At 70.5% G+C, this 57,671-nt stretch carries 49 protein-coding genes and 2 riboswitches (2 of these 51 only partly in view); of the genes, 27 read left to right on the plus strand and 22 right to left on the minus strand.

All coding sequences use genetic code 11. The annotated features are described in order from the left end of the window. The 7 genes in view from EAH86_RS03120 to EAH86_RS20160 are tightly spaced (at most 48 nt apart) and all read right to left on the minus strand, a layout consistent with a single transcriptional unit that may run on beyond the window. Positions 1-139: the 5' portion of an NUDIX hydrolase family protein gene (locus EAH86_RS03120; protein ID WP_140737119.1), read on the minus strand. The gene continues 398 nt to the left of window position 1, outside the view; 139 of the gene's 537 nt are visible here — the first part of the coding sequence; its start codon is at positions 137-139; its stop codon lies beyond the left edge, outside the window. A gap of 48 nt (positions 140-187) precedes the next feature. Next, entirely contained in the window at positions 188-1,543 is a 1,356-nt protein-coding gene (locus EAH86_RS03125; protein ID WP_140737120.1) for an FAD-binding oxidoreductase, read from the minus strand. Further along, positions 1,540-2,421: an ECF transporter S component gene (locus EAH86_RS03130; protein ID WP_170212762.1), complete on the minus strand. Its 882-nt coding sequence runs from the start codon at positions 2,419-2,421 to the stop codon at positions 1,540-1,542. The genes EAH86_RS03125 and EAH86_RS03130 overlap by 4 nt, the downstream gene beginning before the upstream one ends. Then, on the minus strand, positions 2,421-4,175 hold the full coding sequence (locus EAH86_RS03135; RefSeq protein ID WP_140737121.1) for an ABC transporter ATP-binding protein: 1,755 nt from the start codon (positions 4,173-4,175) through the stop codon (positions 2,421-2,423). The genes EAH86_RS03130 and EAH86_RS03135 overlap by 1 nt, the downstream gene beginning before the upstream one ends. Further along, complete coding sequence (locus EAH86_RS03140; RefSeq protein ID WP_241668157.1) at positions 4,172-5,263, minus strand: energy-coupling factor transporter transmembrane component T; 1,092 nt, start codon at positions 5,261-5,263, stop codon at positions 4,172-4,174. The genes EAH86_RS03135 and EAH86_RS03140 overlap by 4 nt, the downstream gene beginning before the upstream one ends. A 5-nt stretch (positions 5,264-5,268) precedes the next feature. Then, on the minus strand, positions 5,269-6,129 hold the full coding sequence (locus EAH86_RS03145) for a hypothetical protein (RefSeq protein WP_140737122.1): 861 nt from the start codon (positions 6,127-6,129) through the stop codon (positions 5,269-5,271). Continuing rightward, the gene (locus EAH86_RS20160; protein WP_161988552.1) at positions 6,129-7,763 is read right to left on the minus strand and encodes a hypothetical protein; all 1,635 of its coding nucleotides are present in this window, start codon (positions 7,761-7,763) and stop codon (positions 6,129-6,131) included. Before EAH86_RS20160 ends, EAH86_RS03145 begins: the two co-directional genes overlap by 1 nt. Before the next feature lie 102 nt (positions 7,764-7,865). After that, a riboswitch (cobalamin riboswitch) is annotated at positions 7,866-7,992 on the minus strand. Positions 7,993-8,358: 366 nt separating this feature from the next. Here EAH86_RS20160 and ileS point away from each other — a divergent pair. Further along, the gene (ileS, locus tag EAH86_RS03155) at positions 8,359-11,685 is read left to right on the plus strand and encodes an isoleucine--tRNA ligase (RefSeq protein ID WP_140737123.1); all 3,327 of its coding nucleotides are present in this window, start codon (positions 8,359-8,361) and stop codon (positions 11,683-11,685) included. Here ileS and EAH86_RS03160 read toward each other — a convergent pair. The 3 genes from EAH86_RS03160 to EAH86_RS03170 form a co-directional block, all read right to left on the minus strand. After that, positions 11,682-13,235, minus strand: a complete 1,554-nt coding sequence (locus tag EAH86_RS03160; RefSeq protein WP_140737124.1) for an acyl-CoA synthetase — start codon at positions 13,233-13,235, stop codon at positions 11,682-11,684. The genes ileS and EAH86_RS03160 overlap by 4 nt on opposite strands. A 9-nt stretch (positions 13,236-13,244) precedes the next feature. Continuing rightward, positions 13,245-14,372 (minus strand): DUF5938 domain-containing protein, encoded by a 1,128-nt coding sequence (locus EAH86_RS03165; protein WP_140737125.1) that lies wholly within the window; start codon positions 14,370-14,372, stop codon positions 13,245-13,247. A 109-nt stretch (positions 14,373-14,481) separates the two neighbouring features. Further along, on the minus strand, positions 14,482-15,273 hold the full coding sequence (locus tag EAH86_RS03170) for an SDR family NAD(P)-dependent oxidoreductase (protein ID WP_140737126.1): 792 nt from the start codon (positions 15,271-15,273) through the stop codon (positions 14,482-14,484). Positions 15,274-15,530: 257 nt separating this feature from the next. Between EAH86_RS03170 and EAH86_RS03175 the strand changes: the two genes are divergently transcribed. Continuing rightward, on the plus strand, positions 15,531-16,163 hold the full coding sequence (locus EAH86_RS03175) for a TetR/AcrR family transcriptional regulator (protein WP_140737127.1): 633 nt from the start codon (positions 15,531-15,533) through the stop codon (positions 16,161-16,163). Between the two features lie 63 nt (positions 16,164-16,226). Continuing rightward, on the plus strand, positions 16,227-17,609 hold the full coding sequence (locus EAH86_RS03180) for a bifunctional folylpolyglutamate synthase/dihydrofolate synthase (protein WP_140737128.1): 1,383 nt from the start codon (positions 16,227-16,229) through the stop codon (positions 17,607-17,609). A 107-nt stretch (positions 17,610-17,716) separates the two neighbouring features. Here EAH86_RS03180 and EAH86_RS20910 read toward each other — a convergent pair whose 3' ends face one another. Together EAH86_RS20910 and EAH86_RS03185 are read right to left on the minus strand one after the other, a co-directional pair. Beyond that, a complete protein-coding gene (locus EAH86_RS20910; RefSeq protein WP_277752316.1) occupies positions 17,717-17,848 on the minus strand; it encodes a hypothetical protein in 132 nt (43 codons plus the stop codon). A gap of 67 nt (positions 17,849-17,915) precedes the next feature. Then, on the minus strand, positions 17,916-20,132 hold the full coding sequence (locus EAH86_RS03185) for a hypothetical protein (protein ID WP_140737129.1): 2,217 nt from the start codon (positions 20,130-20,132) through the stop codon (positions 17,916-17,918). Positions 20,133-20,359: 227 nt separating this feature from the next. On the opposite strand from EAH86_RS03185, the gene EAH86_RS03190 reads away from it, so the two are divergent. Then, positions 20,360-20,755 carry a DUF4233 domain-containing protein gene (locus EAH86_RS03190; protein WP_140737130.1) on the plus strand — a complete coding sequence of 132 codons (396 nt, stop codon included), beginning with the start codon at positions 20,360-20,362 and terminating at the stop codon, positions 20,753-20,755. Here EAH86_RS03190 and EAH86_RS03195 read toward each other — a convergent pair. Further along, entirely contained in the window at positions 20,658-21,338 is a 681-nt protein-coding gene (locus tag EAH86_RS03195; RefSeq protein ID WP_140737131.1) for a DUF998 domain-containing protein, read from the minus strand. The two genes, EAH86_RS03190 and EAH86_RS03195, sit on opposite strands and share 98 nt — an antisense overlap. 43 nt (positions 21,339-21,381) lie before the next feature. Between EAH86_RS03195 and ndk the strand changes: the two genes are divergently transcribed. Then, positions 21,382-21,810, plus strand: a complete 429-nt coding sequence (ndk, locus tag EAH86_RS03200) for a nucleoside-diphosphate kinase (RefSeq protein ID WP_140737132.1) — start codon at positions 21,382-21,384, stop codon at positions 21,808-21,810. A gap of 33 nt (positions 21,811-21,843) precedes the next feature. Here the strand turns inward: ndk and EAH86_RS03205 are convergent, their stop codons facing one another. Continuing rightward, complete coding sequence (locus EAH86_RS03205; protein ID WP_140737133.1) at positions 21,844-22,365, minus strand: MarR family winged helix-turn-helix transcriptional regulator; 522 nt, start codon at positions 22,363-22,365, stop codon at positions 21,844-21,846. Positions 22,366-22,433: 68 nt separating this feature from the next. On the opposite strand from EAH86_RS03205, the gene EAH86_RS03210 reads away from it, so the two are divergent. The 10 genes from EAH86_RS03210 (at position 22,434) to EAH86_RS03255 (ending at position 33,235) form a co-directional block, all read left to right on the plus strand. Continuing rightward, positions 22,434-23,693 carry an MFS transporter gene (locus tag EAH86_RS03210; RefSeq protein ID WP_140737134.1) on the plus strand — a complete coding sequence of 420 codons (1,260 nt, stop codon included), beginning with the start codon at positions 22,434-22,436 and terminating at the stop codon, positions 23,691-23,693. Positions 23,694-23,842: 149 nt separating this feature from the next. Beyond that, a complete protein-coding gene (locus EAH86_RS03215) occupies positions 23,843-24,856 on the plus strand; it encodes a rod shape-determining protein (protein WP_140737514.1) in 1,014 nt (337 codons plus the stop codon). Positions 24,857-24,859: 3 nt separating this feature from the next. Continuing rightward, entirely contained in the window at positions 24,860-25,678 is an 819-nt protein-coding gene (mreC, locus tag EAH86_RS03220; RefSeq protein WP_140737135.1) for a rod shape-determining protein MreC, read from the plus strand. A 3-nt stretch (positions 25,679-25,681) separates the two neighbouring features. Then, positions 25,682-26,173, plus strand: coding sequence for a rod shape-determining protein MreD (locus EAH86_RS03225; protein WP_140737136.1), 492 nt, complete (start codon positions 25,682-25,684; stop codon positions 26,171-26,173). Between the two features lie 16 nt (positions 26,174-26,189). After that, the gene (gene mrdA / locus EAH86_RS03230) at positions 26,190-28,196 is read left to right on the plus strand and encodes a penicillin-binding protein 2 (protein ID WP_140737137.1); all 2,007 of its coding nucleotides are present in this window, start codon (positions 26,190-26,192) and stop codon (positions 28,194-28,196) included. Between the two features lie 70 nt (positions 28,197-28,266). Then, positions 28,267-29,661 (plus strand): dihydrolipoyl dehydrogenase, encoded by a 1,395-nt coding sequence (lpdA, locus tag EAH86_RS03235; protein WP_140737138.1) that lies wholly within the window; start codon positions 28,267-28,269, stop codon positions 29,659-29,661. Between the two features lie 53 nt (positions 29,662-29,714). Continuing rightward, entirely contained in the window at positions 29,715-30,320 is a 606-nt protein-coding gene (locus EAH86_RS03240; protein ID WP_140737139.1) for a GNAT family N-acetyltransferase, read from the plus strand. Positions 30,321-30,361: 41 nt separating this feature from the next. Beyond that, on the plus strand, positions 30,362-31,468 hold the full coding sequence (locus EAH86_RS03245) for an acyltransferase family protein (RefSeq protein WP_161988553.1): 1,107 nt from the start codon (positions 30,362-30,364) through the stop codon (positions 31,466-31,468). Then, positions 31,465-32,259 carry a sugar isomerase domain-containing protein gene (locus EAH86_RS03250; protein WP_140737141.1) on the plus strand — a complete coding sequence of 265 codons (795 nt, stop codon included), beginning with the start codon at positions 31,465-31,467 and terminating at the stop codon, positions 32,257-32,259. The genes EAH86_RS03245 and EAH86_RS03250 overlap by 4 nt, the downstream gene beginning before the upstream one ends. A 34-nt stretch (positions 32,260-32,293) precedes the next feature. After that, a complete protein-coding gene (locus tag EAH86_RS03255; RefSeq protein ID WP_161988554.1) occupies positions 32,294-33,235 on the plus strand; it encodes an N-acetylglucosamine kinase in 942 nt (313 codons plus the stop codon). 26 nt (positions 33,236-33,261) lie between these two features. On the opposite strand, the gene EAH86_RS03260 is transcribed toward EAH86_RS03255, so the two are convergent. Further along, positions 33,262-33,612, minus strand: a complete 351-nt coding sequence (locus EAH86_RS03260) for a TfoX/Sxy family protein (protein WP_140737143.1) — start codon at positions 33,610-33,612, stop codon at positions 33,262-33,264. Between the two features lie 95 nt (positions 33,613-33,707). On the opposite strand from EAH86_RS03260, the gene EAH86_RS03265 reads away from it, so the two are divergent. The 7 genes from EAH86_RS03265 to EAH86_RS03295 all read left to right on the plus strand — a co-directional run bounded on the left by EAH86_RS03265 (position 33,708) and on the right by EAH86_RS03295 (position 40,619). Beyond that, positions 33,708-34,661 carry a class I SAM-dependent methyltransferase gene (locus EAH86_RS03265; RefSeq protein WP_161988555.1) on the plus strand — a complete coding sequence of 318 codons (954 nt, stop codon included), beginning with the start codon at positions 33,708-33,710 and terminating at the stop codon, positions 34,659-34,661. Positions 34,662-34,861: 200 nt separating this feature from the next. Continuing rightward, on the plus strand, positions 34,862-35,131 hold the full coding sequence (gene rpsO / locus EAH86_RS03270) for a 30S ribosomal protein S15 (protein ID WP_140737145.1): 270 nt from the start codon (positions 34,862-34,864) through the stop codon (positions 35,129-35,131). A gap of 149 nt (positions 35,132-35,280) precedes the next feature. Beyond that, the gene (locus EAH86_RS03275) at positions 35,281-37,674 is read left to right on the plus strand and encodes a polyribonucleotide nucleotidyltransferase (protein WP_140737146.1); all 2,394 of its coding nucleotides are present in this window, start codon (positions 35,281-35,283) and stop codon (positions 37,672-37,674) included. A gap of 150 nt (positions 37,675-37,824) precedes the next feature. Continuing rightward, the gene (locus tag EAH86_RS03280; RefSeq protein ID WP_140737147.1) at positions 37,825-39,045 is read left to right on the plus strand and encodes an NAD(P)/FAD-dependent oxidoreductase; all 1,221 of its coding nucleotides are present in this window, start codon (positions 37,825-37,827) and stop codon (positions 39,043-39,045) included. Positions 39,046-39,129: 84 nt separating this feature from the next. Beyond that, a complete protein-coding gene (gene dapB, locus EAH86_RS03285) occupies positions 39,130-39,879 on the plus strand; it encodes a 4-hydroxy-tetrahydrodipicolinate reductase (protein ID WP_140737148.1) in 750 nt (249 codons plus the stop codon). Continuing rightward, positions 39,880-40,227 carry a hypothetical protein gene (locus EAH86_RS03290; RefSeq protein ID WP_140737149.1) on the plus strand — a complete coding sequence of 116 codons (348 nt, stop codon included), beginning with the start codon at positions 39,880-39,882 and terminating at the stop codon, positions 40,225-40,227. 23 nt (positions 40,228-40,250) lie between these two features. Further along, a complete protein-coding gene (locus EAH86_RS03295; protein ID WP_140737150.1) occupies positions 40,251-40,619 on the plus strand; it encodes a VOC family protein in 369 nt (122 codons plus the stop codon). A 9-nt stretch (positions 40,620-40,628) separates the two neighbouring features. Here the strand turns inward: EAH86_RS03295 and EAH86_RS03300 are convergent, their stop codons facing one another. The 5 genes from EAH86_RS03300 to EAH86_RS03320 form a co-directional block, all read right to left on the minus strand. Beyond that, a complete protein-coding gene (locus EAH86_RS03300; RefSeq protein WP_140737151.1) occupies positions 40,629-40,943 on the minus strand; it encodes an AzlD domain-containing protein in 315 nt (104 codons plus the stop codon). After that, entirely contained in the window at positions 40,940-41,677 is a 738-nt protein-coding gene (locus EAH86_RS03305) for an AzlC family ABC transporter permease (RefSeq protein WP_338325222.1), read from the minus strand. The genes EAH86_RS03300 and EAH86_RS03305 overlap by 4 nt, the downstream gene beginning before the upstream one ends. A 56-nt stretch (positions 41,678-41,733) precedes the next feature. Beyond that, complete coding sequence (locus EAH86_RS03310) at positions 41,734-42,333, minus strand: GNAT family N-acetyltransferase (protein ID WP_140737153.1); 600 nt, start codon at positions 42,331-42,333, stop codon at positions 41,734-41,736. A 96-nt stretch (positions 42,334-42,429) separates the two neighbouring features. Further along, positions 42,430-42,906, minus strand: coding sequence for a dihydrofolate reductase (locus EAH86_RS03315; RefSeq protein ID WP_140737154.1), 477 nt, complete (start codon positions 42,904-42,906; stop codon positions 42,430-42,432). 48 nt (positions 42,907-42,954) lie between these two features. Beyond that, a complete protein-coding gene (locus tag EAH86_RS03320; RefSeq protein WP_140737155.1) occupies positions 42,955-43,764 on the minus strand; it encodes a thymidylate synthase in 810 nt (269 codons plus the stop codon). A 205-nt stretch (positions 43,765-43,969) separates the two neighbouring features. Here EAH86_RS03320 and dapA point away from each other — a divergent pair, with 205 nt between their 5' ends. Together dapA and EAH86_RS03330 are read left to right on the plus strand one after the other, a co-directional pair. Continuing rightward, positions 43,970-44,860, plus strand: coding sequence for a 4-hydroxy-tetrahydrodipicolinate synthase (dapA, locus tag EAH86_RS03325; RefSeq protein WP_140737156.1), 891 nt, complete (start codon positions 43,970-43,972; stop codon positions 44,858-44,860). After that, positions 44,857-46,542: a ribonuclease J gene (locus EAH86_RS03330; protein ID WP_140737157.1), complete on the plus strand. Its 1,686-nt coding sequence runs from the start codon at positions 44,857-44,859 to the stop codon at positions 46,540-46,542. The genes dapA and EAH86_RS03330 overlap by 4 nt, the downstream gene beginning before the upstream one ends. 55 nt (positions 46,543-46,597) lie before the next feature. On the opposite strand, the gene EAH86_RS03335 is transcribed toward EAH86_RS03330, so the two are convergent. Together EAH86_RS03335 and EAH86_RS03340 are read right to left on the minus strand one after the other, a co-directional pair. Next, positions 46,598-48,025: an aminotransferase class V-fold PLP-dependent enzyme gene (locus EAH86_RS03335; RefSeq protein WP_140737158.1), complete on the minus strand. Its 1,428-nt coding sequence runs from the start codon at positions 48,023-48,025 to the stop codon at positions 46,598-46,600. Positions 48,026-48,070: 45 nt separating this feature from the next. After that, positions 48,071-48,183, minus strand: a riboswitch (SAM riboswitch). 372 nt (positions 48,184-48,555) lie between these two features. After that, the gene (locus tag EAH86_RS03340; protein ID WP_140737159.1) at positions 48,556-52,926 is read right to left on the minus strand and encodes a hypothetical protein; all 4,371 of its coding nucleotides are present in this window, start codon (positions 52,924-52,926) and stop codon (positions 48,556-48,558) included. Between the two features lie 272 nt (positions 52,927-53,198). Between EAH86_RS03340 and EAH86_RS03345 the strand changes: the two genes are divergently transcribed. From EAH86_RS03345 to EAH86_RS03355, 3 genes are all read left to right on the plus strand, one after another. Next, the gene (locus EAH86_RS03345; protein WP_140737160.1) at positions 53,199-55,961 is read left to right on the plus strand and encodes an FtsK/SpoIIIE family DNA translocase; all 2,763 of its coding nucleotides are present in this window, start codon (positions 53,199-53,201) and stop codon (positions 55,959-55,961) included. 109 nt (positions 55,962-56,070) lie between these two features. Next, positions 56,071-57,393: a multidrug effflux MFS transporter gene (locus tag EAH86_RS03350; RefSeq protein WP_140737161.1), complete on the plus strand. Its 1,323-nt coding sequence runs from the start codon at positions 56,071-56,073 to the stop codon at positions 57,391-57,393. A gap of 87 nt (positions 57,394-57,480) precedes the next feature. After that, positions 57,481-57,671 carry the 5' end (the start) of an ion channel gene (locus EAH86_RS03355; protein WP_140737162.1) on the plus strand. It continues 472 nt past the right edge of the window, so the window shows 191 of its 663 coding nt (coding positions 1-191); it begins with the start codon at positions 57,481-57,483; its stop codon lies beyond the right edge, outside the window.

The following is a 57,671-nucleotide window of genomic DNA, read 5'->3' on the forward strand; positions in this document are numbered from 1 at the left end:
CGATGGCCGTCACGGCGCCCCGCTCGTCGACGCGCACGGGCACTGCGTCGACGTAGAGGATGGGAAGCCGCTCCCGCGCTGCATCGAGCTCCTCGCGGGTCAACCAGGACTCACTGCGGTGGAGATCGATGCTGCTCATGCCCCCGTTTCTACCAGTGACCCGGTCGGTCCCTGACGGGAGGCGGTGTCAGGACCAGTAGACGCGGCCCGGGTTGAGGATCCCCCGCGGGTCGAACAGGGCCTTGACTGCCCGCTGGCGGTCCAGCTCGCGTTCCCCGAGCTCCTGGGCCAACCACGGCGCCTTGAGGGTGCCCACACCGTGCTCGCCGGTGATGGTGCCGCCCATCTGCAGGGCCGCGGTGATGATCTCGGTGAATGCGCGATGGGCGCGCTCGCGGCTGGCGGGGTCGGCGGCGTCGAAGAAGATGCTCGGGTGCAGGTTGCCGTCGCCCGCGTGCCCGGCCATCACGACCTCGAGGCCGTGCTGCGCGCCGATGGCCTGCCCGGTCCGGATCAGGTCGGTGAGTCTCCCGACCGGCACACAGACGTCCTCGAGGTAGCGCGCGCCCTTCGCCTCGAGAGCCGGGCTGAGCGCGCGGCGGCCCGCGAGCAGCAGGTCGGCCTCGGCCGCGTCGTCGGCGACAGCGACGTCCACGGCACCCGCGTCGGCGAGCAGCACGGCATACCGCTGCACGTCCTCCGCGGTGTGGTCCGGACGGTCGGACTGGACGAGCAGCACGGCCTCGCAGTCCTGCGGGAAGCCGTAGTCCGCCAGCGCCTGCACCGCCGCCACGGCGGCCCGGTCGAGCAGCTCGACGAGCGAGGGCACGTGGCGTTCGTGGCGCAGCGCGACGATCGCCTGTCCCGCCGCGTCGAGCGAGTCGAAGGTCGCCAGGACCGTGAGCGCGGGGTCGGGCGCGGGGAGCAGCCGGGTGGTGACCTCGGTGACCACGCCGAGCGTCCCCTCGGACCCGACGAAGAGCCCGGTGAGGTCGAGGCCGGCCACTCCCTTGGCGGTGCGGTGGCCGGTGCGGATCACCTCGCCGCCGGGCAGCACCACCTGGAGTGCGCGCACGTAGTCGGCCGTGACGCCGTACTTGACGCAGCACAGGCCACCCGCGTTGGTGGCGACGTTGCCGCCGATGGTGCAGAACGCCGAGCTCGCGGGGTCGGGCGGGTAGAAGAGCCCCTGCGCGGCCGCGGCGTCCTTGAGGTCCTTGTTGATCACGCCCGGGCCGAGCACGGCCAGGCCTTCGAGCGGGTCGATGGTCGTGATCGAGTCGAGCCCCTCGGTGTTGAGCACCACGCCGCCATCGATCGCCACCGAGCTGCCCGTGAGGCTGCTTCGTGCGCCTTGTGGCACGACCGGTGTGCGTGTCTCGTGAGCCCAGCGCATCACCTCGACCACGTCGTCGAGGTCGCGAGCCCGAACCACCTCGAAGTCCCCGGGCGCAGTGGCACCGACCGACTCGTCGGTCGCGTAGGTGGCCTTGACGTCGGGGTCGGTGACGGTGCGGATGGGCAGCGAGGTGTGCGTGCTCATCCCTGCAGCGTATGCCGCGTGGCCGGCGCGTCGCGGAGGTGCGCCCCTTGGTCGAAGCCCACGTCCGCGTCGGAGTCCATGTCCGCGTCGAAGCCCACGTCCGCGTCGAAGGCGGCTCGACGGGAGGCGCGGCGCAGGGTCCCGAGGACGGCCCGGCCGGTCACGGCGATGAGGACGACGTTGGTCAGGGCGCGGCCGAGGTCCCACCAGAGCGAGGTGGCGGCCGAGAAGACCCCGAACCGGCGCAGGTTCTCCCACGGCGCGGCGCCGGCCACGAACGACAGGTCGCTCTCGAGCCCGCTGGCGAACGGCCAGAAGGAGAAGTTGAGGGCGACGCCGTAGAGCAGACCCGCGACCGCCCCGTAGCCGGCGAGCAGCAGGACCTCCCACCGGGCGGGAACCCGCGGCAGCAGACCGGCGCCGAGGCCGACCCAGGCGGCACCCAGCATCTGGTACGGCAGCCAGGGCCCGACACCGCCCGTGATCAGCGCCGAGGCGAACAGCGTGGTCGACCCCAGGACGAACCCGAAGCCCGGACCGAAGACGCGGCCGCCGAGGATCAGCAGGAAGAACACCGTCTCCAGGCCTGCGGTGCCGGCGCCCAGCGGACGCAGCGCAGCACCCACGGCGGACAGCACCCCGAGCATCGCCACGGCTTTGACGTCGAGGCCGCCCTCGCTGATCTCGAACAGCACCACCGCCATGAGCAGCGGCAGCAGGAGGGCGAAGACGAGGGGGGCGTCGGCATTCTGACCGAGCCGGGAGTCCGCTGTGGCGAACAACGGCCACCCGAACGCGAGCAGGCCCGCGAGCGAGACGAGGACGAGCGCCACCGTGGAGCGGGGCCGCAGCGCGATGACGCTGATCGGGGGGGCCATCAGCGCGAACCTCCCGCGGTTGCCGTGAGGGCGGACTCCACCTGGTCGAGCCGCAGCAGCCGCAGGGGGGCCAGCACCTTGGCCACCTGGGGTGCGAAAGCGGGGGAGTCGCAGAGGACGTCGGTCGCGGGTCCGTCGGCGACGATCCTGCCCTCGGACATGACGATGACACGGTCGGCGACGGTGGCCGCGAACTCGACGTCGTGGGTGGCCACGGCCAGGGCGCTGCCGTTGGCCGCGAGGTCGCGCAGCAGACCTCCGAGGACCGCCTTGGCGGGGTAGTCCAGACCGCGGGTGGGCTCGTCGAGCAACAGTGCGGCGGGGGCGGCAGCGAGCTGGATCGCCAGGACCAGGGCGAGCTGCTGCCCCTCCGACAGGTCGCGGGGGTGGTGGTCGTCCGGTATCCCGGGGGCCAACCGGTCGAGGGTGGCGCGCGTGGCGCCGGGCTCGGCTCCGGTCTCGTGGTCGGACTGACGACACTCGGCTCGGACCGAGTCGAGGTAGAGCAGGTCGGGCGCGCTCTGGGGTACGAGTCCGATGTGGCTGCGCCGGACCTTGGGCGACTCCGTGGCGGGGTCGACGCGGGTTCCCGAGGCGGCCAGGACCGAGACGTCACCGGCACTCCGAGCCGCTGTCCCGTGCAGCGCCCACAGCAGCGAGGACTTGCCAGCACCGTTGCGGCCCATGAGGACTGCGACCTCACCGTCCCGCAGGGACAGGTCGACCGAGCGGACGGCTGCCACCGTCCCGTGGGTGACCTCGAGCTCCGTTGCGACCACGCGCTCGCCAGCGGGAGGTGATCCCGGTCCAGTGGCCACGACACGCTGACCGACCCCGGACGGCGCCGGCGTGTCGTGCACTCTGGACTCCGACGGACCCGGCGACGTGGCCGACGAGGCGAGGAGGTCCGCCCGCAAGGTGGTCGCGGCCCGCCGGGCGTCCCGGATGGTCAGCGGCAGCGGCTGCCAGCCGGCCCATCGGCCGAGGTGGACGACCGGTGGGGCGAGGGGTGCGCTCGCCATGACGTCACGCGCCAGACCGTGGCTGACCGTGCCGTCGTCCGCGACCAGGATGACGCGGTCGGCGGTTCCGACGATGCGTTCGAGGCGGTGCTCGGACAGCACGACCGTCAGGCCGAGGTCGTGGACCAGCCGGGACAGCGTCGCGAGGACCTCTTCGGCGCCGGTCGGGTCCAGGGCCGAGGTGGGTTCGTCCAGGACCAGCAGGCGGGGGCTGGCAGTCAGCACCGAGCCGATGGCGACGCGCTGCTGCTGTCCGCCGGACAGGTCACGCAGCGGGGCGTCGCGCAGGTCGGCGATCCCGAGCAGGTCGAGCACCTCCTCGACCCGGCGTCGCATGGCGGGCGGGTCGAGCGCGAGCTGCTCGAGCGTGTAGGCCAGCTCCTCCTCCACGGTGTCCGTCACGAAGCCGGCCAGCGGGTCCTGGCGCACCACGCCCACCACCTCCGCGAGGTCGCGAGGGCGGTGGGTCCGGGTGTCGCGACCGCAGACGGTGACCCGGCCGGACAGGTGGCCTCCGGTGAAGTGCGGGACGGTGCCGTTCACGGCCCCGAGCAGGGTGGACTTGCCCGAGCCTGTGCGTCCGGTGACGACGACGAGCTCGCCCTCCTCGAGCACGAACGACGCCGAGCGGAGAGCGGGCCTGGAGCTTCCGGCATACCGGATGGTGACGTTGTCGAAGACGACGGGAGCGCTGGCGTCGGGAATGACCGGGGTGGCGGGGTGGATGTTCATCGGGTGCCATCCCGTCGCGCCACCGGCGGGTCAGGCGCGACGAACGTGGGCAGGGCTGCGACGAGGATCCCGAGGACTGCGAGCAGGGGGAGTGCCGGCGCAGCCAACGGCTGCACCGGCAGCGCCAGGGAGTCGGGGGCGTGTCCGGCCTGGACCACCATGAGCACCGCCGCCACGACGCCGGATCCGGCGACGAGCCACTCGGGGAGCCCCCAGGGGTCCGGCCGGTAGACGCTGCGCTGCACGCTGCGACCACCGACGCGCATGCCGATCGCCGACAGGGCCAGCCCGAGGACGAGCATCGGCATCCCGATGAGGGTCGGTGCGGTGCCGTCGAGCAGCCCGTACATGCCGATGCCGGCGCCGAGGAGGCCAGTGAGGGTCAGGGCCCCGGTGAGCCGACGGGAGCTGGTCGACTGCGCGGTGCGTCGGCCGTAGCCGCGCGAGTCCATGGCCGAGGCGAGGGCCAGCGACCGGTCGAGCGTGTCCTGCAGGACGGGCAGGGCGACCCGGCCGACCGACCGGATCCCGGCACCGCCCTCGCCCCGGAGCACCCGCGCGCGGCGGACCCGCTGGACGCTCTCGGCGAGCTGCGGCGCCACGGTCACCGAGATGACGACCGCGGTGCCGATCTCGTGCAGGGCGCTGGGCAGGGCGCGCAGCAGCCGCTTGGGGTTGGCGAGGGCGTTGGCGGCGCCGATGCAGGCGATCAGGCTCGCGAGCCGCAGGCCTTCTGCAGCGGCGGCGAGGATGCCTTCGAGGTAGAGCGGGCCGAGCAGGGTGATGCCGGGTAGCTCGACGCTGGGCAGCGTGTAGAGCTTCATGGTGCCGAACTTGTAGCCCACCAGGACATGCAGCGCGACGCGCAGGACGATGATGAACGCGCCGAGCACGAGGTAGAGCCGGAAGGCGCGGGCCCACGGCGAGCTGCCGCGCTTGGCCGCGACGACCAGGCTCGCGACGCTCACCGCGAGCAGGAGCAGCAGCGGGTTGTTCGTGCGCGAGCAGGCCACCGCGAGCCCGATCGCCCACACCCACCAAGCGACGGGGTGCAGGTGACGGGACAGCGGTGTGCCTGCTGCGCGCACGGAGCCTACGTGGTGGTTCGGCGACGCACCGCGAGGTATGCCGCGCCGGCACCGACCAGCCCGACGAGGCCGAGCCCGGCCAGCAAGGTCATCGGCGTACCGGAGCCGGGGTCGGCCGCTGCGGCAGCGGTCCTCTCGCCGGAGCCGGTGCTGCCGTTGGGGGACACTGTCACCGAGCCGGTCGCCGCTGTCGATGTTGAGTCGTTCGGTAGGACAGTGGTGGCTGACGGCTTGACCCCGGGAGTGGGGCCGGCCGACGAGCCGGAGGCAGCGCTTCCTGCCTGAGGCGTCGTGCCGGACGTGCTCGAACCGCTGGGCTTGGCCGGGGTGGTGCCCGCCGGCTTGGGCTTGGCGGCCGGCGGCTTGCTCGACGAGCTGGACGGACTCGGCCGGGGCGTCGGCTTCGGCTGGGGCTTGGGCGCCGCAGCCGGGGGCGCGCTGCTCGGCGCGCCCCCAGACCCGAAGGCGAACCCGATCACGCTGCCGGGCGCCGGGTTGTAGCCCGCTACACCCACCTGGCTGTAGGTCCAGGAGCCCCCGCGTAGCGCGTGGTAGAACGCCCAGTAGGCGTCAGCCGGCGGCATCTGGATGCACGGGTCGCTCGCGGGCGTGCCGTTGATCCGGCACACGACAGTGCCCGGGTACCGCTGCGGGCTCACGACAGCCGCAACCGCCCTGAGGGCCGACATCGCGGAGGTGGGGTCGCCGGACGCGCACGAGGTGGTGCTGGAGGAGCCGTAGTCGATGACGACGGTGACCCCGGAGGTGCCGGAGCAAGCCGCCGCTTGGGCGGCCCCACCCGGGAGGGTGAGGCCACCGGCGACGACGAGCCCGGCGACTGCGGTGAGGCGGGCAACGGTCCGCATCAGGCGTGCGCCCCCTTCCTTCGCGCCAGGACGATGGCGCCGACACCGGCTGCGAGGAGCAGGGAGGCCACCAGCAGCGTCGCCGCGATGTTGCTGCCGGTGAATGCGAGTCTGCCCGGGGCGGCCGATGCGGCCGGGGCCGCCGCCGGGTCGGCCGGCGAGGAGGTGGAGCTCGTGCCGCCCCCGCTCGAGGTGCTGGTCGTCGTGCTGGTGGTCGTGCTGCTGGTCGTGCTCGACGTCGTCGCTGCGCAGGCCAGGTCGGGCGCGGTGGCGTCCGCACCGGTGGCAGACACGGCGAACAGTGGTGCGCCGGCCAGCGCGAGCACGGCCTGGGACGTGGCCCGTCGGTCCTGGTCGGTCACTGCGGTTGCGGCTGCCTCGGCCGCCGCGTTGTAGGCGATTCCCCCGCGCAGCGCCACCGGTGCCGTGCAGCCGTACTGCACGGAGCGCAGGTAGGCCTGGGCGGCACGGGCCTGTGCAGAGCGTCCTCCCGCGAGGAACGCCTGGCCGGCCAGACCGGTCGAGTTGGCGTTGACCTCGGCGGTCGGACCTGCGCCACCAACGCCACCACCGGCCCGCTGGATGCCGGCGAGGTAGTCAAGGCCCTGCCCGGCGTCCGCGTCTGCGGTCCCCGCCGCAGCAATGAGGGCCTGAACCGCGAAGGCGGTCACGTCGGGGTCGCTGGTGCAGGGCGAGGCGCCGAAGGAGAGACTGAAGCCGCCGTCGGTGCACTGGTTGGCACGGATGATGCTGACCGAGGCGGCACTCGGGGTCTGCCCGGCCCGGATGAGGCTCATCACGGCCAGCGACTGACCGATCAGGTTGGAGTAGTCGGCGAACGGGCTCTCCGGAGTGCCGGCACCGGACTTGTCCGAGAAGCGGCCACTCGGCTTCTCGAGCGACTGGAGGCTGGCGATGAGGTCGACCCCGCCGAAGGCCCGCGGGTTGACTCCCTGCGCGCCGGCCACGAGCAGGGCCTTGGCCAGGGCGCCGGCGTAGAGCTCGGTGGCACCGTAGGCCGGGCCGATGTATTCGTTGATGTGGTCCGCGGCGTACGCGGTGGCGGCAGTGGCCTCGGTCTGACCTGCGCCGGCGGCGTCGAGCGCCAGCACGCCGTCCAGGGTGAGTCCGTAGTCGGCGTAGTCGACGCCGTCAAAGGTCTGCGAGAAGTGGTGTCCGCCGGTCGCGAGCTCGCGCTCGAGGAAGCCCGCGGCGACGAGGGTCGGATCCGTCGAGGTCTCCGGGAGTGCGGCGGCTGCCCTCAGGCCGTAGCGCGCGGAGTCGCCACCCAGGACCAGCCCTGCGGTGGGGGAGGTGCTCTGCTCGGTGGTCGACGTGGTCGATCGCGACCTCGTCGCGGTCGGGGTCGTCCCAGTCGGCGTGCCGGTCGCGGTGCCCGTGGTGGGCTCGCTGGACGTCGTGGTCGAACCGGCGGTCGACGAGGTGGCGGCGGGCGTCGTCGTCGAGCCGGTGGGTTCGGCGGTCGTGCTCGCGCCCGTGCTCGTCGTACTCGTGGTGGTGACGGGGGTGGGCTCGGTCGTGCCGGCGAACGCCGCGCCGGGCAGGACCAGAGCGACCCCCAGGGTCAGGGCGAGGGCAGCGGCCGTGCGGGCGCTGCGAAGGGTGCGGTGCATGATGCCTCTCAATGCGAAAGGTGTCGCGACGGGTGCACCGGCACCAGAACGTGAAAGACCCCCGGCGTCGCAACAGCGACATCGGGGGGCGGCCTCGGACCTGGTGTCCGGGCTCCGCCCCGCGTACCTCGACGGAAATGGAGCCGCTTCGCGATCCAGGTGTTCCGGCTCGCCGCGTTTCAAAGCGGCCTACGGTTGCGGGTCAGCGCCGGAGTTGGACCGGCTTCCCCTGGTTGTCGCGTCGTGGTGTCGCCCTGGGGCAACGCCGCTCAGACTACACCGCACGAAGGCCGCCCCCACCCGTCAGCACGTGCCGTTCGTCACGGCCCGCTAGACTCGGGTGCACAGGCACTGAACCGGCCATCACCGGGGAGCCTCCGGAAGAACGGTCACGGCCACGCGGCATACCCGCGGGGTGGTGGCTCACTAGAACCGGACGGGTGGGTCCGTCACAACCTTGCGCAAGAGCGGTCGTATGCCGCGGGCCCACCTCGGGCGCGCGACTGCGGCAAGCGAGGTGGCACCGCGGTGCCGCCGGGAATCCCGGCGACGTCGTCCTCGTGTGAGAACACGAGTGATGCGAGGACCGCCGACCATGACCTACCCCAAGGTCTCCAGCGACACTGCTTCCAGCGACGTCCCGGGGGCTGCCACCGGCGTGCCCGCGTCGCCCCGGTTCCCCGAGATCGAGGAGCGCATCCTCAAGTACTGGGACGAGGACGGCACCTTCGTCGCCTCGGTGGAGAACCGGTCGGCCGGCACCAACGGCGACAACGAGTTCGTCTTCTACGACGGACCGCCCTTCGCCAACGGACTGCCGCACTACGGCCACCTGCTGACCGGATACGTGAAGGACCTGATCCCGCGCTACCAGACGATGCGCGGTCGCCGGGTGGAGCGCCGGTTCGGCTGGGACACCCACGGGCTGCCTGCCGAGCTCGAGGCGATGAGCCAGCTCGGCATCAAGACCAAGGACGAGATCCTCGAGATCGGCATCGAGAAGTTCAACGAGAAGTGCCGCGAGTCGGTGCTGAAGTACACCGGTGAGTGGCGCGACTACGTCACCCGCCAGGCGCGGTGGGTCGACTTCGACAACGACTACAAGACGCTCAACCCCGACTACATGGAGTCGGTCATCTGGGCGTTCAAGTCGCTGCACGACAAGGGCCTGATCTACGAGGGCTTCCGCGTGCTGCCCTACTGCTGGAACGACCAGACTCCGTTGTCCAACCACGAGCTGCGGATGGACGACGACGTCTACCAGATGCGTCAGGACCCGGCCGTGACCGTCGGTGTCCGGCTGTCGACCGGCGAGCTCGCGCTGGTCTGGACCACGACGCCCTGGACGCTGCCGTCCAACCTCGCGGTGATGGTGCACCCCGACATCGACTACGTCGTCGTCGAGGCGTCGCTCCCGACGGGCAAGGCCGAGCGCTACGTCATCGGCGAGGAGCGGCTGCCGTCCTACGCGCGCGACCTGTTCGGCGACCCGCAGGCCGACGTCGAGTCCTTCGTCGTCGAGCGGCTCAAGGGCCGCGACCTGTTGGGTCGCTCCTACACGCCGCCGTTCAGCTACTACGCGGGCCACGAGAACGCCCACCGCGTCGTCGAGGCCGACTTCGTGACGACCTCCGACGGCACCGGGCTGGTGCACAGCGCCGGCGCCTTCGGTGAGGACGACAAGGTCGTGACCGACCGCGAGGGCATCGAGCCGGTCATGCCGGTCGGCCCCGACGGGTGCTTCACCTTCCCGGTGTCCGAGTACGAAGGCATGCTCGTCTTCGACGCCAACCTGCCGATCATCGACGACCTCAAGGCCGCCACCCGAGGTGAGGCCGCACACGGCTCGGTGACCGAGGGCACGGTGCTGCTGCGCCGCGAGACCTACGACCACTCCTACCCGCACTGCTGGCGCTGCCGGCAACCGCTGATCTACAAGGCCGTGTCGAGCTGGTTCGTCGAGGTCACCAAGTTCAAGGACCGGATGCTCGAGCTCAACGAGCAGATCGCCTGGACGCCCGACCACATCCAGAACGGCCAGTTCGGCAAGTGGCTCGACAACGCCCGCGACTGGTCGATCACCCGCAACCGGTTCTGGGGCAGCCCGGTGCCGGTGTGGCGTTCGGACGACGCGCAGTACCCGCGGCTCGACGTCTACGGGTCCTTCGAGGAGATCGAGCGCGACTTCGGACGGCTGCCGCGCAACGCCGACGGCGAGGTCGACCTGCACCGTCCCTTCGTCGACGACCTCACCCGGCCGAACCCCGACGACCCGACCGGGCAGTCGACCATGCGCCGGGTCGAGGACGTGCTCGACGTCTGGTTCGACTCGGGCTCGATGAGCTATGCGCAGGTGCACTACCCGTTCGAGAACGCCGAGTGGTTCGAGCACCACTTCCCGGCCGACTTCATCGTCGAGTACATCGGGCAGACCCGCGGCTGGTTCTACATGCTGCACATCCTGTCGACGGCGCTGTTCGACCGGCCGGCGTTCAGCTCCGTGATCTGCCACGGCATCGTGCTTGGGTCCGACGGCCAGAAGATGTCCAAGTCGCTGCGCAACTACCCCGACGTGCGCGAGGTCTTCGACCGCGACGGGGCCGACGCCATGCGCTGGTTCCTCATGGGCAGCCCGATCCTGCGCGGTGGCAACCTCATCGTCACAGAGCAGGGCATCCGGGACGGCGTGCGCCAGGTGATCATCCCCTTGTGGAACACCTGGTACTTCTTCTCGTTGTATGCCAACGCTTTTGGGCAAGGCAATGGCTATGAGGCGAAGTGGTCCACGGCATCGACCGACCCACTCGACCGCTACCTGCTGGCCAAGCTCGGCGAGTACGTCCGGACCATGCAGGAGCAGCTGGACGGCTACGAGGTCGCCAACGCGTGCGAGACCACTCGTGGCTTCCTCGACGTGGTGACCAACTGGTACGTCCGCCGCTCCCGTGAACGGTTCTGGGACACCGGCGACGGCTCTGGCTCGGGCAAGGGCGGCGCGGAGCAGGCCTTCGACACGCTCTACACCGCGCTCGAGGTGGTATGCCGCGTGGCCGCGCCGCTGCTGCCCCTCACCACCGAGGAGATCTGGCGCGGGCTCACGGGCGGTCGGTCGGTGCACCTCACCGACTGGCCGGACCACACCGACCTGCCGGACGACCACGCGCTGGTCTCCGGCATGGACCGCGCCCGTGAGGTCTGCTCGGTGGCCTCGTCGCTGCGCAAGGCCGGCGGGCTCCGGGTGCGGCTGCCCCTGAACGACCTCACCGTCGTCACAGCGCGAGCGGCGTCGCTCAAGGACTTCGGCGCGATCATCGCCGACGAGGTCAACGTCCGGACGGTCACCCTCCGTGACCTCGGCGATGCGACCGAGGCCGACTTCGGCATCACGCAGCGGCTCACCGTCAACGCCCGGGCGGCGGGTCCGCGTCTGGGTCGCGAGGTGCAGACGGCCATCAAGGGCAGCAAGTCCGGCAACTGGTCCGTGGCGGCCGACGGCACGGTGACCGCCGGTGGCCTCGACCTCGTCGAGGGGGAGTACACCCTCGAGATGGTCGTCGACGCCGCGCAGCAGGGCGGGGCCAGGGCCACAGCGATGCTGCCCGGTGGCGGCTTCGTCGTCCTCGACACCGAGGTCACGGCCGAGCTCGCCCAGGAGGGCCTCGCCCGCGACGTCGTGCGGGCGGTCCAGCAGGCCCGGCGCGATGCCGGCCTGGACGTCTCCGACCGCATCTCGTTGACAGTCACCGGTTCCCAAGCCGTGTGGGAGGCCACGGTCGCGCACCAGGCGCTCATCGTCGAGGAGACGTTGGCGAGCCAGTTCGGCTCGGCGCCGCAGCTTGACGCGCTGCCGGATCGCGAGGACGTCGCCAAGGCCACGGTCGGTGACGGGGAGCCGATCCGCATCAAGGTCATGAAGCTCTAGCCGGAGTCGGACCCGCCTCCGCCACGGAGGCGGGTCTTGATGTCGGGCTTGAGCACCTTGCCGACCTTGGAGCGGGGCAGCTCGCTCCAGACGTGGATGGCCTTGGGCGCCTTCACCCCGCCGATCCGCTCCCTGACGAAGGCGACCAGCTCGGCGGCCTCGACCGCCCGCCCGGGCAGCACCTGCACGACGGCCTCGACCCGCTCGCCCCACTTCTCGTCGGGCAGGCCCACGACGGCACAGTCCTGTACGTCGGGGTGCTGCATCAGGGCCTGCTCGACCTCGGTGGAGTACACGTTGAAGCCGCCGGTGATGATCATGTCCTTGGCCCGGTCCACGATGAACAGGAAGCCATCCGGGTCGAGATAGCCGATGTCGCCGGTGTGGTGCCAGCCGTGCAGCGACGCCTCGGCGGTGGCATCCGGGTTCTTGTAGTAGCCGGGCATGACCAGCGACGAACGGATCACGATCTCGCCGCGCGCTCCGTGGGCCAGCAGCTCACCCACCGGGTCCATGATCGCCACGGTGACCAGTGGCGACGGACGTCCCGCCGAGGACAGCCGCTCCGTCGCGATTGTCCCGTCGGCCCGGAAGTGGTCCGCCGGCGGCATCATCGAGACCATCATCGGCGCCTCGGTCTGCCCGAACAGCTGGGCCATCGCCGGCCCGATCCGCGTCAGCGCCTCCTCCAGCCGGGCCGCGGACATGGGTGCCGCGCCGTACCAGAAGCACTGCAGCGACGTCAGGTCGGTCGAGTCCAACCGGTCGTGGCCGAGCAGCATGTAGATCAACGTCGGCGGCAGGAACGTGTGGGTGACCCGGTGCCGCTCCACGAGGGACAGGAAGCCGCCCACGTCGGGGCTGCGCATGATGACGACCTCGCCACCGTGGCAGAGGATCGGGAAGCACAGCACTCCCGCGGCGTGGGTCAGCGGTGCCAGGGCGAGGTAGACGGGTCGTCCCTGGAACGGGTAGCCCATCAGGGTCAGTGCCGTCATCGTCTCCAGGTTGGTCCCCGTCAACATCACGCCCTTGGGCCGCCCGGTGGTCCCGCCTGTCCCGACGATCATCGCGAGGTCTTCCACGGCGGGGAGGTCGACAGGGGGTTCGACCTCCCCGCCAGCCAGGAAGTCCGTCCAGGTGACCGCACCGGCCACCGAGTCGTCGAGGCACACCCAGGTGTGCACCTTCGGGAGGTCGTCGCGGATCCGCCCGACCAACGGGGCGAACGACGCCTGGAACACCACCACCGAGCAGTCGAACAGGTCGAGCAGCTCGCGGTTCTCGGCCGCCTCGTTGCGCGGGTTGATCGGGCACCACACGGCTCCGGCTCGGCTGATCCCGAAGACGCACGAGAACGCCACCGGGTCGTTGGCCGACAGGATCGCCACCGTGTCGCCCGGTCGGACGCCACGAGCGGCCAACGCGGCGGCGACGCCGAACGACACCTCGCGCACCGCGGCATACGTCATCGACACACCGTCGGTGGTGAGGCAGGGGGCCTCCGGGCCGAGGGAGGCACCCTTGTCGAGGTAGTCGACGATCCGCATGGTGCGCGCTCAGCGCTCCACCGTGACGACCGGCTCCATCACCAGTCCGAACGAGCGGAGCACCCCCAGCAGCTCGCGGTGCCCGAAGGCCTGGCACGCCGAGGCGAATCCCGCCCGTAGCGGTGGTTGCTGGATCAGGCTGTAGGCGGCGTAGGCCTGGAGTAGGCCGGTCTGCTTGTAGTTCTGGTTGCCGTGGATCACGCAGTGCGCGCGACCGAGCGGACCGGAGGCGTGCACCGAGTCGAGGGACTTGTTGATCCGGGCGTACTCGCGAGGGGGCATCTGGTTCATCACCTGTGCCGCGGTCGCGTCGAGGGCGTCGTACTTCGCGTCGCGGTCCATGTCCTTGGTGGCTTCGAGGGCAGCCGCCACGATCTGCGGCACCCCGAGCATGAGGGGCTTGTTGAAGACGCCGCCCAGGGCCCTGACGTTGGCGACGCGCGGGTCCTTGCGGAACCAGACCGGGTGCGACGTGCCACCCCACGGCAGGGCCAGCGCCAGCTCGTGCTGACCGGGGATGGCGAGCTGGTAGAGGCCTGCGTCGGCGTCCCACTCCTGGTACTGGTTCTGCTCGAGGTAGTGCGCCTTGGACATCGCGGCGTTGACCAGGATCGTCTGGGTCGAGGCGATCGTCGGGCTGCCACCCCAGAACACGGCGACGTCCAACGTGTCCAGGCCTGGGTTCTCGAGGCAGATCTGCGCGGCGATCTCACCAGTCGTGTACATCTGCGCGACACCGGGGGAGAGCAGCAGCCCGGCCGCCCGGAAGTCTGCGCCGTACTGCTCGTCGCAGGTGATCAGCCAGTCCTGCTCGCCGGTCGTGTCGACGTAGTGCGCGCCTGCGGCGAGGGCGGCCTCGACGACCTCCGGACCGTACCTCGCGAACGGCCCCACCGTGTTGCACACGACGGACGCGCCGCGGAACAGCTCGGTGAGCGCCTCGACCGAGTGCTCCACGGTGGACACCTCGTACTGGGCCGTCTCGATGCCGGGGACGTTGGCGTTCATCGCGGCGTCGAGCTTGTCCGAGTCGCGGCCGGCCGCGAGGAAGGGGACGTTGAACTCGCGCAGGTACTCGCAGACGAGGCGCCCGGTGTAGCCGGAGGCGCCATAGACGACGACGGGCTTGTCAGTCATGGTGATTCGAGCCTTTCGTGGATGGCTGGCCGAGCTGGGGAGGTATGCTGCGTGGCCGGCTCAGGGGCGGGCCGGCCACGCGGCCGTCAGGACCGGATCGGAGGCTGGGTCACATGCCCATGCCGCCGTCGACGGGCAGGCCCGCGCCGGTGATGAACTTGGCGGCGTCGGAGGCGAGGAAGACGACGGCATCGGCCATGTCGTCGACCTGGCCCAGGCGGCCCGACGGGGTCAGCTCGATGACCGCTCCGACGGCGGCCTCGGGGGACGGGAACAGGCCGAGGGCGGCGACGTCGTTGGCCAGGCCGGCACCCATCGCGGTCGGCACCAGGCCGGGGTAGATGCAGTTGACGCGGACGCCGTAGCCGAGCTTGCCGGACTCCATCGCCGCGACCCGCGTCAACCGGTCGACGGCTGACTTCGTCGCGGAGTAGACGGCGATTCCCGGGAAGGCGATCGTCGCGGCGACCGAGGCGACGTTGATGATGGCCCCGCCGTTGCCGGCAGCCCCACCCGGACGCATGGCGCGCAGGCCGTGCTTGATCCCGAGCGTGGTGCCGAGGATGTTGACCTCGAGCATCTTGCGGATGTCGTCGGCCTGGACCTCGGTGAGCAGGCTGGTGATCTCGATGCCCGCGTTGTTGACGAGGATGTCGAACCCGCCCAGCCGCTCGACCGTCTCGGCGACGGCGGACTCCCAGTTGGCGTCGTCGCTCACGTCCAGGCGCACGAAGCCGTGGCCCTCGCCGAGCGCGGCGGCGGTCTGCTCGCCGCTGTCCTGGACGTCGGCGATCATCACCGTCGCTCCCGCTGCGGCCAGGGCTGTGGCCATGCCCTCCCCGAGGCCCTGCGCGCCTCCGGTGACGAGGGCCTTGCGGCCGCTGAGGTCGATCGAGGTCATGGCGGGCTCCTTTGCCTGGCCGACGGGACGCGGTCCACCGTGGTGCGACGGGCGCGATTCACCGGGTGTGGGGCGCCGACCGGCTGCGCACTGTGGCAGCAGCCGGTCCGCGTGGGCTCACCTTGCTCCCCGTCCTTGACACCTGTCAAGAGTTTGTTTGACACTCGTCAAGACACGCGGGCCGGATATGCTCGACCCGTTCGCTAAACGCCTCGCGGCTGCCTGCCGCCGAGTCGTGGACGCCGGAGAGGAACCCCGTGACCCAGGTCGTGGAACCGGAGCTGGACCGGTTCGAGCGCAGCCGCGTCGACAAGTTCGAGTCGCGCCGTGGCGAGCTCGCCGACGCCACCCTGGAGACCCTCGGCGAGCTCGGTTTCGCCCGCACCAGCCTGCGGGTCATCGCCCAGAGGACGGCGTTCTCGCACGGGGTGCTGCACTACTACTTCCGCGACAAGGTCGAGCTGATCACCTTCTGCGTGCGGCGCTACAAGGAGCACTGCGTCACGCGCTACGACGAGGTGGTCGCGCAGGCCACCGACGCCGACGAGCTGGCCCTGATGTTTGCCGATGCGCTCGTGGTCACCATGCAGGAAGACACGGCGATGCACCGGCTCTGGTACGACATGCGCGCCCAGGCGATGTTCGAACCTGCCCTGCGCCCCACCGTGGCAGACCTGGACCGTCAGCTCGAGGAGATGATCTGGCGCGTCGTGAAGGCCTACGCCGTGCTGGGCGGACGGACGACCGCGGTCCCCTCGCTCACGGCCTACGCGGTCTACGACGGGCTCTTCGAGAACTGCCTCAGCCGCTACCTCGCGGGCGACGAGGCCGCATCGGACCAGCTGCGCGAGGGCGCGGGCTGGCTGATCACCACGGTCACCAAGGCCTGACACCGCCCGGGGTCCGTCAGGGCGGTGGCTCGAGGGGACGCCGACGTGGTGGAAGATTGACCCATGCCTGCCCCTGATGCCGCCCAGCGCGAAGCCGCGCACAACCTCGAGGTCATCAAGGCGATGCGTGAGGCCGAGGACGCCATCCTCGCCCGGGCCCCCGAGCACGACCTGCAGCCCAGCCTCGACCGGATCGCCGCCGTGATGGAGCTGCTCGGCGACCCCCAGCGCAGCTACCCGGTCATCCACCTCACCGGGACGAACGGCAAGACGTCGACCACCCGCATCATCGACTCGCTGCTGCGCGAGATGGGGCTGAAGACGGGCCGGTTCACCTCGCCCCACCTGCACAGCGTGCGCGAGCGCATCGCCTTCTCGGGGGAGCCGATCAGCGCCGAGAAGTTCCTCGCGGCCTACGACGACGTGCTGCCGGTCATCGAGATCGTCGACGCCCGCTCGGTCGCCGGGGGCGGTCCGCGCATGACCTACTTCGAGGTCCTCGTGGCCGTGGCGTATGCCGCGTTCGCCGACGCCCCCGTCGACGTCGCCATCGTGGAGGTCGGCCTGGGCGGCAGCTGGGACGCGACCAACGTCGCCGACGGGACGGTCGCCGTGGTCACGCCCATCGCGCTGGACCACCAGCACTTCCTCGGCAACGACGTCGTCGACATCGCCACCGAGAAGTCCGGGATCATCAAGGCTGGCGCACTCGCCGTCATCGGGGTGCAGGAGACCGATGTCTCCCAGATCCTCGCTGACCGGGCGACCGAGGTTGGCGCGCGGGCCGCCTTTGAGGGCAACGACTTCGGGCTGCTGACACGGGATGTCGGTGTCGGGGGCCAGCAGATCGCGATCCGCGGCCTGGGTGGCGACTACGAGGACCTGTTCCTGCCCCTGCACGGGGCGCACCAGGCGCACAACGCGACGCAGGCGCTGGTCGCCGTGGAGGCGTTCTTCGGCGGAGAGCAGCGGCTGGACCCTGACATCGTGCGCGCCGGCCTGGCCCGGGTGGCCTCGCCGGGTCGGCTGGAGATCGTGCGGCGCTCACCGACGGTCATCGTCGACGCGGCCCACAACCCCGCGGGTGCGATGGCCCTGCGGGACGCCATGGAGGACTCGTTCAACTTCGCCAAGATCGTGGGCGTCATCGCGATCCTGAAGGACAAGGACGCCACCGAGATGCTCGAGATCCTCGAGCCGGTGCTCGACCACGTCGTGGTCTCGCGCACCACCTCGCCGCGCGCCATGCGCCCGGACGACCTGGGCGAGCTGGCCATCGAGATCTTCGGCGAGGACCGCGTCACGGTGGTCCAGGATCTGCCCGACGCGGTCGATGTCGCGGCCGGGATGGCCGACGAGGGCGGTATCGGGGGCGGGGTGCTCGCAACCGGTTCGGTCACCACGGCCGCAGAGGTGCGCATGCTGCTCGGCGCCACCGACGTCTGAACGGACACGGCCCCGTAGGGACGTGAGCGGCCGCTGGAGCCCCTGGGGCCGCGGACACGACTGCGGACCGGGTCACCCTCAGGTGCGCCGGCCCGCCACGGGCACCGCTACTTCTTGCCGATCTGCCCGACGTCGAGGTGCGTCTTGGCATCCGCCTTGGCGTGCTTGTCGGCGCGCTTCTCCTTGATGGACTTGCCCGCCTTCTTGGCGAGGTGTTGTCGAGGTGACTTGTCGGCCATGGCTGTGCTCCCAGCGCTAGGAAGCCTGAATGACTCCGTGACCTGACACTACGCCCCCGCCTGAGCACTATGGCAGCGTGATCGCGATCCCCGTGCGGTCCTCGCCCGGTGCCAGGGTGATCGGGGTGGCCTCGTCGGGGGGCACATTCCCCTTCCAGCAGACCTGTGGCTCGGCCAGTCGCCGGTAGGCGCAGGCGGTCGTCGCACCGGGGTGTGCAAACCGGGCCCAGGTGGCTGGTGACTCGACGCTGGACGACGAATCAACCCAGACCGAGCCGTTGGGCCTACGCAGGCGGATGCCCGTCTGAGCCGTGACCGGGGTCCCGTCAGGGTTTGACAGCGTGCCGCTCAGCCGGGCCAGCGGCTCGGCGACCAGGTCGGTGGTGGTGGTGGCTCCCGCCGTGACGTCGAGTGCCTCCGCGCCGGCGTCGCGCATCAGCGCCGCAGTGGTTATCGGGCCGGGCTGCACGTCGGGATACCACTCTCGGGCGAGTCCGAAGGGCGTGGCGAGCGCGGAGCCGGGACCGGCGAGCGACAGGTAGTTCTGGCCGGCAGGCACGCCGCGGAGGAACCAGGTGCCGTCGGAGATGGTGGTGCGGAAAATCCTCGTCGTGTCCAACCGGTAGATCCAGACCTGTCCAGAGGTGAGCTTGCCACCCGAGGTGTCAGTGGCCGTTCCACGCAACACCCCGGCCGGTTGGAGCGCCACGTCGACCCCGGTGGCACTCTCACCGAGCCTGAGCGTGACCCGGTCTGGGTTGGACCATGACCCGTAGCAGTCCGAGGCGTAGTCGTAGGTGGGCATGGAGTTGACGATGGGCGAGCCGGCGCACACCAGGGTCGACGTCGCGGACGGCGGAAGGGACGCCGAGTAGCGCCCGTCGGCTCCGGAGTACGCCAGCAGCGGCGACGTCCCAGTGCTGCCGTACACAGGAGACTTGTTCAGCGGCGCCCCCTGCGTGGAGGTGACCGTCCCGGAGATGGCACGCTCCGGGTTGACCCAGCCGACGACGTCGACGACCACGTGGACGGCCTGCGACGATCCGTTGGCGATGACGAGGTCCTGGATGGTGCGCGCCACCACGAGGTTGGTCGTGGCTCGACCGGGGACGAAGTTGACCATCGAGGTGGAGTTGTCGCCGACCTGGGACGAGGACACTCGGAGATAGCCCGGAGCGGTGGCGTCGGTCGCGGTGACGGCGACCACGGCCGCCGCGGAGTTGGTCGGCCGGGTCGCACTGTTCAGCCCCACGGTCAGCGGGGTGCCCGGCGCCACCGGCTCGGACGTACGGGTGTCGACGAGGCGGGTCGGGGCGACTGGGGTCACGCCGGCCAGGGCGCTCGCGCCCGACCCGCTCCGGACGAAGCCCTGGGCATCGACCACGAGGTGCGCCGGTGCCGAGGAGCCGTTGTAGACCGTGACCCGACCGTTGAGGCCGACCTTCGCCAGGGTGCCCGCGGCGCGGGTCTCGCCCGCACCGAAGTTGAGGTTGGCGGCGAGCGGCTGGGTGGTGCCGGTCGGGTAGGCCGTGAGGTACCCGGCCCGCGCGTTGCCGGTCACCGTGAGGTTGAGCCAGGCCGCCGCGACGTTCGTCGGGGGCAGCCCACCCGCTCCGGCGACCTGGACGTCCAGACTGGAGTGGGCTGGAATCGCGACGCGCTTGGTACGGGTGTCGAGGATGCGGCTCGGGTAGATCGTCTGGGTGCTTCCGTTGACGGTCGCGGGGCCGGCCGACAGGTAGCCCTGGACGTCGACGAGCACGTGCGTCTTGCCGGTCGACCCGTTGTGGACCTGGATGCAGCCCACCAGCCCGAGGGGGACGATCGCGAGGTTGGAGGTGGTGGTCCCCGGCGTGAAGTTCAGGGTGGACACCACCGGAGGGGCGTCGTCGCTGAGGGCGGAGGCGGTGAGGTAGCCGGCGGCGGTTGGGCTGACTGCCGTGAGGTTGACGACCAGCGCCGCTGCGTCGTTGGGGACGCTGGGAGTGTTGTCGCACACGCTACGGTCCTCGCCCGGGTTCAGCGGCGTGTCGGTGCGCGAGTCGTAGAGCCGCTCGGGCCTGATGCTCCCGACGATGCCCGCGGCAGCAGGAACCACCGTGGCCGGTGCCACCGTGGCGGGCGCCACCGTGGTCGCGGTGCTCGTGAGCCGGGTGGGTCCAGCTGACGCCGAGCCGGCGGCACACAGGGCCATGACGACCGTGGCCACCGTGGCCAGGGACGCGGTGGCGCCGCTGGGCAGCAGGCCGCGACGGCGCGAGGACGGACGACGGTGCACAGACAATGGAACCCCCTGGAACTGCGCAGCGCGACGCGCTGCGGCACAGGAACTATAGACAACGGTGTGACTCATTTGGTCGATCTGGGCCGCAACTTTCCGGGGGACGAGGGGCCCGATGACGACACGGCATACCCTCGAAGCATGTTCGGGAAGCTGATCGTCCTCGTCATCGTGGTAGCCGTGGTGTTCTGGCTGCTCACCAAGTTCCGTGACTCGAACCGGGGCGGTCGATGAGGGGGATCGTCTTCTACGGCGCGCTCGGCAAGTTCACCTGGCGGATGCTCGCGACCGTGCTGGGCAGCCAGGGAGTGGTGGTCTTCCTCGGCGCCCTGGTGGCTCGTGGCCTGGCCAGCGCCGAGGGCGACGACCGCAGCCACGCCTGGCTGTGGATCGGTGTCGGGCTGGCCCTGCTCTGCTTCCTCGCGGCTGGCCTGATGCGGCGGCCCTGGGGGGTGACACTCGGCTGGGTGGTCCAGGCGCTTACCTTCGCCAGCGCGTTCGTGGTGCCGGCGATGATCGGCGTGGGGATCATCTTCCTCGTGCTGTGGGTGGGCTCGCTGGTGCTGTGCCGCCGGGTGGAGGACCAGGTGGCGGCCCGGCAGCAGGCCGGCGTCGCCCCGCAGTAGCCAGCACCGCCAGGGGGAGCCACAGCTTGGCCGGCCAGATGGCCGCCCGCTCGGCCAGCCCCGACCAGTGCTCGGCGCCGAGCACCCCCACGAACGCGAAAACGCCGAGCAACGCGACAGTGGCCAGCGCCAGCCCGGCGCGTCGGACGGGACCGGGGCCGAGCAGGCGGGCATGCAGCAGGAGAGCCAGCGGCTGGGCCGCGAACACCGGCACGGCGACGACGGAGTGCGCCATCGGGTGCGCGTCGACGGGCAGCAGCCCGACGCCCACGGACCCCAGCCCAGCCAGGACCCACAGCCAGCCCACGAGCGCGGCTCGTCCGCGTTGCCGAAGCAGCGGCACCGCACCCCACGCCTGGAGCACCCCGAACGCGATGAACGCGACGTTCATCAGCAGCGGGGCCGACGAGCAGCCGCCCTCACCGGGGGAGCAGGACGTGCCGAGGGCACTGATCGTGTCGTCCGCCAGCGAGTAGCGCACCCCCGCCAGGACGGCCAGGGCCACCTCCACGACGAGGTAGGCCGGCTGGACCAGCCACGCGGCATGGGTCACGGCCGTCCTCGGTCCCGCCACCTGGTGCACACCGTGACGCTAGTCCCCGTGGTTGCTCGGTAGGCTGGCCGGTGTGACGACGCAGACCGAACGTTCCCTTGTCCTGGTCAAGCCCGACGGGTTCGCCCGCGGCCTCTCCGGCGAGGTACTCCGCCGGATCGAGGCGAAGGGCTACACCCTCGCCGCGCTCGCGGTGACCACCCCCACGCGTGAGCAGCTTGCGGAGCACTACGCCGAGCATGAGGGCAAGCCGTTCTACGAGCCCCTCGTCGAGTTCATGTCCAGCGGCCAGGTGACCGCCATCGTCATCGAGGGCAACCGCTGCATCGAGGGCTTCCGTGCCCTCGCCGGCGCCACCGACCCGACCGCAGCCCTGCCCGGCACGATCCGCGGCGACCTCGGCCGCGACTGGGGCAAGAAGGTCCAGGAGAACATCGTGCACGGCTCGGACTCCCCGGAGTCGGCCGCCCGCGAGATCGCGATCTGGTTCCCGAATCTCTGACGCCCGGCACGTCTCGGCGCGTCGAGACGCGCCCTAAGAGGTCTCGAGGTCGTCCAGACCGCTGATCACCACTTCAAGGAGCGCGGCCAGCTGGTCGCGCTCCTTGCGTGTCAGGCCCGCGAGCGTGTCCGACTCGACGACGTTGGCCTCGCGCACCGCCGCCCCGAACAGCTCCCACCCCTGGTCGGTGAGCTCGACGAGGACGCGGGTGCGGTTCTCCGGGTCGGGGGAGCGGCGCACCACCCCGCGCTCGGTCATCCGGTCCAGGCGGTGCGTCATCGACGACGCCGCCACGTTGGATGCGTCGGCCAGCCGGCTGGGGGTCATCGGCTTGCCGTCCGCCGTGGCCAGCTGGGCCACCACCGACCACTCGCCGTGCGACAGGTCCAGGTCGATGAGCTGCCGGGTGTACCACTGCTCGAGCTTGCGGCTGAGCGAGTTGACGGCGGTGATGACGCGCTGGACCGACTCGTCGCCGCCGGCTGCGACATAGGTGGCGACGGCTTCGCGGTACTGCTCTTGGGCGCTCTGGGCGCCCTCCGACCTCGGAGGCATGCCGTCATCTTCGCATGCTAAGATTTCGACATCGAAATATTCGAACTCGAAGAACTGTTGAAGTGACCATGCGCGCCCGTCTGTTGATCCTCGCCTCCGCCGTAGCCATGCTCGGCTGGGGCACCGTCCTGCCCTACCAGTACGCCTACGCCGCCACCACGCGCGGGTGGGGCTCGCTGGTCGCAGCAGCCGCCTCGAGCCTGTTCTCGGTCGGCGCGCTGCTCGCTGCCCCGGTGGGTGGTCGCCTCGCCGACCGCATGTCCCCGGTGAAGGTCGCGGTGGCGGCCAAGGTCGTGGCGGCGGCGGGCGCCGCCTCGCTCATCTGGGCCGGCGGTCCGGTCTCGTTCCTCGTCGGCATGTTCGTCTTCGGGCTCGGCATCACCGCTGCTGGTCCCGCGCAGTCGGTCCTCGTGCTGCGCTGGGTCGGTGGCACGGACCGGCGTCGGGTCTTCGCCTGGCAGTTCACCGGCCAGGCCCTCGGGATGGCCGTCGGCGCCTTCGGTGCCGGCTACGTCGTCGACCTGGACCGCGCGTCGGGCATGTGGCCCGCGTTCGCCGCGGCCGCGGCCGGCTTCCTCCTCTCCGGTGTCCTCCTGCTCGCGGCCGGCGCCCGCCGCTGGGGTATGCCGGTCGGCTCGGCCGAGGATGCCGCCCTCACCTCCCAAGGAGTCGGGACGGCCAGCCCGCGCGAGGCACTGCGCGCCATCTGGGCGATCCCGGCACTGCGCTGGACCGCGCTGATCACGGTGACCCTGGCACTGGGCTTCTACGCCCAGTTCGAGTCGGGGCTGCCGGCCTACGCGCTGACGGTGCTGCACGTGCACGAGACCACGATCGGGCTGGCGGCTGCCGTCAACTGCGTCGTCATCATCGCCCTGCAGATGCTCGTGGTGCGGCTCACGGCCAAGCGCAGCGGGGCCACCCTGCTCATGGGCGTGGGCGCCATCTGGACGCTGTCCTGGCTGGTGCTGGCTGCGTCGTCGCTGGCTCCCGAGCTGTCCGCGGCGCTCTTCGTGACGACCTTCGGGATCTTCGCCGTCGGCGAGACGATGTACGCACCGGTGCTCAACCCACTGACTGCCAGCCTGGCTCCGTCCGGACTGGTCGGCACCACGCTGGGCATGTTCACCGCGCTGCAGACCGGAGTCTCGGCGGTCGGTCCGCTGGTCGCGGGAGTCATCCTCGGTGCCGGGCTCGGCAGCCTGTTCATCGGGCTGCACGTCGCGATCAGCCTGCTCGCGGTCTTCGGTGCCTGGCGGTTGCGCGCCGCAATGCGGCCCAGGACGTCGTCCGCCCAGCGTCGCGTCGACGCCGAGCTGGCCGCCTGACAAAGCCCCGCGAGCGGCGGCCAGGCACGCGGCATACCGTCACATCTGTCACACCAGCCCCACAATCGGGACGGCTCGGGCGCGGCTCCCGGATCGGGGTCAGGTGCCGACCTAGCATCGCGGGCGTGAGAGGTGGTGTGCGCGGCTGGATGACGCTGGGTCGAGACCTGGCGATCGACCTCGGCACCGCCAACACGCTGGTCTACGAGCGGGGTCGCGGCGTCGTCCTCGACGAACCGTCCGTGGTCGCCATCGAGGCCGGCACCGGCAAGCTGATCGCTGCCGGCACGCGCGCCAAGGAGATGCTCGGTCGCACGCCGGGCCACGTGCGTGCGGTGCGACCACTGGCCGACGGGGTCATCTCCGACGCCGACGTCACCGAGCAGATGCTGCGGTACTTCGTCGACCAGGTGCGGCCCTCGCGCCTGATCCGTCCCCGCATGGTCGTCTGCGTCCCGAGCGAGGTGACCGGTGTCGAGCGGCGTGCCCTCGAGGACGCCGCCGTCCGCTCGGGTGCTCGTCGGGTCTACGTCATCGAGGAGCCGATGGCCGCTGCCATCGGCGCGGACCTGCCGGTCAACGAGACCTCGGCGTCGATGGTCGTCGACATCGGTGGCGGCACGACCGACGTGGCGGTGATCAGCCTCGGCGGCATCGTCACGGCGAAGTCCGTGCGCGTCGGCGGCGACGAGATCGACGAGGCGGTGATCGCCCATGTCAAGAGCGAGTACTCGCTGCTGCTGGGGGAGCGCAGCGCCGAGGACATCAAGGTGGCGGTCGGGTCCGCCTTCCCCCTCAGCGAGGAGACGAGCACGCGCGTGCGGGGCCGCGACCTGGTCAGCGGGCTGCCCAAGACGGTCACGATCTCCAGCCAGGAGGTCCGTCGTGCGATCGAGGGGCCGGTGCTGCAGATCGTCGAGCTGGTCCGCGCCACCCTCGACGTCTGCCCACCTGAGCTGGCCGGCGACATCCTCGACAACGGCGTCACGCTGACCGGCGGGGGAGCCCTGCTCCGCGGCCTCGACGAACGGCTCCGCCACGAGCTCGGTGTCCCGGTGCGGGTCGCCGACGACCCGCTGCGGGCCGTGGTGCGCGGCTCGGGCCGCTGCATCGAGGAGTTCTCCACGCTCGAGCGGGTCCTCATCGACACCCGCCGCTTCTGACCGATGCGAGTCACCTCCAGACGACGGCTGCTCGTGGTGCTGCTGGTCCTGACCGTCGCAGTCCTCGGTCTCGACGTGTCCGGAAGGGCAGGGGTAGGGCCGCTGCGTTCGGCCGGTGGCGCCGTGCTGGGGCCTCTCGAGCGGCTGCTCTCGCCCGGCGACGGAGCGGCAGCACCCGATGCCCAGTCGGCGCGCGACGCGTTGCGGCTCGATCAGGCGTCACAGCAATCCGTTGCAGGACAACAGCTTCGCGAGCTCATCGACTCACCTGACCTTTCCGGTCGTGAGTTCGTCCCCGCTCGGGTGGTCGGCGTCGGTCGTGAGGGCGCTGCCGGGCCCGAGCGGGTCACGCTCGACGTCGGGTCCCGCGACGGGGTGAGGGCCAACCTGTCCGTGGTGAGCTCCGACGGGCTGGTGGGCCGCGTGGTGGCGGTCTCGCCGTGGACGTGTGACGTGCTGGTCGTCGGCAGTGCGGACCTCGTCGTCGGCGTCACGGCCGGTGCGGGCGGCACGCTCGGCTCGGTCGGCAGCGGGGCGCAGGGCGAGCACCGCCGCCCCGCGGGCGAGCTCAACCTCACGGTCGTCGAGCGCGGCGCGGTGCGACCCGGCGACGTCGTGACCACGCTGGGCAGTGTCGGCGGGTCGCCCTTCCCGTCCGGCCTCCGGGTCGGGAGGGTGACGAGTGTCGACGAGGTGCCTGGCGACCTGACCCCCACGGCAGCCGTCCGCCCCGCCGTCGACCTGACCACGCTCGGAGTGGTCGGCGTCCTGCGCACCGGCCCGCGGTCCACGCCACGACCCGCCCTCACGGGCGGAGGCTGACCCGTGCCCGTCCCCAACCTGGCCGTCACCGCCCGTGGCCTCCTGCTGCTGGTCGCGGCGGTGGCCTCGGTGACCCTGGCCGCCCGCTCCCAGCTGGCGTTGCCCGACCTTGTGCTGCCCGTCGTCGTCGCGGGTGCACTGCGCACCGGCGCCTCCCGTGGCGCACTCCTCGGGCTCGCCGGCGGCTGGCTGGTCGACCTGATGCCACCCGGTTCTGCGGTGCTGGGCACGGCTGCCCTCGTGTATGCCGGTGCCGGCCTGCTGGCCGGGGCCGGTCGGCGCGAGGGGGATACGCCGTTCGGCTGGGTGGCCGTCGTGGGTGCGGCCTGCGCCGTGCTCGTGACGACCGGACGACTGGTGGTCGCCGCCTTGTCCGGTGCCGCCGTCGAGTGGCCGCTGGTCGGGATCCGCCTGGGGCTCACCGCGCTGCTCTGTGCGGTCTTGGTGCCCGTGCTCGTCAGCCTCGAGCAGCGGCTGGCGCGGGGACGACGATGAAGCCGCTGTGGCGGCCATGACGCGCTCGTCCGTCGTGCGGGACCACTCGACCCGTGTCTGGGTGCTCGCCCTCGTGGTCCTGTGCTTCATGGGAGCGCTGCTCGGGCGGCTGGGGCAGGTCCAGATCGTGGGTCACGCGGACTACCAGCGGGCGGCGGCGACGCTCAACACCCGCACGGTGACCGAGGCCGCTGTCCGGGGCCGCATCCTCGACCGCAACGGGGTGCCGCTCGTCGACAACACGACCGAGACGGCTGTCACCGTCGACCGAGCGGTGCTCGTCGATGCGAAGGATGGTGGTCGCGACCTCGTGCGGCGAGTGGCAGCAGTGCTGGGCGACCCGTTCGACCTGCTGTGGGGGCGTACCCAGCTCTGCGGCGTCAAGGACGCGCCGCCGGCTCCGGTCTGCTGGGCAGGGTCCGCCTACGTACCGATCCCGTTGACCAGCGGTGCCGACCCACGCAAGGCGCTGAGCCTCCTCGAACGTCCGGATCTCTATCCAGGAGTGGGGGTTTCGGCTCAGCCGGTGCGGGAGTACCCGGCCAAGGGGACCGTCAACGCCGCCCACCTCCTTGGCTACCTCGGCCGGTCGAGCGCCGAGGACCTGTCGGCGTCGAAGGGCTCGATCGGTGACCTCGACCTGGTCGGTCGGTCCGGTCTGGAGCAGGAGTACGACACCCGGCTCCGGGGCACCCCGGGGTCGAGCACGGTCGCAGTCGACCCGCGGGGCATCGTCACCAGCACCCTCGGACAGACCGACCCGGTGCCCGGCCAGGACGTCGTCACCAACGTCGACGCCCGCGTCCAGTCGGCAGCGGAGAGCGCCCTGGCATCGGCCGTGGCCACTGTGCGCACCCACGGCCACCGGGCCGACTCGGCTGCGGCGGTGGTCCTCGACGTCACGAACGGCGGAGTCGTCGCGGCAGCCAGCTACCCGACCTACGACCCGGACGTGTGGACCGGAGGTGTCACCCCGGCCGGGCTCGCCCGTCTCACCGACCCTGCTGCCGGGACGCCGTTGGTGTCCAGGGTGACGTCCGCTGGGTTCTCGCCGGCCTCGACCTTCAAGGTCGTCAGCCTTCCCGCCGCGGTCCGCGCCGGCAACTCGCTCGCAGGCACCTACAACTGCACGTCCAGCTACACGATCGGGAACCGCCGGTTCGCCAACTTCGAGTCCCGCGCCTACGGCCCGATCTCCCTGCGCAAGGCCGTCGAGGTCTCCTGCGACACGATCTTCTACGACTTCGCCTACCGGTCCTGGCTGGCCCAGGGCGGGCTGGGCGCGAAGTCGGACGCCAGGGACCCCTTCGTCGCGATGGCCGACGCGTTCGGGCTGGGGCGCCCGACGGGCATCGACCTTCCGGGGGAGCAGGCCGGGCGGATCCCCGACCGTCAGTGGAAGCAGCAGCAGTGGGAACAGACCCGCGTGGAGACGTGCAAGCGGGCCAGGTCCGGCTACCCGGAGGAGGCCGCCACGGACCCCAGCCGCGCGGCATACCTGAAGGAGCTCGCCATCGAGAACTGCCGGACCGGCTTCCAGTTCCGCGCCGGGGACGCGGCGAACTTCGCCATCGGCCAGGGCGACATCACGGTCACGCCGCTGCAGATGGCGCAGGTCTACGCCGCGATCGCCAACGGCGGGACGCTCTGGAAGCCGGAGGTCGCACGGGCCTTCGCGGCACCGGGCGGGACACCCCAGCCCGTGGCGGCGGCCAAGGTGGGGACGGTGGCCTTCCCGCCCGGCACCTTGGCCTTCCTCCACGACTCCCTGCGGGGCGTCGTGACGTCGGGTACGGCCAAGGATGCGTTCGCCGGCTTCCCGCTCGACCAGTGGCCGGTGGCGGGCAAGACCGGCACGGCCGAGGCGTTCGGCAAGCAGGACACCGCGTGGTTCGTGTCCTATGCACCGGCCACCAAGCCGCGGTATGCCGTGGCGGTGGTGGTCTCGCAGGGTGGCACCGGGGGCGAGGTCGCTGCACCGGTTGCCCGCAAGATCCACGACGTCCTGCGCACCCTGAAGTGAGGTCCTGCGACTGCTGGAGCAGGGATGGGCGAGGTGTGGCACCGGTGCGACAGTCAGTAGGCTGGCTGTCATGGCTGACTTCGATGTCGTAGTTCTCGGTGCTGGTCCTGGTGGGTACGTCGCGGCGATCCGCGCCTCGCAGCTCGGTCTCAAGGCCGCGGTGGTCGAGTCGAAGTACTGGGGCGGTGTCTGCCTCAACGTCGGGTGCATCCCGTCCAAGGCGCTCCTGCGCAACGCCGAGCTCTCGCACATCCTGACCCACGAGAAGGACAAGTTCGGGATCGAGGGCGACGCCACGATGTCGTTCGGCCCGACCCACGCCCGCTCGCGCACGGTGTCGGCCGGCATTGTCAAGGGTGTCCACTTCCTGATGAAGAAGAACAAGATCGAGGAGATCGACGGCTGGGGGACCCTGACCAGCGCCACCTCGATGGACGTCGCGCTCAACTCGGGCGACAAGCGCACGGTCACCTTCGACAAGCTCATCATCGCCACCGGCGCGACGACCCGGCTCATCCCGGGCACGTCCCTGTCGGACCGCGTCGTGACCTACGAGGAGCAGATCCTCACCGACCAGCTGCCCGGCTCGATCGTCATCGCCGGCTCCGGTGCGATCGGCGTCGAGTTCGCCTACGTCATGAAGAACTTCGGCGTCGACGTGACGATCGTGGAGTTCCTCGACCGGATGGTGCCGACCGAGGACGCCGAGGTGTCCAAGGAGCTGCTCAAGCACTACAAGAAGCTCGGCGTCACGATCATGCTCTCGACCAAGGTCGAGTCGATCGACGACAGCGGTGAGAAGGTCAAGGTCACCGTCTCGCCCGCTGCCGGCGGTGACTCCCAGGTCATCGAGACCGACAAGGTCCTGCAGGCGATCGGGTTCGCGCCGCGTCTCGAGGGCTACGGCCTCGACGCGCTCGGGATCGCGACCGAGCGGGGCGCCATCGTCATCGACGACCACTGCCGCACCAACGTCGACAACGTCTACGCGATCGGCGACGTGACGGGCAAGCTCATGCTGGCCCACACGGCCGAGGCGCAGGGCGTCGTCGCGGCAGAGACCATGGCGGGCGCCGAGACGATGCCGGTCGAGTACGACTTCATCCCGCGAGCGACCTATTGCCAGCCGCAGATCGCGTCGTTCGGCTACACCGAGGCACAGGCCAGGGAGAAGGGCTTCGACGTCAAGGTCGCGAAGTTCCCGTTCTCCGCCAACGGCAAGGCGATGGGGCTCGGCGACGCCGTCGGCTTCGTCAAGGTCGTGGCCGACGCCACGCACAACGAGATCATCGGCGCCCACCTCATCGGCCCCGACGTCACCGAGCTGCTGCCCGCGCTCACCCTGGCCCAGAAGTGGGACCTCACCGCCGACGAGGTGGCTCGAAACGTGTTCGCCCACCCGACGCTGTCCGAGGCGGTCAAGGAAGCCGTCGAGGGCATCGCCGGCCACATGATCAACCTCTGACCGCCTTCGGTCCCCAACTCATCGTCCGCCCAGGACAGTTCGGAGTCCCCGGTATGCCGCGCGTCCGCCTGCCGATCACGACCGAGCGGCTCGTGCTGCGCAGCTTCCGGCCCGGTGACGAGGACGACGTCTTCGCCTACCGGTCGGTCCCGTCAGTGGTTCGCTACATCCCGGGGGAGCCCAAGACCCGCGAGCAGGTGGCCGACCTGGTGGCCGAGCGTGCGACCGCGGGGCGGATCGAGGAGCAGTCCCCGAACCTGACGCTCGCGGTGGAGCTCGACGGCCGCGTCATCGGTGACGTGCTCCTCCTGCTCGACGGCCTGGGTGGCAGGGACGGACGGCAGGCAGAGATCGGTTGGGTGTTCGCGCCAGACGTCGCCGGCCGCGGGTACGCCACCGAGGCGGCCCGGGCGATCACGGATGCCGCCTTCCGCGAGGTCGGGGTACACCGGGTCTGGGCCGAGCTCGAGCCCGAAAACACCGCGTCGTCGGCGGTCTGCGAGCGCCTCGGGATGCGCCGTGAGGCGTTCTTCCAGAAGGCCTCCTGGTTCAAGGAGCGCTGGACCGACCTGGCGATCTACGCGATCCGCGCTGACGAGTGGTCCGGTGACCAACCCGTCCCGACGGTCTCGGACGAGCTGACCGAGACCGAGTCCTGATCGGCGAGGCTCCCGCTCCGTCATCGGAGCGGCGTTCACCGTTGCCTGCGCTCACCGGGCTGCGGGTGCTTGCTGCGTCCTGGGTGGTGCTGTTCCACTATCGCCCCGACCTCGAGGCACTGGCGCCGTGGACGACGCCCGCCGACACCTTCATGCAGGCCGGCTACCTCGGCGTGGACCTGTTCTTCCCCCTCAGCGGGTTCATCCTGGCCTACAACTACGCGGACTCGATGAGCACCTTCTCGCGGCAGTCCGCGATCTCCTTCATTCGCAACAGGTTCGCGCGCGTCTGGCCGGTGCACTTCGTGGCGCTGAACGTCGACCTCGCCATGGCGGTCGCCATGGGCACGCTCGGGATCGGCGAGGGAGGGCACCGACGCACGCCCGCGGCATACGGACAGAACGTGCTGATGGTGCACAACTGGTTCAACGACCGGCCCAGCTTCAACGGCCCGGCCTGGTCGATCGCCTCGGAGTGGTTCGCCTACCTGCTCGCACCGTTGCTCTTCGTGCTGGTGGCGCGCGTGGTGCGGGCCCGTACCTCGGTGCTCTTCGCCGCCCTGTCGTATGCCGCGATGCTCACCGTCTTCGCCCTGTTCGCCCTGCCGAACGGCAACCTCGAGCACATGTTCTACGTGCGGATCATGGGTGAGTTCATCGCCGGGATGTTCCTCTGCCTGGCCTGGGTGCGCGGCGGCCTGTCCCTCGGACGGCTGGCACCGCTGCTTCCGGTCGTCGTGCTGGCCGTCGCACTCGTGCCGGCGGTCTCCTCCAGTGACTACTGGATGGCGCCGGCCATGGGGCTCGTGGTCGCCGTCGTCGCGAGTGCGGGTGGCTGGGTCGGCTCGTGGCTGTCGACGTCGTTCATGGTGGCAGCGGGAGAGGCGTCCTACTGCCTCTACATGACGCACTACCTGATGCGCCCGGTCGTCACCTGGCTGCGCGAGTGGGGTGACGACGCCTGGTGGTCCGCCGCCTTGGCAGTCGCGGCACTCGTGCTGGCCCTCGGGGCGGCCGCCTGGCTGATGCACGTCCTGGTCGAGCGCCCGGCACGACGACTCGTGCACGTCCGCAGCCGCACCCCCGAGCCAGCCCCGGTCGGTGCGGGCCATCATGGACCCCAACCCGACCGAGAGGACTTCGCATGAGCCACACCGAGCCCGGTTCCCCGTCCCCGACGCCGTCAGGACTCAGTGCCGCTGCGTTCGCGTCGATGGCGGCGCGCGCCGTCACCCAGGTGGCGGCCGCGCAGACCGACGCGGTCGCCCGGGCCGCGCGCCTGATGGCCGACTCGGTCGAGGGCGGTGGTGTGCTGCAGGCTTTCGGCACCGGCCACTCGGAGGCCTTCGCCATGGAGATCGCAGGGCGGGCTGGTGGGCTGATCCCGACGAACCGGTTGGCGCTGCGCGACGCAGTCGCAGCGGCCGGGGTGGACACCGACCCGGAGGCTGCCGGACTGCTGGAGCGCGACGCGTCGCTGGCGCAGCACATCTACGACCTGGCCCTGGGCGCCGAGCCCCAGGACGTCTTCCTCATCGCGTCGAACTCTGGGGGCAACGGCAGCATCGTCGAGCTGGCGCGCCTCGTGCGGGAGCGTGGGCACAAGCTGGTGGCGGTCACCTCGATGGACCACACGACCCGGATCACGTCTCGACACCCGAGTGGGCTGCGACTCTTCGAGGTTGCCGACGTCGTGCTCGACAACGGAGCCCCCTACGGGGACGCGGTCCTCCCGCTGCCCGGTGGGGGAGCTGCTTGCGGCATCTCGTCGATCACTGCGGCGCTGCTCGCACAGATGATGGTCGCCGACACCCTGGCCCTGCTCCTCGAGCGCGGGATCACGCCGCCGGTGTACCTGTCGGCCAACATCCCTGGCGGCGACGAGCACAACGACGAGCTCGAGGCCCGTTACGCCGGCCGGCTCCGTCGCCTGCTGTGACAACGGCAGCTGCCACTGCGGCGGAGGCCGGCCGGTGAACCTCGTCATCGGCCTCGACGTGGGGGGAACGAGCAGTCGGGCACTGGTCGCCGACCTCGCCGGGCGACGCGTCGGCGTCGGCATGGGTGGTGGCGGCAACCCGTTGTCGCGCGGTGTCGAGCCGGCCGTGCGGGCCATCCGTTCGGCCCTCGAGCAGGCCCTCGTCGGTGTCGACCCTAACGCGGTGGCCGGCAACGTCATCGGTGCCGCGGGCTTCGGTTCACGATCGCCGGCCCACGGCGCACTCGGCGAGATGTGGAGTGATCTGGGGCTGCCCGGCTCTCCGGTGATCGGAGGCGACGCCGAGGTGGCGTTCGCGTCCGGGACGGCAGACCTCGACGGCTCGGTCCTCATCAGCGGCACGGGGGCCGTCGCGTCGCACTTCGTCGACGGCATGGAGGTGGGCGTTGCGGACGGGCTCGGGTGGCTGCTCGGCGACCACGGCTCAGGGTTCTGGATCGGGCGCGAGGCGGTGCGGCACTGCCTCGGGCTCGCGTACGCCCCGGACGGGGTCCTCGCGCCGGCCGTGGCCCAGGCGCTCCTCGGACGCCCTGACGCGACCCGGTCCGACCTCATCGCAGCGACGTACTCCGCGGCGCCCGTGCGCGTCTCGGAGCTGGCGCGGGCGGTGGTCACCGCCCAGGAGGCGGGATCCGTGGCCGCTGCGTCGATCCTCACGGCAGCAGCCGACAAGCTGGTGGAGACGCTGGCGCTCGTCAGGGCGCCGGGCGCGCAGACCGTCGTCGTGCTCGCGGGTGGGATGCTCCAGACGGCCCACCTGCGCGCGGGGGTGCGGGGGCGGGTCGCCGCCCGGTGGCCCGGCTCGGTCATCGCCCGGTCCGGTTCAGGTGCGGCCGGTGCGGCGTGGCTCGCCCTCCGTCGCCTGGGTGTCGACCTCCCCCTGTCGCAGCACGCGACCCTCACCGCTGCCCCCTGACGCCGGCCTCCCGTCGGTGCTGCGGGCTACTTCTTCGGCTTCTTCACCTTGGGCGGCAGGGTCGCGATGTGGTCGCGTGCCCGGTCCGTCCAGGCGGACACCTCTTCGTCGGGGAGCTCGGACGGGAGCGAGAGCCAGCCGTTCATCGGCCGTTCCGCGGGTCCGAAGGGACCTGCCCCGGGCAGCTCGCGGAGCTCGGCCAGGCCGTCTGCGTCGAGCTTGACCCCGATGTCCTCGGCAAACAGCCCGGCGAACATGTTGCCCTTGACGAAGGCGCCCACGCTGCCGAACATCGGCTTGATCTCGACGCCCGGCGCCTCGCTGATGAGGCTGCGGAAGCGCGCCTTGGCCTGGTCCGTGTGCTTCGGCATCTGCATGTCCACATCCAACCACCGAGCCGTCACGTGCGGACCTGCCGCGATCACCCATGACGTTGTTAGGCTCCCGGCATCACCAGCACCCGGAGGACTTCATGACCTTGCGAGGAACGGCGCGACGGACCCTTGAACCGGTTCTCGGCGTTGAGCGCACCAAGCGGCTGAGGCGGGCCGAGCGCACCTGGCGCCGCAAGGCGGCCAAGGCGATCTCGCCCGACGCCCCGCAACGGCCGGGCTCGGTCCAGCAGGGCCAGAAGCCCGAGAAGTTCCAGCCGTCTGACCCGTTCGCCGCCTTCCCGAAGCCGTCGTCCACCCTGCACGAGATGCTCGGCCGGCTCCATAAGCGGATCCAGCCGGAGACCTATCTCGAGGTCGGCGTGCGATGGGGCGACAGCCTGACGCTGGCCCGGTGCACCTCGGTCGGGATCGACCCGGACTTCAAGGTCACCCAGGAGCTGCACGGCCCGATGCACCTCGAACGCACCACGAGCGACGAGTTCTTCGCCCGGGACAACCCCCTCGCCGTGTTCGACGGCCGACCGGTCGACCTCGCGTTCATCGACGGGATGCACCTCGCCGAGTTCGCCCTGCGCGACTTCATCAACATCGAGCGGCACATGGCTCCGGGTGGCGTCGTGGTCTTCGACGACATGCTGCCGCGCAACCCGCTGGAGGCGGCCCGGGACCGCAAGACGGTGGCCTGGGCAGGCGACGTCTACAAGGTCGTGACCGTCCTGCGTGAGCACCGGCCCGACCTGGTGGTGCTGCCGCTCAACACGAGCCCGACGGGCACCCTGGTCGTCCTCGGCCTCGACCCGACCTCGACGGCCCTGGACGAGCGCTTCGACCAGCTCGTGCCGTTCCTGGAGGCCCTCGACCCACAGGACGTTCCCGAGGACCTGCTGGGCCGCAGCACAGCCCTGGAACCGGGTGTGCTGCTCGACACCGTCGACTGGGACACCCTCCGTGCACTGCGCCACCGCCCGGTCGGTGACAGCGAGCTGCGCGCCTTCGTGGACCGGCTCCGCGAGCTGCCCACGCTCGGCTGAGCCCTGTGCGCAGCGCAGCCCGCCCTGCGTGGTCGGGCTGCGTGTGGGCCGCGTGTCGGGCTGGCCGTCCCGGATTAGGGCGCGGCAGCACGCCGCTGGTAACCTGTGACTCGCCGTAGACCGGCCGCGGATCCAGAGAGCCCAGGTGAACCAGCCCTGGCGCACCGCGCAACGATCACACGAAGGAGCAGTGCCGACCCATGCCGTTGAGCCTTGACGTCAAGAAGAAGATCATGTCCGAGTACGCCACGCACGAGGGCGACACCGGTTCCCCGGAGGTCCAGGTCGCGATGCTGACGCAGCGCATCCTCGACCTCACCGAGCACTCGCGCCAGCACAAGCACGACCACCACAGCCGCCGCGGCCTGCTCCTCCTGGTCGGCCAGCGCCGCCGGCTCCTGCGCTACCTCGAGAGCGTCGACGTCGAGCGTTACCGCTCGCTGATCAAGCGCCTCGGTCTGCGCCGCTAAGCATTCGACAGGGACGGTCCTCCATGAGGGCCGTCCCTCTCGCATGGGGCCGGCACTTGACGCCGCCCAGCACGACAGCTGAACCAGTTCGACAGAAACCAGTGCACAACGACGATGCACCGGGACTACAGATAAAGAAGGAGGGCCCAATGGAGGGTCCAGAGATCCACTTCGCCGAAGCGACCATCGACAATGGTTCGTTCGGCACCCGCACGGTCCGGTTCGAGACCGGACGCCTGGCCAAGCAGGCCGGTGGCGCAGTTGCCGCCTACCTGGATGAGGACACGATGCTCCTCTCCACCACCACCGCCGGGAAGCACCCGCGCGAGGGTTTTGACTTCTTCCCCCTGACGGTCGACGTCGAGGAGCGGATGTATGCCGCGGGCAAGATCCCCGGCTCGTTCTTCCGCCGCGAGGGCCGCCCGTCCACCGACGCGATCCTCACCTGCCGCCTGATCGACCGCCCGCTGCGCCCGACCTTCAAGAAGGGTCTGCGCAACGAGGTCCAGGTCGTCATCACGGTGCTCGCGCTCAACCCCGACCACCAGTACGACGTGCTCGCCATCAACGCGGCCAGCGCCTCGACCCAGATCTCGGGTCTGCCCTTCTCCGGTCCGATCGGTGGCGTCCGCGTCTCCCTGATCGACGGCCAGTGGGTCGCCTTCCCGAACTTCTCCGACATCGAGCGCTCGACCTTCGACATGGTCGTCGCCGGCCGCATCGCGGGTGACGACGTCGCGATCATGATGGTCGAGGCCGAGTCCACCGAGTCGACCTGGAACCTCGTCAAGAACGAGGGCAAGCAGGCCCCGACCGAAGAGGTCGTCGCCGAGGGCCTCGAGGCCTCCAAGAAGTTCATCAAGCTCCTCTGCGAGGCGCAGGCCGACCTGGCCAGCAAGGCTGCCAAGCCGGTCCAGGAGTTCCCGGTCTTCCTCGACTACGAGGACGACGCGTTCGCCGCCGTCGAGTCGGCCACGTCGGCCGACCTGGCCGACGCGCTCACCATCGCGGACAAGCAGGACCGCGAGGGCCGCATCGACGAGCTGAAGGACTCCATGAAGGAGAAGCTCGCCGGTGAGTTCGAGGGCCGCGAGAAGGAGCTGTCCGCGGCATACCGCTCCGTGCAGAAGAAGCTGATCCGTCAGCGCATCCTGCGCGACAAGGTCCGCATCGACGGCCGTGGCCTCGCCGACATCCGCGCCCTGGGCGCCGAGGTCGAGGTCCTGCCGCGCGTGCACGGCTCGGCCATCTTCGAGCGCGGCGAGACCCAGATCATGGGTGTCACCACGCTGAACATGCTCCGCATGGAGCAGCAGCTCGACACGTTGTCGCCGGTGACGCGCAAGCGCTACATGCACAACTACAACTTCCCGCCCTACTCCACCGGTGAGACCGGTCGGGTGGGTTCGCCCAAGCGTCGCGAGATCGGTCACGGAGCGCTCGCCGAGCGTGCCCTGATGCCGGTGCTGCCGACCCGCGAGGAGTTCCCCTACGCGATCCGCCAGGTGTCCGAGGCTCTCGGCTCCAACGGTTCGACGTCGATGGGCTCGGTCTGCGCATCCACCCTGTCGCTGCTCAACGCCGGTGTGCCGCTGCGCGCCCCGGTCGCCGGCATCGCGATGGGCCTCATCTCCGAGGAGGTCGACGGCCAGACGCAGTACGCCGCGCTGACCGACATCCTCGGTGCCGAGGACGCGTTCGGTGACATGGACTTCAAGGTCGCCGGTACCCGCGAGTTCGTCACGGCCATCCAGCTCGACACCAAGCTCGACGGCATCCCCGCCTCGGTGCTCGGTAGCGCGCTGACCCAGGCCCGCGACGCGCGCCTGCACATCCTGGACGTCATGACCGAGGCGATCGACGCACCTGACGAGATGAGCCCCTTCGCTCCTCGCGTCATCTCGGTGCAGGTCCCGATCGACAAGATCGGCGAGGTCATCGGGCCGAAGGGCAAGATGATCAACCAGATCCAGGACGAGACCGGCGCCCAGATCTCGATCGAGGACGACGGCACGATCTACATCGGTGCGACCGACGGCCCCTCGGCCGAGGCCGCCCGTGCGCAGATCAACGCCATCGCGAACCCGCAGATGCCGGAGATCGGCGAGCGCTTCCTGGGCACCGTGGTCAAGACCACGACGTTCGGTGCGTTCATCTCCCTCCTGCCGGGCAAGGACGGCCTGCTGCACATCTCCGAGGTGCGCAAGCTCGTCGGTGGCAAGCGCATCGAGGCTGTCGAGGACGTCCTGGCCGTGGGCCAGAAGGTCCAGGTCGAGCTCAAGGAGATCGACCCGCGCGGCAAGCTGTCCCTCGCTGCGGTGCTCGCGGAGGGTGAGGGCGACGACGCCCCCGCCACCGAGGGTGACGCGCCGGAGGCCAGCACGGCGGACGTCAACGGCACCGAGGGCGACGCCCCCGAGGCCAGCGAGTCCACCGACGACCGCGGCGAGCGTCGCGAGGGTGGCCGCGGCCGTCAGCGCAACCGCCGCCGTGGCAGCGGTGACCGTGCGGACGGCGGTTCCTCGGAGAACACCGAGGGCTGAGCTCCACACACCAGCAAGGCCAGCGGGCCGGCATACCTCTTGGGTATGCCGGCCCGCTGGCTTTGGGTCCCTCCCACCCCTGGACCGGGGGAGCGCCGCTCCTAGAATTCCCTCAACGCTCCTTCACCGACCTGGACCAGAGGATGAGGCATGACTGACGACCGGACGTTCGTGGTGATCGGTGGCGGCCTGGCAGGCGCCAAGACCGTGGAGGCGCTGCGCGAGCGCGGCTTCGAGGGGCGCCTCGTCCTCTTCGCCGCCGAAGCGCACCTGCCCTACGAGCGACCGCCACTGTCCAAGGACTACCTCAAGACCGGCGAGAAGCTCGAGGACGTCTTCGTCCACGACCAGGACTGGTATGCCGCGCACGACGTCGAGGTGCGCACCGGCACCAGCGTCGCCGCAATCGACCGCGACGCCAAGCAGGTGCTGACCGACTCCGGCGAGCGGACGGCCTACGACCGGCTGGTGCTGGCGACCGGGAGCTCGCCGCGGCGGCTGGGCATCCCCGGGGCCGACCTCGAGGGTGTCTTCTCGCTGCGCACCATCGAGGACAGCCAGGCCATCCGGGCGGTCCTGGTCCCGGGAGGGCGGGTCGTCTTCGTCGGCGGCGGCTGGATCGGGCTCGAGGTGGCCTCCGCGGCCCGTGAGGCCGGCGCCGAGGTCACTGTGCTGGAGTCGCTGGAGCTGCCGCTCGTGCGGGTGCTCGGCCCTCAGGTCGCCCAGGTGTTCGCGGACCTGCACCGCGATCACGGCGTCGACCTGCGCACCGGCGTGACCGTCGATGCGCTGGAGGGCGACACCTCTGTCACCGGCGTGCGGCTGGGCGACGGCTCGGTCGTGCCCGCGGACGCTGTGGTCGTGGGGATCGGGGCCGCGCCCAACGTCGAGCTCGCGAAGGAAGCCGGACTGGACGTCGACAACGGCATCACCGCCGACGCGGTGGGCCGCACCAGCGACCCGGACGTCTTCGCGGTGGGCGACGTGGCCAACGTCGAGCACCCGTTCCTCGGACAGCGGATCCGCGTCGAGCACTGGGCCAACGCCCTGAACCAGCCCCAGCTGGTCGCCGCCGCGATGCTCGACCAGGAGGGGCCGGAACCCGAGCTGCCCTACTTCTTCACTGACCAGTACGACCTCGGCATGGAGTACCACGGCCTCGGCAACCCCGATGACGAGGTCGTCGTCCGCGGCGATCTGGCGGCCCGGGAGTTCGTCGCCTTCTGGCTCCGGGACGGCCGCGTCACCGCCGGGATGAACGTCAACGTCTGGGATGTCGGCGACGCGATCAAGGCCCTGATCCGCTCCTCGAGTGCGGTCGACACGGGCACGCTGGGCGATCCCGGCGTGCCGCTCGAAACGTTGACCTGACCTCTTCCCCAACAGCCCCGTCCCGCTGCACCGACCATCACCGGGTGGTCCTGTCGTGAGGCGGGCTGTCGTTAGGCTGGCCCCGTGAGCAACATCAAGGTGGCCGTGATCGGCGCAGCAGGACGCATGGGCGGGCAGGTGTGCCGGGTGGTGACCGACGCGCCCGACCTCGAGCTGGTCGGGAGATACGACCAGGGCGACGACCTCGGCGACCTGGGGGGAGCGACGGCGGTCGTGGAGTTCTCGGTCCCGAGCGCGTCACCGGCCAACGTGGCGCACTGCGTCGAACGTGGTGTGCACGTCGTCGTGGGGACCACCGGCTGGGCTGAGACCACGCTGGCGACCCTGCGTGACCAGCTCGAGCAGCAGCCGTCCGTGGGCGTCCTCATCGCGCCGAACTTCGCGATCGGCGCCATCCTGATGATGCGGTTCGCGCAGCAGGCGGCGCGGTTCTACGAGTCGGTCGAGGTCATCGAGCTGCACCACCCCAACAAGGTGGACGCCCCCTCGGGCACCGCAGCCCGGACCGCCAGCCTCATCGCCGCGGCCCGCGCCGATGCCGGCCTCGGTGACGTCCCCGACGCCACCACCCAGGACCCGGACGGTGCCCGCGGGGCTCGCGTCGACGGCATACCGGTCCACTCGATCCGGTTGCGCGGGCTGGTCGCCCACCAGGAGGTCCTGCTCGGTGGCGAGGGCGAGATGCTCACGCTGCGGCACGACTCCTTCGACCGGACGTCGTTCATGCCTGGTGTCCTCGCGGGAGTCCGAGGGGTGGCCGCCCACCCCGGGCTGACCGTCGGGCTCGAGCACTACCTCGGCCTGGACGCCTGAGTGCGCGAGAAGGTCACCGCACTGATCCTGCTCGTGGTGCTGGGGTTCTACTCGGCGACGATCGGCTGGCGCGGGGTCGAGCTGATCCGCGACGGGCGCCTGGTGCCAGTGCTGTTCGGTGTCGCCGTGATCCTCATCCCGGTGGTCGCGCTGCTGGCTATGGTGTCGCTCGTGCGGCTCGCCCGGGACGGCTCGCGGATGATGGCCCAGGCGCGGGAGTCCGGGGCGCTCGGGCCGTGGGCCGACGAGCTCGAGCAGGCCGAGACCTGCCGAGTCGCCAAGGACCGCAAGGGCGAGCAGGCGCACTACCGCGCCGCGGTCCGGGCCTGGCGCACCTCGCGTCCGTAGGGCCTGCGGCATAGCGTGGGCGCATGCATCGTTCGCGCATCGGCATCGTCCTCATCGACCACCCCAGCGACCACCATGACGACGCCCTGGCGTTCTGGGCGGGGGTCCAGGGTGTGCGCCCCGTGGTCGACGGGCCGTACGCAGGCGTCGGCGAGGTCGGGTCGCTCAACCTGGAGGTCCAGCGGCTCGAGGATGGACCCCCACGCGTCCACCTCGACATCGAGACCGACGACATCCGCGCCGAGGTTGCGCGGCTGACGGCGCTCGGTGCGACCGTCGTCGACGACCGCGACCGCTACGTCATCATGGCCGACCCGGGCGGGGTGGTCTTCTGCGTCGTCGGGATCCAGACGGGTGACCGGTTCCTCGAGGACGCGCAGGAGTGGCCCTGACCGGTGGGGTCAGGGCAGGCCCAGCAACCGCAGTCCGGCGGCGACGGCCGCGCCGAGGATGACCACGACGATGAAAGGGGCCCGCAGCAGCAGCGCCACGATGGCCACCCCGACGGCGGCCGCCCGGGAGTCGAGCGTGATTGCGCCCGAGCTCGACGTCAGGGTCTGCACGCCCACCAGGGCGGCCAGCAGGGCGATGGGCAGCGCCGACGTGATCCGGGTCGTGCGTTCGCCGTCGAGCCAGGACGCGGGCACGACGTAGCCGAGGAACTTGAGCACGAAGGCCAGCCCACCCGCGATCAACAGCGCAGTCCAGGTGCTCACGGTGCCGCTCCCGCGGCTCCGGCGGCTCCCGCGGTGCCCGCAGGGCCCGCATGACCCTGGTCGGGCCACCGGTGCGGGGGCGGTGGGTCGTGGTGGGCGCGTCGCCAGACACCGGCCAGCAGGGCCGTGCAGGCGGCAACGAGGACCGGCACACCGGCTGGCGCGTGTGGGGCGACGAGCACGGCGATCACTGCGGCCAGCACCGCTATCGCCACGGCGTCCTTGGACTTCAGCCGCGGCCACAGGAGAGCGCAGAACGCGGCTGCAGCGGCGGCGTCGAGCCCGTACTGACGGGGATCGCCCATGGCGTCACCGACCACCGCGCCGACGAGCGTCGTGGCATTCCACAGGACGAAGACCCCCAGGCCGGTCACCCAGAAGCCGAGTCGGGCACCAGCGGTCTCGGGCTGCGCCACGCCCACGGCCGTCGACTCGTCGATGGTGAGGTGGGCCGCGAGGGCCTTTCGGAGTCCGCGAACATCCAGCATCCGCGAGACCTGCAGCCCGTAGAGACCGTTGCGGACGCCGAGGAGCGTGGAGGTGGCGATCGCGGCCGGTCCGCCCGACGCGCCGGCGGCGATGACGCCCACGAAGGCGAACTGCGAGCCGCCCGAGAACAGCAACAGTGACAGGACCTGCGTCTGCAGGATCGACAGCCCAGCGGCCACCGACAGGGCGCCGAAGCTGATGCCGTAGGTGCCGGTCGCCACGGCGACCGACAGGGCCTGGCGCACGACCTGAGAACGTCGTTCCGGGGTCAGTGCGGTGCTGCCCACAGGCCCGGCCGGGCTCACTGGCCGGGGGGCTCTGGGGTGATGTCGGCGACCAGCCGGACCTCACGCGCGGTCTCGCCGTCGGGGGAGACCACCCGGTCGCGGAACGCGCCGTCCGGGTCCAGCCCGGCGTCGAGCAGGAACGCCCGGGTCGCCTCGTCGCTGGCCAGCACCCAGGTGTGGAGCCGGTCGGCGCCGGCTCCGCGCAGGGTGTCGACGGCCGCGTTGAGCAGCCGAGACCCGTGGCCGACCCGTCGCGCCTGCGGGTGCACGCCGAGCGCCGACAGCTCGCCGGTCCCCGGTGAGGCGTCGGGGTCCTGGCTCGGTCCGATGGCGGCGAAGCCCACAACCTGGTCACCTGCGCACGCCGCGAGCAGCCGGTAGACGCCCTGAGGCGGGGCCGCCAGAGACTGGCGCCACACCGAGGCAAAGGCTTGCGGCTCAAAGGTTTCCAGCACCTCGGCGGGCAGCACCTCGGCATACGCCTCGCGCCACACGGTGGCCTGGACCAGTCCCACGGCCGGGGTGTCGGTCTCGCGCGCCACCCGCACGCTCGCGTCAGCGAGCGGTCCGGGGCTGTGGGGGGAGTGTCCTGCGTGGTCGTGCTGGTGAGCCATGCCCTGCATCCTGCCATCGGTGACGCACGGAACCGGTGGCCGGTCGACCGGTGGAAGGCCCGAGGGGTCGCGGACGGGCCAGACGAGTCCGGCGCGTCAGGGGCGTCGGACCCGCTGGTAGGTGACCCAGCTGAAGCCGTCACGCGGTTCGCGGCCGACCTCGTGCCACAGGTCCGGCTCGATGTCGGGGAAGCGGACGTCGCCCTCGGGTGACTGGTCGACCTCGGTGATCAGCAGCCGGTGCGCCCACGGCATGGCCTCGGTATAGATCTGGCCGCCACCGCAGACGAACACCTCGTCGGCCGGCCCGGCCAGCGACAGCGCCTCGCTGAGGGAGTGGGCGGTTTCGACCTCGGCGTGGCTCCACTCGGCCTGGCGGGTCACGACGATCGTGCGGCGCCCCGGGAGCACCCGGCCGATCGAGTCGAACGTCTTGCGGCCCATGACCATCGGGTGGCCCATCGTGGTCTGCTTGAAGAACGCGAAGTCCTCGGGCAGGTGCCACGGCATGTCGTTCCCGGCGCCGATGACGCCGTTGCGGCCGACCGCGGCAATGAGCGTCACGTTGGTCATGCGCACAGGCTAGCGACAGGCGGACCGGGCCCACCCGCTCCGCGTGGCTCAGACGGCGATCGGCGCCTTGATCGACGGGTGCGGGTCGTAGCCGACGAGCTCGAAGTCACCGAGGTCGAACTGGTCGATGTCCTTGCCGGACGCGATCTTCATCTGGGGGAGCGGTCGTGGCTCTCGGGTCAGCTGGAGCCGGGCCTGCTCGACGTGGTTGGAGTAGAGGTGGGCGTCACCGAGGGTGTGCACGAAGTCGCCGGGCTCGAGGTCGCAGACCTGCGCCACCATCATCGTCAGCAGCGCGTAGGACGCGATGTTGAACGGGACACCGAGGAAGATGTCGGCCGACCGCTGGTAGAGCTGGCACGAGAGCTTGGCACGGTGGCCGTCCGACGCGGGCGTCACGTAGAACTGGAACATCGTGTGGCAGGGCGGCAGCGCCATCGAGTCGACGTCGGCGACATTCCAGGCGGACACGATGTGGCGGCGGCTGTCGGGGTTGGTGCGGATCGACTCGATGACCTTGGCGATCTGGTCGACGGACCGGCCGTCCGGTGTCGGCCAGGACCGCCACTGGTAGCCGTAGACCGGCCCGAGGTCTCCGTTCTCGTCAGCCCACTCGTCCCAGATGGTGATGCCACGGTCCTGCAGCCACTTCACGTTGGAGTCCCCACGCAGGAACCACAGCAGCTCACCGATGATCGACTTGAGGTGCAGCTTCTTGGTCGTGAGCACCGGGAAGCCGTCGGAGAGGTCGAACCGCATCTGGTAGCCGAACACCGATCGGGTGCCGGTGCCGGTGCGGTCGGACTTGTCCGTGCCGGTCGTCATGACGTGGTCGAGGAGGTCGAGATACTGCTGCACGGACGCAGCGTAACGCGAGCCGACGACACCCGCAGGGACCCGACCACAACCTCCAGGTATGCCGCGTGGCCGGCCACGCGGCATACTTGGTCGTCCGTGGCGGGGAGGGCCGGTTGGCGCCACGCGACGGCGCCTTCCCGCCAAATTCGCGCCCGCGCTGTGTGCGGGCGACGGGCGATGCCCGTGAGGGCGATAACCTGCGGGTATGAGTGCGACGTCTCCGTTCGGCCGGGTGGTCACGGCCATGGTCACCCCGATGCGTCCCGACGGATCCGTGGACCTCGATGCCGCCCAGCGGGTGGCCGCGCACCTCGTCGACCACGGCCACGACGGGCTCGTCGTCAGCGGCACCACAGGGGAGTCTCCCACCACCACCGATGCCGAGAAGGTCGAGCTGCTCAAGGCCGTCCTCGAGGCAGTCGGTGACCGCGCGGCCGTCACCGCAGGGGCGGGCAGCAACGACACCGCCCACTCCGTCGAGCTCGCCAAGGCGATGACCCAGGCCGGCGCGCACGCCCTGCTCGTCGTGACGCCCTACTACAACAAGCCGCCGCAGGAGGGGATCGCCCGCCACATCGAGGCCGTCGCCGACGCGAGCGATCTGCCGGTCATGGTCTACGACATCCCCGGACGCACCGGGACGCCGATCCACACCGAGACGCACCTGCGGCTGGCCCAGCACCCCCGCATCCGGGCGGTCAAGGACGCGAAGGGCGACCTGTTCGCGGCCGCGGACATCATGCGACAGACCGACCTGCTGTGGTTCAGCGGCGACGACGCCCTCAACCTGGCCCACCTCACCAACGGCGCCATCGGCGTCGTCTCGGTCGTCGGCCACGTCGCCGGCGACCTCTATGCCGAGCTGGTCGCCTCCGTGGACAAGGGGGACCTCTCGCGCGCGCAGGAGCTCAACCGGCAGGCCATCCCGGCCGTCAACGCCGTCATGAACATCACGCAGGGAGCCATCATGGCCAAGGCTGCGCTGGTCGAGCTCGGGGTCATCGACTCCGCGACCGTGCGCCTGCCCCTCGTCGAAGCCACCCCCGACCAGGTCGCGCAGCTGCGCACCGGTCTCACCGAGTCAGGACTTTTGTGAGTCATCCCCACCCCGAGCTCAACCTGCCCCGGCCGCTCGCGGCCAACGGCGTCCGCATCATCGCCCTCGGCGGCCTCGGCGAGGTCGGCCGCAACATGGCCGTCATCGAGCACGCCGGCCAGCTGCTGATCATCGACTGCGGCGTGCTGTTCCCCGAGGACCACCACCCCGGCGTCGACCTGATCCTCCCGGACTTCGAGTACATCGAGGACCGGCTCGACGACATCCAGGCGATCGTCCTGACCCACGGTCACGAGGACCACATCGGGGCGGTGCCCTACCTGCTCAAGCTCAAGAGGGACATCCCGATCGTCGGCTCGATGCTGACCCTGGCCCTCATCGAGGCAAAGCTCAAGGAGCACCGGATCACCCCCTACACCCTCGGGGTCAAGGAGGGGATGCGCGAGAAGCTCGGCGTCTTCGACTGCGAGTTCGTGGCGGTCAACCACTCCATCCCCGACGCGCTCGCCGTGTTCGTGCGGACGCCCGGCGGGACGATCCTGCACACCGGTGACTTCAAGATGGACCAGCTGCCGCTCGACAACCGGCTCACCGACCTGCGCGCCTTCGCGCGGCTGGGGGAGGAGGGCGTCGACCTGTTCATGACCGACTCGACCAACGCCGAGGTCCCCGGGTTCACCACGCCCGAGAAGGACATCGCCCCGGCGATCGACAAGGTGTTCCGCGACGCCGAGCGACGCATCATCGTGGCCTGCTTCTCCTCGCACGTGCACCGGGTCCAGCAGGTGCTCAACGCCGCCGAGCAGGCCGGCCGCAAGGTCGCCATGGTGGGCCGCTCGATGGTCCGCAACATGGGGATCGCAGCCGAGCTGGGCTACCTCCACGTGCCCGACGGCGTGCTCGTCGACGTCAAGAAGCTCGACAACTTCCCGGACGACAAGGTCGTGCTGATCTGCACGGGTTCGCAGGGTGAGCCGATGGCTGCCCTGTCCCGGATGGCCAACCGGGACCACCGCATCGACGTCGGTGTCGGTGACACGGTGCTGATGGCCTCGTCCCTGATCCCCGGCAACGAGAACGCCGTCTACCGGATCATCAACGGCCTGATGCGGCTCGGGGTCAACGTCGTCCACAAGGGCAACGCCAAGGTGCACGTGTCCGGCCACGCCAGCGCCGGCGAGCTGCTCTACTGCTACAACATCGTCAAGCCGCGCAACGTGATGCCGGTGCACGGCGAGTGGCGACACCTGGTGGCCAACGCCGAGCTCGCGGTCCAGACCGGCGTCCCGCGCGAGCAGGTCGTGCTGGCCGAGGACGGTGTGGTCGTCGACCTGGTCGACGGTGTGGCCCGGATCGTCGGTGCGGTGCCCTGCGGCTACGTCTACGTCGACGGTGCCTCGGTCGGCGAGTTCGACGAGGCCCTCCTCAAGGACCGCCGCATCCTGCGCGACGAGGGGTTCATCTCCGTCATCGTCGTGATCGACTCGGCCACGGGCAAGATCGCTGCCGGCCCGGAGATCCAGGCCCGCGGGTTCGCCGAGGACGACGAGATCTTCAGCCAGGTGCGACCCAAGATCGAGCAGGCGCTCGCTGAGGCGACCGGCAACGGTGTCACCGACTCCCACCAGCTCGAGCAGGTCATGCGCCGGGCGATCGGTGGCTGGGTCGGCGGCAAGATCCGCCGTCGCCCGATGATCATCCCGGTGGTCATCCAGGCCTGAGGTCCGGGCAGGTTCGTCGGCGACGGCGGAGCGGCCGGGTATGCCGCGTGGGCGGCTACCAGGGGCGGGCGAGGTCGAGCGCCCGCGGGTCGTTCACGGGCAACCAGCCCTGCGACCCGTGGACGTACTCCGCGCGCGGGCCGTGCTCGGCCAGCTCTGCCACCGCGGCGAGCAGTCGCTCGACGTGCTCGGCGGTCGTGGCCAGTCCGACACTCGCGCGGACGGCGGTCGTGGATGCCGCGGCATACGGGTCGTCGAGCAGTGCGTCGACACACAAGTGAGCGCAGAACTTGCCGTCCCGTACCCCGATGCCGTGCTCGGCGGACAGCGCAGCGGACACCAGTGAGGAGTCGACGCCGTCGACCGTGAAGGTCGCAACGGCGACCCGCTCGTGGTCGGGGGTGAAGAGCGAGTAGGTCTGCACGCCGTCGATGGCGTCGAGCCCGTCGAGCAGCCGCCGGCCCAGGGTGCGCTCGTGCTCCTCGACCGCCTCGGCGTGGGTGCGCAGGGCGTGACACGCGGCGGCCAGGGCGATGGCGCCGATGACGTTGGGGCTGCCACCCTCGTGGCGTGCGGCCCCCTCCTGCCAGACGACACCGCGGCTGGTGACGGACTTGGTGGCCCCGCCGCCAGCGAGGTAGGGCGCCGCCGCGTCGAGCCAGTCGGCGCGACCGGCCAGCACACCGGTGCCGAACGGTGCGTACAGCTTGTGGCCCGACAGGACCACGTAGTCGACACCGAGGTCGTCGAGGTCGACCCGGCGGTGCGGCGCGTACTGGGCGGCGTCGAGCACCACCCGGGCACCGGCCTTGCGGGCGATCGCGGCCAGCTCGCGGATCGGCCAGATCTCCCCGGTGACGTTGGAGGCGCCGGCGAGGACAACGAGCTTGTTCCGGCCGCGGTGGTCGCGCAGGGCGGCTCGCAGGAGCACCTTCGCGTCGCCGACGCTGCCGGGGACGGGCAGCCGGTGGGTCCTGCGCGCCGACCAGGGGAGCAGCGCCGCGTGGTGCTCGGTCTCGAAGACGAAGACCTGCGTGTCGCGCGGCAGGCAGCGCGCGAGCAGGTTGAAAGAGTCGGTGCTGTTGCGGGTGAAGACGACCTCGTCGCCCTCGCGCGCTCCCACGAACGACCGCACCTCGGCCCGGGCCTGCTCGTACCAGGCCGACGTCACGCGGGAGGCCCAGCCGTTGCCCCGGTGCACCGAGGAGTAGGTGCGCAGCGCGGTGTCGACGGCCTTCTTGACGCTGACCAGGGCCGGGGTGGACGCGGCGTGGTCGAAGTTGGCGTAGTCGACGGCGCCGTCCAGGGTCGGCACGAGCAGGGACTCGGACACCACGCTGGGGAGGGTGCCCACCTCGCCGAGCGACCTCGCCCCGGTCAGCGACCTGGCGTCGGGGACCGGCCGGAGGTGGGTCTGGGTGCGGGCGTGGGCCAACGGGGCGGTCCGGCGGAAGGCGGGGGGCGGGGTGCTCGCGATCGACATGGGGTACAGCTCCTGGTCCGGGTGGGACCCGAGAGACTGCTCACGAGTCCGCGCTTGCCGGCTGCAGACGCAGACGGCCCGGTCGTCACCCGGAGCACCCCACCGCGGAGGAGGGTTGCTGGTCAGCAAGCCGGGGCTTCGCGCTGACACTCATGACCTGTGTCCGAGGGTAGGGCCGCTGCTGCTCGTGATCCAGTAGGTGGTCGGGGGTTCCCGTCATCTGAGATGACCGGCCGCCCCAGTCAGGCCCCGCGGGGTGTGCCGTCTGGCGGTGGTCGGCCGATGGCCGTCCCGCGCACCGTCCCCCAGATGCGCGCCTGCGCCGACGACCATCTCTGGTCGTCGGCGCAGGCCCCGCCAGACGCAAGGCTCAGCCTCCCACCCGGCCAGTGCCTTGGTAAGGGCTACCTGCCCTGACTGCCCGATCGGGGAGCGCAACTCAGCCGTTCGGACGATCAGCAACGGGCCGGTCACGGGCAGCTGCGCCCGTGACCGGCCCGTGGTGTGCCGCTGTCCTCGAACCTCGCTGGTTAGCCCAGCCACCCCACGACGTCCAGGATGACGTCGGCGGACCGCAGGCTGTACACGTTGACCTTGCCGTCGCTGCCGATACGGGCAATCACCTGGTTGGAGACCGTCTGAGCGTCGGTGTAGTTCAGGTTCGACGCCGTGGGCAGAGCGTTCCCGCTCGGGAAGACGGTCGCATACCCGCTACCGCCCGGTGCCACGATCGTGACGTTGAGGATCACACCCGCCGCAGTGCTCGGTATGCCGGCCCTGCCGCGGATCTGGAACGACCTGATGCTGCCTGCACCGAGCCGTGGCCCCTCCGCGCCGCGCGTGTCGGCGATCCGGGTCGGGGTGACGGTGCTCATCCGGGTACCCGGAGCCGGGTCACCGGCCAGGTACCAACCCACGACGTCCATGAGCAGGTGTGTGCTCCCAGCCGAGTTGAAGACCGTCACGTCGCCACCAGTGCCGAGCGGCATGGTCACGAGGTTGGGCACGGTCGCGTTCGGCTTGAAGTTCAGGCTGCTGGCCGTCGGCCGGGTGCCGCCCGCGGGGTAGACCGTGAAGTAGCCCTCCTTGGTGGGGGACACGGCCGTGACGTTCATGACGACGGCCTTGGCATCGGCCGGGACGCCGCCGAGGCCGGCGACCTCCATCACGCGTGCCTCGCCACCCGCGAGGGGCTTGGCCGGTTGGCCACCGCCACCACGGGTGTCAGCGATACGCGTCGGGGAGCCCGCCGGGGTGTATCGGGTACCGCGAGGCAGGGTGCCGTTGGAGTAGTAGCCCACCACGTCGAGGATCACGTGGGTCGAGCCGCGGTTGTTGTACATCGAGATACGACCGGAGGCGTCGACCGGAACGGTTGCGTGGTTCGCCACCGTCTGCCCCGCCACGAAGTTGAGCGCCGAGACGGTCGGCTTGGTCGTGCCGGCCGGCCACAGCGTCAGGTAGGACGCCTTGGTCGGCCCGGTGACGGTGGCGTTCAGCACCACGGCCGAGACGCCGGTCGTCGGCACTCCACTTGCGCCACCGACGACCGAGACCGCTCGGCTCTGGCCCTCACCCAGTGGGAAGTTCTGGCTGCGGGTGTCGAGGACGCGGTAGGGAGCAACGGCCGTGAGCTCGCCAGAGGTGCTGCGGTCGCGCGTGAAGGACCCACGGACCGAGGTCGCCAACGCGGCGCCCGCCGAGTCGAGGGCCGTGACCCGCCAGTAGATGGTGCCGTTGGGCCACGCCGGGCTCAGCTGCCCAGGCGCCCAGGACGTCATGTCCGTCGTCACGTTCTCGATCAGGCCCGAGAAGGTGTCGCTCGAGCTTGCCTCCACCTTGTACCGCGTGGCGCCGGGGACGGTGGTCCAGGAGAACAGCAGGGAGGCATTGCTCACGGTGGAGCCCTGCGTCGGGTTCACCAGGACTGGCTTGGCCGCCTGCACCGTGAAGGTCGACAGCGCCGTGTTGACCTCCGCGGACCAGGAGCCGGCAAGGCCGTTGGGGTCGATGCGACGGACTCGCCAGCCGTACTGGCCGGCAGTCAGGGGCGTGACCGGGATGGCGCTGGTCGACCGGGTCGTGATGGAGGCGACCCGGTTGGTCGGCGAAAGGGCATCGCCGGGGTTCTTGTAGATCTCCACCTCGTACTGACCCGAGTAGGCCATCGCGTCCCACTCCAACAGTGGTGCCGAGGCGACGATCGTGTTGGCCGTCGGCGTCAGCCCTGTCGGTGCGGCCAGCTTCTTCGAGAACGTGATCGGCGTGCTGAAGGTCAGCGGGTTGCTGCTGTTGTCGAACGCCTGGACCCGCCAGTACAACGGGCCGTCGGGATAGGTCTTCAGGTCGGCTGTGTACTCGGTCGAGTCGACCTTGGGACTGGTCTCGATGACGTTGGTGAAGTTCTCCGTCGTGGAGACCTGGACCTGGTACCAGGCGGCCTCCTGGGTGACTCCCTTGACCTGGTTGGCGAACAGGTAGTCCTTCCAAGCGAAGCGGACCTCACCGGTGGTCTCCTGGTAGCCGCTGACGGGGGACTCCGTGGTGACCGCTACCGACTGCTTGCGGAACGCCCGGGCGTCAGGGAAGACCGTGCTGTCGAAGGTGCCGCACTCGGCCGGGCTGTAGCAGGACCGCACATACCAGTAGGTGGCCTGGCCGGCCTGGCTGTCCGGCAGGGACTCGGCGGGCGTGAACTGCGTGTGATCGGTCCGGAACTCGTGGGTGATGTTGGTGAAGTCAGGGTCGGTGGCGAGGTACAGGATGTACAACCCGGCCCCGGGGACGGGGTTCCACTTGAAGGTGGGGGTGTCGTACTCCACGGACGTGCACGAGTTGAGGGGGCAGTTCGTGGGGGCGGTGAGCGTGGCTCCGGGGAGCGTCTGGATGTGGAAGGTGCCCAGCGGCGAGTCAACGCTGCCGGCGGTGGTGTTCGCGCGGACGAAGTAGTCGTAGTCGCCCGTCGACAGCAGGCGACCAAGGGGTGAGGTCAGGCTTCCCGTGTAGGCATAGGCGGTCGCGTTGGTTCCCGTGGCCGTCACTGCCGAGAAGGAGTTCGCGCCGTGGCGGGAGAAGTAGACCTGGTAGGTCGTGGCGTTGGTGACAGCCGGCCACGTCATCAGCGGGGGGAGGTACGCCGCGATCGCCGTGGTCGTCACGGGCGAGGGAGAGGACGCGACGCCGGTCGGGCGGTTCCACGTGAAGGTGCGCCAGCCACCGAGCGGGATCCGGGTGGGCTGCCCGTCGTTGAAGTTGGAGTTGTTGTTGTCCTCCAGGCCCTGGACGGTCCACTGCCACTCAGAGCACTTGGAATCGAGGATCTCAGGCACGTAGGTCGTGTTGTAGGTGTAGGCGGTGACCGTGGCGCAGGTGACGTTCGGCGGCGGGTTGATCGCCTGGAGGGTGACCTTGTACAGGGCGATGTTGGTCGCGCCGTTCCACTTGAGAATGGGCACGGTCACCGTCTGTCCGTTCGCGGGACTGAGGGTGGTGAGGCCAGGCTGCTCGTACAGGAAGGACCGCCCAGTCGTGAACTGGCCGTTGGTCGCCGGCGACTCAGGGCCGTCGAGGGCGCGGACCTGCCAGTAGGCCACGACCCCGGGGCGCACGATCAGCTCGCCGAGGGCGTTCTTCGGCTGGCACGTGGTGCTCGTGTTCGGCAGGACCCGCCAGAACGGGGTGAGGGTGGTGTGGTTGGTGAAGCAGCTCGCGACGCGGTCAGGGGAGAACGCGCTGTCGGAGCTGAACCGCACCTCGTAGTTCGAGGCCCCTCGTTGCGGGGTCCACGACAGTCGCGGCTCGGTCAGGTTGTAGTTCTGGTCGGTCGGGGCGATCAGGGTGACCTGCGGGCTGGGGCTCGGCGCCGTGAGCGTGCCGTTGGGCAGGGCGACCTCGTCCGTCGAGGTGGCTGGCCAGGATCGCGTGAAGGTCCAGGTCGCAGACCAGGGCCCGGGCTCGGCCGTCTGGGCGGTGCTCATCGCACGGACCCGCCAGTAGTACGCGCCGGCAGGGAAGTTGAGAGCATCGGCGGCCGTGATGTCGTTGTCGGAGAACCGGGTCGACACCACCTTGCGGCCACGGGTGTTGTCCGCCCCGCGGACGACAGGGTTGTTGAAGTTCGCGTCCGGGCTGACCTGGATCTCGTAGTAGGCAGCCCCGGCCATGGGTGCCCAGTCGAGGGTCACCTCTTCGATCGACGGGGTGTTGGTGCTCGGCGGCGACACGAGGGTCACGGGTACCGCGCCCCACGCCATGCTGTAGGACCGGGGGGTCGACCACTGCGAGTAGACGCTGGTGCTGCTCTTGGCCCGGACCCGCCACCAGAAGGTGTTGCCGAAGACCGGCGGGGTGGTGGGGGCGTAGCTGAGGTTCGTGGTCGCGATGGGCGCGGGGGCACCCACGAAGAGGGCGTCGTCGTCGATCTGGATCTCGTAGCCCTTGGCGCCGGCCAGTGCGTTCCACTGGAAGAACAGCGGGTCTGCCGGGTAGACCAACGAGGCCCCGTCGACGGGCGAGACCGCGGCGGGTGCGTTGCGCGGCTCCTTGGTGAAGGTCGACTGGGCGAAGGGCCCGGAGGCGTTCGCGCCGTCACTGGCGCGGACCCGCCAGTAGTAGTCGCCGACGGGAAGGTCGTTCGGGGGAGTGGCCTTGGTGTTCGCGGTCGTCTGGGTGAACGACAGGGTGCCGGAGAAGTCGCTGTTCGGCGAAACCTGCACGTCGTACTTCACCGCACCGCTCGTGGCGTTCCACCCGAGAACGGGGTTGTCGGGGTTCGACGCTCCCGCCGCCGGCGTGGTGATCGCAGGGGCTGCAGGCGCAGCACTGGCCGGCGAGATCGGCCCCAGTGGTGTCAGCAGCGCTGCCAAGAGCCCTGCAATGACGACGGACGCGAACTTGCGCATGAATTTCCCCTGCCAGACGGCCACATTCGATAAGTGCGCAAGCAGGCCGCTAAGGCCAGCGCAGCCGCAAGGCTGGCACCTCCTCCCCACGCGCGCGTTCAAGCGGACATTTCGTGTCCGAACTCGTGGTCTGGCATCAGCCGTTCGGCTGATGCCAGACCGATGGCGCAGCCGGCGTCCGGCCAGCCACCCCGGCCATGGGCAGGACTTTGCCAGCGGTGATACGCGTGTGACGCGTGTTTCCGGTGTGACCTTCGCGTAGCCTGCGGAGCATGGCGACACGTCCGTCCTCTTCGCGAGGATCAAGCGCAGGGACTCGATCCAACGCGGGGACGCGCTCCTCCGGTGGCCGGGGCACTGCAACCCGCCCGGCCAACCGCAAGAGCAGCGCACCCCGCAAGTCCCCCGCACGCGGCAAGACCAGCGGGGGTGGGCTGCCGCTGCCCGTGCGCGCCGTCAAGGGCACCTGGATGGGCATGGCCCACGTCGCCGGCGGAGCGGTCCGCAGGGTCGGTAGCAGCGCTCGGGACCTCGAGCCGGAGCACCGCCGCGACGGGATCGGCTTCTCGCTCATCGGCCTGTCGATCGTGGTCGCCGCCCGTGAGTGGTGGGCCTTCGATGGTGCGATCGGCGACGTGATCCACGCGATCGTGGCGGGCACCTTCGGCGTCGTCGCGTATGCCGTGCCGCTGGCCCTCCTCTTCCTGGGCATCCGGTTCCTGCGCGCACCGCAGGAGGACTCGGCGAACTCGCGCATCGGGGTCGGCCTCGGTGCGCTGGCCTTCGCCGCCTCCGGTCTGGCCCACGTGGCTGCGGGGGTCCCGACCCCTCCCGGGGGTGCTGACGCGATGCGAGCTGGCGGCGGCATCATCGGCTTCCTCGCCTCCAGCCCGCTGGAGGCTGCGGTCTCCGTCTATGGCACCGTGCCGATCCTGCTGATGCTCGGTTTCTTCGGCCTCCTCGTGATGACCGCGACGCCGGTCCACATGATCCCGACCCGCCTGGCAGAGCTGCGCGACCACCTCCTGCACCGGGGGTCCGTCGACACCGAGACCGACCCGCTCGCCGTGGCCGCCGAGGAGAAGCCGAAGCGACGTCGCCGGGTGATCGATCCCGAGGGCCCGCTCGAGGGCGACGAGGCCTTCGAACAAGCCGCCCTGGTCGCGCCCGACGGTCGTCGGTTCCGCCCCGGCGAGAAGCGCCCGACCTCGCCCGGCGTGCTGGCTCCCTCGGCGACCGGTGAGCCGACCGCATCGACCGCCCCGGTCAGGGGTCCGGCCATCGAGGTCAAGGCTGCTCTCGAAGCGCCTCCCACGACCCCGCTTCCGCAGCGCGTCGAACAGCTGGCCCTGGCCGGCGACATCACCTACACGTTGCCTGACAACGCACTCCTCGAGCCAGGCTCGCCGCACAAGACCCGCAGTGCCGCCAACGACCGTGTCGTCGAGTCACTCACCGAGGTGCTCGACCAGTTCGAGATCGACGCGCAGGTCACCGGCTTCTCGCGTGGTCCGACCGTGACCCGCTACGAGGTCGAGCTCGGCCCCGGCATCAAGGTCGAGCGAGTCACTGCCCTGTCCAAGAACATCGCGTATGCCGTCGCGTCGGCCGACGTCCGCATCCTGTCCCCGATCCCGGGCAAGAAGGCGATCGGCATCGAGATCCCGAACGCAGACCGCGAGAAGGTCAGCCTCGGAGACGTGCTGCGCAGCCAGGCGGCGCGCGGCAACGAGCACCCGATGGTCATGGGCGTCGGCAAGGACGTCGAGGGCGGCTATGTCATCGCGAACCTCGCCAAGATGCCGCACCTGCTCGTGGCCGGCGCCACCGGCGCTGGCAAGTCCAGCTTCGTGAACTCGATGATCACCTCGATCCTGATGCGGGCGACGCCCGACGAGGTGCGCATGGTCCTGGTCGACCCCAAGCGAGTGGAGCTCACGGCATACGAGGGGATCCCGCACCTCATCACCCCCATCATCACGAACCCCAAGAAAGCCGCCGAGGCGCTGGCCTGGGTGGTGCGCGAGATGGACACCCGCTACGACGACCTCGCGCAGTTCGGGTTCAAGCACATCGACGACTTCAACAAGGCGGTCAAGGCCGGCAAGGTCAAGCCGCTGCCGGGCTCGGAGCGGGTCATCCACCCGTACCCGTACCTGCTGGTGATCGTCGACGAGCTCGCCGACCTGATGATGGTCGCCCCCCGCGACGTCGAGGAGTCGATCGTCCGTATCACCCAGCTCGCCCGCGCGGCCGGCATCCACCTGGTGCTGGCTACCCAGCGACCGTCGGTCGACGTCGTCACGGGTCTGATCAAGGCCAACGTGCCGTCGCGGATGGCGTTCGCAACCTCGTCGCTGGCCGACAGCCGGGTGGTGCTCGACCAGCCGGGCGCCGAGAAGCTGATCGGCCAGGGCGACGCGCTGTTCCTGCCGATGGGGTCCTCCAAGACGATGCGCGTCCAGGGGGCCTGGGTCACCGAGTCCGAGATCCAGCAGGTCGTCAAGCACGTGACCGGCCAGCTCAAGCCGAGCTACCGCGAGGACGTCACTGTCGTCGCGACCAAGAAGCAGGTCGACGACGACATCGGCGACGACCTCGAGCTGCTGCTCCAGGCAACTGAGCTCGTCGTCACGACCCAGTTCGGCTCGACCTCGATGCTGCAGCGCAAGCTGCGGGTCGGGTTTGCCAAGGCCGGGCGGCTGATGGACCTGCTGGAGTCCCGCGGCGTGGTGGGGCCGTCTGAGGGCTCCAAGGCGCGTGACGTCCTGATCAAGCTCGACGACCTGCCGATGACGCTGGCGCTGATGCGCGGCGACGAGGTGGCCGAGATCGAGCCGGTCTTCGACGGAGAGGCGGCAGGTGCGGCCGACGCCGGCGTCGAGCACACCGACGAGGTCGTCATGCCGGCCGGCTACAGACCTGGGTACGCCCCGGACTCGCGCTATGACAACGACCCGGTGGCCAGGGGCCTGGCCGGTCGGGAAGAGGTCGAGGCGTCCGTGGACGCGTGGGACCTCACCGGCCGCGAGTGACCCCTCGGGACTGACCTGCCTCGGACGAGGACGGGTGGTGGGGTCGACAAACGCTGAGACAGGGGACACGGGATGAAATAGATCGCGTGTCCCCTGTCGTTGCGCAAGGGTGACTGCCGCCCCCGAGACCCTCACTGACGCCACCGCTGCGACTCCCACCAACACCCCGACGCACCGCACCACCGCGACGCCGACCAGCGACCGACCCGTCGTCAGGACGCCCGACGCACCGGACGCCCCCACGGGGCGTTCCTACGTCCGCTTCGTCCTCGTCCTCGGCGCACTGATCGCGATCGGCCCGCTGACCATCGACACCTACCTGCCCGCTCTGCCGTCCATCACTCGCGACCTTGCGGCGTCGGAGTCGGCTGTTCAGGGCACCCTGACCGGCATCCTGCTCGGGATGGGCCTCGGCCAGCTGCTCGTCGGCCCCCTCGCGGATGCCGTCGGTCGCCGCCGCCCGCTGATCGCCGGACTTGCCCTGCACATTGCGGCCTCGGTGTTCTGCGCGTTCGCCCCGACCATCGAGCTGCTCACCGTCGGACGCGTGATCCAGGGTCTCGGCAACGCGGCGGTCGCCGTCGTCTCCATGGCGATGGTGCGCGACCTGTTCGCGGGGTCGGCTGCAGCGACGATGCTGTCCCGCCTGATGCTCGTGATGGGGCTGGCGCCGGTGCTGGCTCCGACCCTCGGTGGCTTCATCCTCCAGCTCACCTCGTGGCGTGGCGTGTTCGTCATCCTCGCGGTCGCGGGCACGTTGATGGTGACGCTGGCGAGTCTGGCCCTGCGCGAGACGCTCCCGGTCGAGCGTCGGCGGGCCCTGGCCCTCCGGCCGGTGCTCAGTACATACGGCATGCTGCTGCGCGACCGAACCTTCGTCGGGCTCGTCCTCATCAGCGGCCTGATGTTCGCCACCCTGTTCTCCTACATCGGCGGCTCGTCGTTCGTGCTGCAGGACATCTATGGCCTCAGCGTCACCCAGTTCGGGCTGGCTTTCGGTCTCAACTCGCTGGGCTTCCTCACCGGTTCGCAGCTGAACCCGTTCCTGCTCAAGCGGTTCGCGCCGCGCCAGCTGGTCCGGGCGGGCGTGTCGATCGGTGCCGTGGCCGCGTTGGTTCTCCTGGCGTCGGCAGCCACCGGCATCGGTGGGCTGACCATGATCCTCGTGCCGCTGTGGTTCCTGCTGTTCGCGTGCGGCCTGACCCTGCCGAACACCCCCGCGTTGGCGCTGACTCGTCACGGTGAGGCCGCCGGCACCGCCGCCGCGCTGCTCGGGGCGTCGCAGTTCGTCATCGGTGGTGCGGCCGCTCCGCTCATCGGCGCAATGGGTTCGGACTCGGCAGTGCCGATGGCGCTGGTCATGGCGGTCACCGCCAGCCTCGCCGCCGTGGTCGCCGCGCGCACCCTTCGGGTCGAGGTCGTCACCGCCTGACGCGGCACGACGCCGGCCACCCGGCATACCCCGCGCCTGCTGTCGCAACGCGCGGGTGGTGTGCGGCGCACCCCTAGGGTGTTCGTCATGCGCGATTGGTTCAAGGCGGTCAAGGGTCACCCGAGCGGGGTGCTCCTCGTGGCCCAGCTGCTCGAGGTGCTCGCCTACCCCTTCGCGGGAGACACGCCGCTGGGGCGCACGCTCATCGGCGTCTTCGGGGTCCTCGTGCTTTCCATCGCGGTGTATGCCGTGCGCGCGACGCCCGCCTTGACGTGGGT

Source organism: Pedococcus bigeumensis (assembly GCF_006438965.1).
GTDB classification, from domain to species: domain Bacteria; phylum Actinomycetota; class Actinomycetes; order Actinomycetales; family Dermatophilaceae; genus Pedococcus; species Pedococcus bigeumensis_A.

Excerpts from the sequence above, each read along its gene's own strand:
- EAH86_RS03125 (WP_140737120.1), bottom strand. The coding sequence starts at position 1,543 with ATGAGCACGCACACCTCGCTGCCCATCCGCACCGTCACCGACCCCGAC.
- EAH86_RS03130 (WP_170212762.1), bottom strand. The coding sequence starts at position 2,421 with ATGGCCCCCCCGATCAGCGTCATCGCGCTGCGGCCCCGCTCCACGGTG.
- EAH86_RS03135 (WP_140737121.1), bottom strand. The coding sequence starts at position 4,175 with ATGAACATCCACCCCGCCACCCCGGTCATTCCCGACGCCAGCGCTCCC.
- EAH86_RS03145 (WP_140737122.1), bottom strand. The coding sequence starts at position 6,129 with ATGCGGACCGTTGCCCGCCTCACCGCAGTCGCCGGGCTCGTCGTCGCC.
- EAH86_RS20160 (WP_161988552.1), bottom strand. The coding sequence starts at position 7,763 with ATGCACCGCACCCTTCGCAGCGCCCGCACGGCCGCTGCCCTCGCCCTG.
- ileS (WP_140737123.1), top strand. The coding sequence starts at position 8,359 with ATGACCTACCCCAAGGTCTCCAGCGACACTGCTTCCAGCGACGTCCCG.
- EAH86_RS03160 (WP_140737124.1), bottom strand. The coding sequence starts at position 13,235 with ATGCGGATCGTCGACTACCTCGACAAGGGTGCCTCCCTCGGCCCGGAG.
- EAH86_RS03165 (WP_140737125.1), bottom strand. The coding sequence starts at position 14,372 with ATGACTGACAAGCCCGTCGTCGTCTATGGCGCCTCCGGCTACACCGGG.
- EAH86_RS03170 (WP_140737126.1), bottom strand. The coding sequence starts at position 15,273 with ATGACCTCGATCGACCTCAGCGGCCGCAAGGCCCTCGTCACCGGAGGC.
- EAH86_RS03180 (WP_140737128.1), top strand. The coding sequence starts at position 16,227 with ATGCCTGCCCCTGATGCCGCCCAGCGCGAAGCCGCGCACAACCTCGAG.
- EAH86_RS20910 (WP_277752316.1), bottom strand. The coding sequence starts at position 17,848 with ATGGCCGACAAGTCACCTCGACAACACCTCGCCAAGAAGGCGGGCAAG.
- EAH86_RS03190 (WP_140737130.1), top strand. The coding sequence starts at position 20,360 with ATGAGGGGGATCGTCTTCTACGGCGCGCTCGGCAAGTTCACCTGGCGG.
- EAH86_RS03205 (WP_140737133.1), bottom strand. The coding sequence starts at position 22,365 with ATGCCTCCGAGGTCGGAGGGCGCCCAGAGCGCCCAAGAGCAGTACCGC.
- EAH86_RS03210 (WP_140737134.1), top strand. The coding sequence starts at position 22,434 with ATGCGCGCCCGTCTGTTGATCCTCGCCTCCGCCGTAGCCATGCTCGGC.
- EAH86_RS03215 (WP_140737514.1), top strand. The coding sequence starts at position 23,843 with ATGACGCTGGGTCGAGACCTGGCGATCGACCTCGGCACCGCCAACACG.
- mreC (WP_140737135.1), top strand. The coding sequence starts at position 24,860 with ATGCGAGTCACCTCCAGACGACGGCTGCTCGTGGTGCTGCTGGTCCTG.
- mrdA (WP_140737137.1), top strand. The coding sequence starts at position 26,190 with ATGACGCGCTCGTCCGTCGTGCGGGACCACTCGACCCGTGTCTGGGTG.
- lpdA (WP_140737138.1), top strand. The coding sequence starts at position 28,267 with ATGGCTGACTTCGATGTCGTAGTTCTCGGTGCTGGTCCTGGTGGGTAC.
- EAH86_RS03240 (WP_140737139.1), top strand. The coding sequence starts at position 29,715 with ATGCCGCGCGTCCGCCTGCCGATCACGACCGAGCGGCTCGTGCTGCGC.
- EAH86_RS03250 (WP_140737141.1), top strand. The coding sequence starts at position 31,465 with ATGAGCCACACCGAGCCCGGTTCCCCGTCCCCGACGCCGTCAGGACTC.
- EAH86_RS03260 (WP_140737143.1), bottom strand. The coding sequence starts at position 33,612 with ATGCAGATGCCGAAGCACACGGACCAGGCCAAGGCGCGCTTCCGCAGC.
- EAH86_RS03265 (WP_161988555.1), top strand. The coding sequence starts at position 33,708 with ATGACCTTGCGAGGAACGGCGCGACGGACCCTTGAACCGGTTCTCGGC.
- rpsO (WP_140737145.1), top strand. The coding sequence starts at position 34,862 with ATGCCGTTGAGCCTTGACGTCAAGAAGAAGATCATGTCCGAGTACGCC.
- EAH86_RS03275 (WP_140737146.1), top strand. The coding sequence starts at position 35,281 with ATGGAGGGTCCAGAGATCCACTTCGCCGAAGCGACCATCGACAATGGT.
- EAH86_RS03280 (WP_140737147.1), top strand. The coding sequence starts at position 37,825 with ATGACTGACGACCGGACGTTCGTGGTGATCGGTGGCGGCCTGGCAGGC.
- EAH86_RS03295 (WP_140737150.1), top strand. The coding sequence starts at position 40,251 with ATGCATCGTTCGCGCATCGGCATCGTCCTCATCGACCACCCCAGCGAC.
- EAH86_RS03310 (WP_140737153.1), bottom strand. The coding sequence starts at position 42,333 with ATGGCTCACCAGCACGACCACGCAGGACACTCCCCCCACAGCCCCGGA.
- EAH86_RS03315 (WP_140737154.1), bottom strand. The coding sequence starts at position 42,906 with ATGACCAACGTGACGCTCATTGCCGCGGTCGGCCGCAACGGCGTCATC.
- dapA (WP_140737156.1), top strand. The coding sequence starts at position 43,970 with ATGAGTGCGACGTCTCCGTTCGGCCGGGTGGTCACGGCCATGGTCACC.
- EAH86_RS03335 (WP_140737158.1), bottom strand. The coding sequence starts at position 48,025 with ATGTCGATCGCGAGCACCCCGCCCCCCGCCTTCCGCCGGACCGCCCCG.
- EAH86_RS03340 (WP_140737159.1), bottom strand. The coding sequence starts at position 52,926 with ATGCGCAAGTTCGCGTCCGTCGTCATTGCAGGGCTCTTGGCAGCGCTG.
- EAH86_RS03345 (WP_140737160.1), top strand. The coding sequence starts at position 53,199 with ATGGCGACACGTCCGTCCTCTTCGCGAGGATCAAGCGCAGGGACTCGA.